We start from the raw sequence: 43,441 nt of genomic DNA, 5'->3' as shown, positions 1-43,441 counted from the left end.
GTGTATCGCAGGTCGTTGAGTATGGCCGCTGCGGCCTCTGAGGGCTTATTGTTTGTGAAGTGGAAATGCAAAACGCTAGCCATCACTCCAAAAATGCTCATCACTATCGCTAGCTCCAAAAGGCTAAAGGCTTTTTTCATGGGATTTGACCTGATAAATTTTTTCGTGTTTGCCAAATTTTAGCCGGATAACTTTGCCCGTAGCGCTGGGTTTATCGCTCGAATTTATGGGGCTGAGATAAAAAACATCGCTGTCTTTGATGCCGTAAAATTTTAGCCTTTTTTGTAAATTTTTAGCCACTCTTAGTTCGCTGATGCCGTTTTTTTTAAGCTCCTGACTTAGTTCTTTGGCGAGGTGATAATGGTGGGCAAAATGTGTTGTGGGCTTGTCAATGAAATGATATAAAAGCTGATTGTTCATGATCACAACATAGCAAACGAGTAGAAAAATTCCAGCGCACTCCATAAAAATCCTGTATTTTAGCCTGAATTTGGGCAAACGGACGCGGTAGCTTTGCATCAGGGTCCTAACCAACAAGGGGGTGCCAATGACGCAAAAGGGCAGAAAATCCTCCAAAAAAAGCCTCTGGCGCAGGGAAAGCAGGGAGCAAAAAATGAAAGTGGTGCCCATCAAAAACCAAAGCGCAGGCCTGTCTTTTTGAAAGGCTAGGCGATAAATCACATAGAGAAAATAGAGAAAAATTAAGGGCGAAAAACAGGCGGCAAAAATGCCTAAAGTGTCCAAAAAATGCCCACTGGGACGCCCGCCCGTATCAAAGCCGTGGTGGGCTAAATTTAGGGAAAAAAGCAGGAGGGAAAGGAGGCTGAGGAGGGGGTTTTTTTGGTAAATTCCAAACAAAAAAAAGGCTAAAAAAAGCATGATGAAGGATTTATCCGCGAAAAAAGCCAGAATCAAAAGTGCGTAAAACAGCCATTTTTTGCCGTATTCGTGAGCGCAGAATATGCAAAGGGTCAGGAAGATCACGGGGCCTGCTTCATTGACAAGTAGGGCGCTGGCGATGGTGCCGGGCAAAAGGATGAAGAGCAGGAGGGCTAGAATTCTATCGCTTTTGGTTTTGGTCATTTTTGCGGCGAGTAGGAGGAGCAGGAGACAGCTTAAGAGGTGGAAAAAAACGAAGGGTAGGCGCAGGGCGAGGTCGTTTTGCCCGAAAAGAAGGGTGCTAAAGTGGGTCAGATGGTAAAGTAGCCCCTCCTTGCCGAAGTAAATTTCGGCCTCGCTTTGGCTGATGCTTAGGGTGGAAATCCCAAAAAAGAGGGCGACTGAGTCCAGTGCGAGCAGTAGGATGATGATTGTTCGTGCGTGCCTTTCGATCATGGGGTGATTTTAGCACTTTAAATTTATAACTTGCTTTTGCATTGTGATGGCTTGAATTTCACTTTAGCTTCACATAAAGGCTTTAAAATCCCTTCATATTTCACTTCAAGGAGCAAGGCGATGAACAAATTTTTTCGACAAATGCATATTTATACCAGTCTTTTTTTCTTACCCGTTGCTTTTTTGTTTGCGTTGACGGGCTTGGCCTACATTTTTGGCTTCAATCAAGACACGGGCATCAAAAAAGAGAGCCTTACGATGCAAAAAAATATCCCTCCCGGTCAGGAGGGCGAGGAGCTTGTGAAATTTTTAAAGGAAAATGGGCTCAAAATTCCAAACGATACCGAGCTGAAAAAGGGGCGGGGCGGGGGCGATGATGTCCCGCTCACTATGGGGGGTGTGCATTATAGTGTGAGCATGATGGATAAAGGAAATGGTAGCTATGAGGTCGTGCTCAAAACCAGAAGCCTGCTGGGCGATATGATCATGCTTCATAAGGATAAGGGGAAGTGGTATTTTTCCATCCTTGCGGTGGGCTTTGGGGTGGTTTTATTTTTGCTTTATCTTTCGGGGCTGATGATGACCCTGTTTGCTAGCAAGAGGGATAGGGGTAGGCAATTGGCTATCTTAGCCTTGGGCTTTTTCGTGACTCTGGCTTTGGCTTATTTGAGTTTGTAGGGTCCAGTTTTAAGCTTGAAATTATGTATTTTTCATATAATCAAGCCTTTATTTTGGACAGATGGGTGAGCGGCTGAAACCACACCCCTGCTAAGGGTGCAGATCTCAAACGGGTCTCGAGGGTTCAAATCCCTCTCTGTCCGCCACTTTTCTCCCTTGATGCTTCGTTTTGAATTTGTTTTAAAAATAAAGGTTTTGTGGAGATTTAAGCAGTGTTGTGAAATAGCTGCAAAGAATAATGATAATTTGAGGACTCTGAGTGTATTTTTAGTATTGTTATTATGGGTGAAAGATTATTGGAGCCGATGCGACCGTGTTTTTGCAAGATAAAGCTTGATTTTTGGCGAACTCGAGTGCATTATAGCGCAAGATGCAAATGAGATCATTTTTTCTTTTTGATAAGTTAAATTAAAAAATATTTTTATACGAAATTTGATTGAAGCGATTATATTGTTTTTTTATTCTTGTTTGAATGGGAGTTAGTTTTTGACTTAGAATAAAATTTCCATTTTTAAGAATGGAATTTTTAGTGCTTAAGATTTAATTTTAAAATTTTAATTTTTTAAGTTTATGAAAGCGGTGCGGATTTTGACCAGAAAAGAGATCGAAATATTTCTTATTTTATTTCATCTTTGTAACTGGAGAATGTGAGGCATCGCGATGATGCGAGAAGTTTCAGTGTGAAATTGCGAAAGTCAAATAAAAAATATATTGATGTTTTTGCAGTTTTAAGGTTTTGTTGCAAAAAATTTTAATTGATGAAAAAATTTGACAATTTAATTTTGTGATTTGATAAATGTATTTGCTCTAATTTTTTGGCGATACAAACTTTTTTAATTGATTTTATGAGAATGTTTTAATGTATTTTAAATTATCACTTGTTTTTTAAAATAACTCCCAAATCACACAATATTCATTAAAGAGACTGTTTTTTGCATTACTGATGAATTAAAATCATTGACGAAGTTAAAAAATTGATCGAGTGAATTTTTAAAAAATTAAAAGATATTATCAAAAAGCTGATTCATATATTAAATTTATTCTAAATTCATTAGAAAATCTATGTTTGGGGACATAGAAAGCTCGAGTTGTTTTAAAGAAGTGCCTGAAATCAAAATTGTTTTTCACCACAGAAGAGCCTTTATATCCATCATGCAAATCAATAGCAAATTCTCAAGCTAAAACCAATAATCTTAAATGAGATAAATTTTTTAAGTTAGTTTATGTGTCATTTTGACGCCATTTTAGAAGAGTATGAGACAAATTTATACATTAGATTGATGAGCTACCTTTTTTAAATGAATCAATCACAATTCCACATTACTATGACAACAAAAATCAAAAACCAATTTCAATAAAACCAACCCAACCAAGCTCAAAACAATGAGCATTTCTCTGCAATTTTTCGCCCAAGCGTAAAAGATATTGCCCAAAATTTGCACAATCTGCACCATGATCAGCAGGATGATGACCGTTTGTATCATTATCACAGTGTCAAAGCGCTCATAGCCGTAGCGGATGGCCACATCCCCGAGCCCCCCCCCGCCTATGGTTCCTGCTAGTGCTGAAAAGCCTATCGTAAAAATGAGGGTTAGCGTGAGTCCACTGATGATGTTGGGTAGGGCCTCGACGAAGATGACTTTAAAAATAATTTGAAAATCGCTTGCTCCGTAGGATTTTGCCGCCTCGATGACACCCCTATCGATCTCCTTAAAGGCGCCCTCAAGCATCTTCGCCAAATAGGGCGCTATCCCTATGGCTAGGGGCGTAATGATAGCGCTTGTGCCTATGCTTGTGCCGACTATGATTTTTGACAAGGGCAAAAGCACGATGATGAGTATGAGAAAGGGAAAGGCGCGTAAAATATTTGTGATAAAGTCCAAAGCAGCGTAAGCCACGGGATTTTCTTTGAGCCCACCGCGTCCCCAGATTGTGAGTAAAATCCCCGGCACAATCGCCAATAAAAATCCTACAAAAACAGACATCAAGCTCATATAAATCGTCTCGTTTAAAGCCTGTTTTAAAATATTTTCATAGTTTTGTCCAAAATTTAATAGCGAGTTGATGCAGGTTTCTTCGATCTCCTGCCACGAAACGCTAGCGATGAATTCCGCCACACGGTTGAAAAATCCACCCATCAAACCACCTCCCACAAAACGCCATGCTCTTCAAGACAAGCAAGAATTCTATCCTTATCCTTAGGATTGATGTTGATCACCAAATTCCCTAGGGCAGCATTATTGAGCTTTTCTATCTTTCCCCACACGATGTTAAAATCAATATCCAAGCTCCTCGCCATATGCGTGATAACGCTATTTTGCGCCACCTCCTTAGGAAAATAAAGCTTGACATTCAGCCCCGTATCCGGCAAAAAATCACTCTCGCCTAAAAATTCCCTCATTTTCGCATTCGGCTTTAAAAACAGCGCATCGATCTTGCCACCACCTATGATTTTACCATGCTCCAAAAGAACGACCTTTTGCGCTATTTCCTTGACCACATCCATCTCGTGCGTTACCAAAACCACGCTGATGCCAAGTTCTTTATTGATTTTTGAAATGAGCTCTAAAATATTTTTAGTCGTGTTGGGATCCAGCGCCGAAGTCGCCTCATCACTGAGTAAAATTTTAGGATTGAGTGCTAGGGCACGAGCGATGGCAACCCTTTGTTTTTGCCCCCCACTCAGCTCTCTGGGAGAGGATTTTGCCTTATGACTGAGCCCCACAATGTCTAAAAGCTCGCCGATCCTTTTTTTGATGGCATCCTCGCTCATATAGTCTTTTTGAAAGAGCTTGGAGTGGATTTTGCACTGCGTGTAGTGAATTCTTAGCGGCATCGCGATGTTTTCAAAGACATTTTTCCGCTCCATCAGGGCAAAATTTTGAAAAATCATCCCCATATCTTTTCTCAAATTTCTAAGCTCTTTGGGCTTGTTTTGGATCAAATTTTTGATTTCTTGACCGAAGACTTCCAGCCTACCATCCTGATAGTTTTCAAGCCCATTGATGCACCTAAGAAGCGTGGATTTACCCGCCCCGCTATGCCCGACAATGGCGTAAATTTCACCCTTTTTCACCTCCAAAGAAACCCCATCGATGACCAAATCTTTGCCGTAATATTTCTTTAAATTTTCTATTTTGATCAAATCATCCCCTTAAATTTGCAAGCTCAGTTTCTATCTTTTCAAGCCGAATTTCCAAAGCGCCAAGAGCCTCTTCGTTTTGCGCTATGACCTCCTTAGGAGCCTTGGCTACAAATTTTTCATTACTCAGCATGGCGACGAGCTTGGCTTTTTCTTTTTCCAGTTTGCTCTTTTGATTTTCAAGCCTCGCTAAGATCACGCTCAGGTCTATATTATCAAGCTTTATGTGAATTTCTAGGTTTTCACTCACATCGCAGAGGGATTTTGCGGGTCTTTGTCGGATGAATTCCACGCTTTCGCATTTTGAAAGGAGGGTGATGAAATTTTGATAAGGGGCGATCCTTTCCTCAAAATGCTCATTGTTGAATTTAATAAAGGCCTTTTGAATCTTAGAATTTCCCAAATCCATCAGGCTTTTGGCACGGCGCAAACTCACGATACTCTCAATCAAAAGGGCAAAAATTTGCTCAATCTCCCCATCCCCATCCCCACACTTTGGATAGGCACTTATCATAATGGACGGGCTGCTTTCAAGCTCACTTTTGCTGAGTTTGTGGTAGAGATACTCGCTGATAAAGGGCATGAAGGGATGCAAAAGCTTAAGCGCTTCTTTGAAAATGCTGCCAAGCTCACCCACGCTGCCCTTATCCGCCTTACTAAGCTCTATCCCCCAGTCGCAAAAATCGTCCCAGAAAAATTTATACAAAACATTGGCCGCGTCATTGAAGCGATAGTTGTCCAAATTCTCCCGTGTTTGCCTTATGCAGTTCATAAATTTCGCGTGGATGTAGCGTCCCGGACCACTTTGGACCTGAAGCCCCTCCAAATCTTCAAATTTTTCTTGATTCAAAAGCAAATAATTCGCCCCGTTGTAAAGCTTATTGGTAAAATTTCTCACCTGCAAAAGCTTATCATCGCTGAGTTTTATATCCCGTCCTTGCACGGCAAGCAGGGCTAGAGCAAAGCGCAAAATATCCGCACTATACTCCTCAATGCAAGCACTAGGATCGATGACATTGCCAAGGCTCTTGCTCATCTTTCGCCCTTGCGCGTCTTTGACCAAAGCGTGCAAATAAATGTGCTTGAAGGGTAAATTTTCTAGGGCGTTCGTGCTTAAAAATTGCATCCTAGCCACCCAGAAAAACAAAATATCAAAGCCCGTTATCAGCAGGGAATTGGGATAAAAATTTTCCAAATCCCCCTCAAACCAAAGCTCGTTTTTGCCCCATTCTTCATTGCCCCAGCCAAGCGGACTCATCGCCCAAAGCCCCGAGCTAAACCAAGTATCAAGCACATCCTCATCCTGCTTGAAATTCCCACCCTGACACTTCGGGCAGTGGGAGGGAGTGCCCTCGTCTGCCCATTCTGCCCCGCACTCGCAGTAATAAACGGGGATCTGATGCCCCCACCAAAGCTGCCTTGAAATACACCAGTCCTTGAGATCCCTCATCCAAGCGTTGAAGCTATTGATCCAGTGGCTTGGGTAGAATTTCCCACCGCCTGCGGCTATTTTTTCGATGCTTTTTTGGGCGATTTCTTTTTTGACGAACCATTGCTTGGAAATGTAGGGCTCGACGATGTTATCACAGCGATAGCAATAGCCCACTTGATGATCATGATCTTCTATTTTTTCAATGAAGCCCAGATTGCAAAGCTTTTCCACAATCTTACCCCTAGCCTCAAGCCTTTCTATGCCCTCAAATTCAAGGCATCGCTCGTTTAAAATGCCCCTCTCATCAAAAACGCAAATGAAGTCCAAGCCATGCCTTAGCCCCACCTCGTAGTCGTTCATATCGTGAGCGGGGGTTACCTTGACCACGCCCGTGCCAAAGTCCTTATCCACGCTCGCATCAGCGATGATTTTTATCGCCCTATTGCAAAGGGGCAGGAGCACCTCCTTGCCGATGAAATTTTGATAGCGCGCGTCTTTGGGATGCACCATCACAGCGCTATCGCCAAAAAAGGTCTCAGGCCTTGTCGTGGCTACGATGAGGGCCTCATCGCTATCTTTTAGGGGGTATTTGATGTGGTAGAGTTTGCCTTTGTTTTCTTTATACTCCACCTCGATATCACTCAGGGCGCCATCGTGAGTGCACCAATTGATGATGTAATCGCCCCGCACGATGAATTTTTTTTCATAAAGCTCCACAAAGGCTTTTTTAACGGCATTTGCTAGCCCCTCATCCATAGTAAAACGAAGCCTTGACCAAGCAGGTGTGATGCCAAGGGCGCGCATCTGCTCTAAAATTTTACCGCCGCTTTGATTTTTCCACTCCCAAACCTTCTCTATGAATTTTTCCCTGCCCAGATCTTCTTTTTTGATACCCTGCGCTAAAAGCTGCTTTTCCACCACATTTTGCGTAGCGATGCCAGCGTGATCAAGCCCGGGCTGATAAAGAGTTTTGTAGCCGTCCATTCTCTTGTAGCGCGTCATGATGTCTTGCAGGGTGAAGGTCAGCGCGTGTCCTATGTGTAAAACACCCGTGACATTGGGCGGGGGCATCATGATGCAAAAATGCTTACCCTCCTTTTGCAAGGTCCTATTCGCATCAGGCTCAAAATAGCCTCTCTCCTCACAAAGTCGATAATATCTTTGCTCTATGCCCTTATCATACATGAGAACTCTCTAAATTTGAGCCTATTTTTTGCCTGCGGTGCTGATTTCGATGATTTCACAAAAAGGAAAGAAATACTGAGCGGTTTCAAGCCCCTTTTTGAGACCCTTAATATGCTTTGAAAAATCACTGCCCTTCGCATCTTCTTCAACCTTAAAGGCGATGCGCTCTATGACTTCCTCTCTTTTGATGTTGGAATTTAGGCTTTCTGGATCGCTAAGATGGGGAGCGATCTGCCCGATGTCAATGTGCTTGTAAGACTTTTTCATGTTGGAAAAAATGATGTCCTTGTTGTAAATGCTTATGTTCATTTCATTTTTTGGCAGCATCTGGATGAAAACGCTTAAATTATAGTCTTTTGAGCGCAGCTGAATGGGCTCTAGCATATCCTTCAAAAGCCCGATCCTATACTCACTCAAAGCCTTGCCATCCATCACATAAACCTTAATCGTCTCAGAGCTGAGCTCAGGTTCAAGGCGACCATCCTTGCCCCTTTGCTGGTATTCTTTAATGGTGCTGAGTGCGGTTTTTTGTTTGTTTTGTTTATCGCTTTGCCTCTTCTCTTGCTTTTTCTCTTCTTTTTTCACCTCTTTGGTGGTCGGCCTTTCTGCCTTTTCTTCATTGGAAATTTTAGCTTTAGGAGGCGGCGGGGCCTGGTTGATATTGTCTTGCGTGTCCTCTCTCGCAGCAGTTTGCATAGGGGTCTGCACAGGGGCCTGACTTTGCGCCGTATTGTTTTCATCATTTTGCGGTGCGATGACAGAATTTGAAACCCCCCCATCAAAACGACCGCTTGCGTTGGTTGAATTTTCTCCAAATGATGGCTCGCTGAATGCCTGAGTGCTGGATGGGTTTGAATTTTGCGCGTGGTTTTGGATCGCCTGGCGTGTTTGTGTTTTAGGGTATTCAAAAAGATAGTAATAAGTCCCGCCCAATGCCACAATCAAAGCAACAAGTATGCCAACCAGTATAGAAAAAACCTTCACATTCATCCATAATCCTTACGCGGGAATTTTCAAACGAGGCCGCATTCTACTACAAGAAGGTTAAAATTTCATTTTTTAAACAATTTTTTTTATAATCCCAAATTTTAAGGATCCTCATGCCACTTTCCCAACTCAACAAAGAGCAATATTTAGCGGCCACAGCGGACTTTGGGCACAATCTCATCATCGCTAGCGCTGGCACGGGCAAAACCTCCACCATAGTAGCTAGGATTGCGCATTTGCTGGAGCGGGGAGTTGGGGCCGAGAAAATCCTGCTCCTGACCTTCACCAACAAAGCGAGCAAAGAAATGATCGCTAGGCTGGGTCGTTATTTTGACTCAAAAATCACAGGCAAAATTCTGGCCGGCACCTTTCACAGCACGGCTTATACTTTGCTGAAAAAAAACAATCACAACATCACCCTCAAACAGGCCGGCGAACTGAAAACCCTCTTAAAAAGCGTGTATGAAAAAAGAAATTTCAGGCATTTGGACGATTTAGAGCCTTACAAATCAAGCTTTTTATACGATGTGTATTCTTTATTTCAAAATAAAACAAGGGGGCAGGATTTTCACGCGTGGTTTTGTGAAAATTACGACACTCACAGCATTTACGCCGCCATTTACGAGGACATACTCAGGGAGTATGAGGAGGAAAAAAAACGCTTCAATTATGTGGATTTTAACGATTTGCTTATCAATCTTAAAGAGCTTTTAAAAACGCAAAAATATGAATTTGAGGAAATTTTAGTGGACGAATATCAAGACACCAACGCCCTTCAAAGCTCGCTGATTGAGGCTTTTGGGAGTAAAAGCTTGTTTTGCGTGGGGGATTATGATCAAAGCATTTACGCCTTCAACGGCGCGGATATTAATATTATCGGTGGTTTCAAACATCGCTTCAAGGACGCTAAAATTTTTTCTCTCAACAAAAACTACCGTTCATCCTCAAGCATCTTAGCCCTCGCAAACAAGGTCATTTCAAACAACGAAAGGCTTTATCCCAAAGAGCTCATCGTAACGCGAAAGGACGAATTCAAGCCGCCGACTCTGCTCGTTTTTGACGAGCTTTTTGCGCAGTATCAAAACATCGCCAAAATGATACTTGCAAGCGGCGTGGACTGGGAGGAGGTGGCGGTGATTTTTCGCAACAATTCCAGCGCGGACGGGATGGAGGTGGCTCTGAGGGAACGGGGGATTTCTTGCGTGAGGAGGGGGAGTGGGAGCTTTTTTGAGAGCCTAGAGGTTAAGGCTTTTTGCGCGTTTTTAGCCCTTGTGGTTAATCCTAAGGATATCATGGCCTTCATCCATTTGATGGGACACACTAAGGGCGTGGGCGGGGTTTTGGCCAAGGAAATTTTTGACACGCTTTTGAGGCTTGGTGGGGGGAGTTTGGCGAGAGGATTTTTAGAGCCTGATGGGGAGATGGGGCTGCAAATTTGCGAAAAAAGAAAGATGCAACTGGGGCTTTTTGCGGATTTGGAGGAATTTTCTTCCGCCGATCGCTTCAAGCTTGAGAGCGATTTTAGTGGCCATCCTATACTTTCTTTGGCTAAAATCAACGAATCTTGCGCGAAAAATTTGGAGCAAATTTATTTATTTTTAAAAAAACTTGACCCCTCAAAACACCCGCTAGAGCTTGTGGATTCCATCATCAATAATCCGCTTTTTAGGGAGCTTTGCGAGGAATTTGCCAGCAAAAAGGCCGTCAATAAGGCTGGGCAATTGGACCTGCTAAAAAAGAGCGAAAACTTAGAAAAAATAGCATCGAGGATGGCGACTTTGAAAAATATGACTAAGGATTATGGCGATATTTATAAATATTACAATTTTCTCACCCTAGGCGCTAACGAGCTCAGTCGTGGCAAGGGGGTGAATTTGTTAAGCATCCACGCGAGCAAGGGCTTGGAATTTGAGCTGGTTTTTGTGGTAGATCTGGCGCAAAATCGCTTTCCTAACAAAAAGCTGATGGGCGCTGGGGGGAGTTTGGAGGAGGAGAGGCGGCTTTTTTATGTGGCAGTTACAAGGGCGAAAAACAGTCTTTATCTTTCTTATGCCAAATACGACAATCATAAAAAAATCCACTATCAACCCTCTTGCTTTTTAACCGAAGCGGGACTTTGTTAAAAAAAATGTTAACTTTTAATTGTTAGCATTTTTTACGGAATGAGAATTTCAATATTTTAAGGAGATGAAATGTCGGTAACCTTTAAAGGAAATGCCGTGAGGCTTAAGGGGAATTCGGTTGCGCTGGGTGAGGTAGCGCCTAAGCTTAGTTTAAAGGCTAAGGATTTGAGTGCGGTTGAGATTGCAAAGGAGGGCAGGGTGCAGATTGTTTTGACCGTGCCAAGCCTTGACACGCCTGTTTGTGCGAGTGAGGCGAGGGAATTCAACCAAAAAATCGCAAGCTATAATGGCGCGGAAGTGGTGGTTGTGAGTATGGATTTGCCTTTTGCGATGGGGAGATTTTGCAGCACGGAAAATATTGACAATATAACCGTGGCAAGCGATTTTGTCTCTAAAGAATTTGGAGAAAAATACGGCGTTTTGATTGCCGATGGTGCTTTAGAGGGGCTTTTGGCAAGGGCTGTTTTTGTGATCAAGGATGGCAAAATCGCATACAAGGAGCTTGTGAGCGAAATCACGCAAATGCCAGATATCGCAAAGCTTGATGCATTTTTTGCTGAAAAGTCGAGTTGTTGCGGCGGATGTGGCTGCCACTAGGCTTGAGGGCTACTTCCAGCCCTCGATGTAGTTTTTAAGTTTTCTGCCCACTTTTGGGTGCTTGAGTTTTTTAATCGCTGAGCTTTCTATTTGACGCACCCTTTCTCGGGTTACATTGAGCTCCTTGCCGATTTCTTCGAGAGTTCTGTCGCTTTCATCCTCAAGCAGTCCAAAACGCATACGAATGACCGCTTTTTCCCTGTCATTGAGCTGATCAAGCACCTCATCAATCTGCTCTTTCAAGTCATCTTTTAGGATGTTATCCATAGGCGAAAGCGAGCTTTTATCCTCTACAAAATCGCCAAATCGACCATCGTCCTCATTGCCTATGGGTGCTTCCAGCGAGATGGGCTCTTTTGTGATTTTGACCACTTGCTTAACCTTATCGACACTAAGTCCCATTTCTGCGGCGATGACATCGACATCGGGCTCTTTGCCGCTTTTTTGCAAATGCTCTCTGATGATTTTGTTGATTTGATTGATCGTTTCTATCATGTGGATAGGAATTCTAATCGTCCTTGCCTGATCGGCAATGGCTCTTGAAATCGCCTGCCTTATCCACCAAGTCGCATAGGTAGAAAATTTATACCCCCTCTTGTATTCAAATTTATCCACAGCCTTCATCAGTCCGATGTTGCCCTCCTGGATGAGATCCAAGAAGGGCAAACCCCTATTTGTATAGCGTTTGGCTATGCTAACGACAAGGCGCAAATTGGATCGCGCCATTCTGGCCTTGGACTCATCGGAGATTTTTTTACCCCTTTTGATTTGCTCTAAAATTTCTTTGAGACGACTTTTTTTCAAATCAAAGCTTTTTTTGCTCGCCTCTTTGGTTTGAAAGAGCTTTTTGATCTCCATGTAGGTACTCACCATAGTCGTTTCTATCGCAAGCTCCGCAATCTCCTCCTTACTGAGCTTTGTTATGTTTTTTAAAATATCTGCGTGCCTTTTTTTAAGCTCATCAGAAAACATCGGCAAGCGATACTCCAAGCGCTTCAGTTCTTTGTTGAATTCATCATCACTCTTAAGCGCGGTTTCTATGGATTTGACGATTTCGCTGATGAGCTTTGAGGTGGGGCCCAAATCCATCAACTTTTCTTTAAGAATATTTTTCTTAAAAGCGATGCTAAGTTTGTTCAAAATTTCATCACTATTTCCTGTATCTTTGGTAACTTTAAGCCACTCTTTTTTCGCCTTTTCTAGGGCCTTAAATTTTTCCACTACCTTCAGAGTGCGCTCATCCTCTTTTTTACTGGTCTTTTTTGCTTTTTTATCTTCCGTGCTTTCTCCCTCGGCCCCATCATTGCCCTCATTATCCTCCTCAAGCTCTATATCTTCAAGCTTCTCTTCGCTCTTTTCCTCATCGTCAAAGCTTTTAAAAAGTTCTTTCACGCGTCTTTCGCGGTTAATTAGAGGCTCTTTATAATCCAAAATAAAGTCGATCAAATAAGGCACAGAGCAGAAAGCATCGATGATAATATCCTCTCCGAGCTCGATTTTTTTAGAAATTTCCACCTCTTCATCTTTATTCAGCAAAGAAATTTGCCCCATTTCCCTCAAATACATGCGCACAGGCGAGTCCGAGCGACTCCACTCCAGCAAGTCATTTTCATTAGCAAGGTCAAATTCCTTCTCCAGGCTCACATCTTGCAGCTTTTGCTTTTCTTCTTGGAGTCTTTTTTCATCCTCGATATTTTGCATTTGCGCGATTTCTGCTGCCGAAAAAAGCTTCACCTTATATTTTTTAACCAAAGAGCCAATTTTTTTTGCCGTGCTTGAATTTGGCTGCTTTTGGATATATTTAACCAATTTTTCATAGGTGAGATAATCGTTCCTATTCTCCCTAAACAATTCTTCAAGTTCTAAATTTTTAGCATCCACGAATTACCCTTTTTTAAATCAATAAAATACATTCCGCCAAACTTAATTAATTTTTAGATTTTAATTTGTTGATAAATTGTCACAAAAGTCAACATAAAATTTTACATCTCCTAAATCGTATTTTAGAAAAAATTTTTCATAATTTTTTTAGATTATAATTATTTAATGCAAACCCTCACTGAAATTTACACCGCAAAAATCGAGGTCAAAAAGTCCGCCTTCATCGCCACGCTTTGTCCCTTTAGTGCCTTTAAAACTGAGCTTAAGAGGCTAAAAATAGAACACCCCAAGGCCGCGCATTTTGTCCATGCCCTACGCTACCGCAACGCTCTCAAACAAATCATCGAGGATAAAAGCGATGATGGCGAGCCTAAGGGCACCTCAGCTCTGCCCTGCCTCAATGTCCTAAGGGGCAAGGAGCTCGTGGATGTGGGGCTCATCGTGGTGCGCTATTTTGGCGGGGTGAAGCTCGGCACTGGAGGCCTCGTAAAAGCCTACACCGCAGCGGCTAATGCGGCCTTGAAGGAGGCGAATTTTCACGCCGTGAAAGAAACGATAACCCTCCACGCTCGCCTTCAAAATCTAGCCCAAATTGAACATTTTTTGCAAAAAAACGCCCCAGAATACACAAAAAAATTCGTAGAAAATGCGGTCCTCATCGGCGTCTTTTGCGATGCGGGAGAAAGAATGCGCCTTGAAAATTTCTGCAAGGCCTTTAATCCTCAACATCTGCGCCTAGAATTGGGCAAATTTTAATCCCCGTGCGTTGGCAAATGCTCAGGCTCGATTTCGTTGTTTTTGATAAATTCCTCCTTCGCCCTCTGACAGCGCTCATCGCGTAGCTTTCGATACTCACTACGGATTTTGATTTCCTTTTGGCTCAAGGGTCGCTCCTCCATGAAGGAGATGTGAAAATAGGTATCATCACTCTTAGAATGCGCCTCGTAAAAATCGATGTAGTCAAAATAGTCCTTGTGCGTTTGGTAAAGCACCACTTCCTCGATGTAAATGGTCGGTCCAAAGCCCTTGTGATTTTGCGTGTTGTGCCCAAAACCTGCTGCGTATTTGATCCTGTAAGTGTACATTTTACTCTCCTAAAAATTCCTCATAAGTCCCGCGAAAATCACGCAACTTTCCTCCGTCTAAATGCCAGATGCGATTGGCAAAAGCGCTCACAAGCTCCCTATCGTGCGTGATGCAAAGTGCTACGCCCTTAAAATTGTGCAAAGCCTCGCCCAGGGCAATGATGCTTTCTAAATCCAAATGATTATCCGGCTCATCCAAAAGCAAAAAATTCCCCCGCTCAAGCATCAGGCGAGAGAGCATCAGGCGATGCTTTTCTCCCCCGCTTAAACTTCCCGCATTTTTTTCCTGATCTGCGCCACTAAAAAGCATTCTACCTAAACACTTGCGAATTAAGTCTAAATCCTTAAATTTTTCACTCATCAGCCATTCGTAAAGTTTCACATCTCCACAAATGAGACGACTCGTATCCTGCGGAAAATACCCAAGCTCAATGGTCGCACCCAAATGCACTAAGCCACTATCAGCCTTTAACGCTCCAGCGATGATTTTAGCCAAAGTGCTTTTACCCACGCCGTTTGCACCGATAAGGGCGATTTTATCCCCCTTTTCGATTTTAAGCTCCAAATTTGAAAACAAGGCCACATCATAAGCCTTGCTAATGCCCTTAAATTCTAGCACCTCGTTGCCAATTTCCCGCCCCGGACGAAAGACAATGCTAGGGTCGCGTCTGCTGGAGATTTTAATCTCCTCTAGCTCTAATTTTTCCAAAGCCTTCGCCCTACTTGTGGCCTGCCTTGCCTTAGAAGCGTTCGCGGAAAATCGGCGTATGAAATTTTCTAGCTCCTCGCGCTCTTTTAGAGTTTTATCGCGCTTAAGCTCAGCTTGCCTAGCCAAAAGCGTAGAAGCCATATACCAGTCGTCATAATTGCCCGCAAAATCGCGAATTTGCTTAAAATCCACATCCAAAATTCGCGTGCAAATTTTATTGAGAAAATGCCTATCGTGGCTGATCACCACAAGGGTCCCCTCGTGGCGCAAAAGCTCATTTTCAAGCCAAGAAATCGCCTCTAAGTCAAGGTTATTGGTCGGCTCGTCCAAAAACAGCACATCCGCGCCCAAAAATAGCACCTGTGCCAATAAAACCTTAAATTTATCCGCACTTTGTAGGCTACTCATTAAAGCATTAAAATCCTTGATTTTTAAAGAGCTTAAAATTTTCTCACACCTCGTTTCGCAGTCGTAGTTGGGGTCCTCTTCTGCGCAAACCATCTCAAGCTCACCCAAGCGCTCATTGATGGCGTCTGTAAATTCCTCGCTCAAATAAAGCTTTTCTTTTTCCTTCAAGGCCTCGTAAAGCCTCTTGTTTGCGCACATCACGGCATCTTTTACTGTGTAATTTTCAAAGGCGAACTGATCCTGCCCCAAAACCGCCACGCGCAAACCCTCATCGATGCAAATTTCACCGCTATTTGCTTCAAGCTCGCCTGAGAGAATTTTTAAAAAAGTGCTTTTGCCAGCGCCGTTCGCACCGATGAGCCCGTATCGCTGCCCCCTAACAAGCTTTAAATTTACATTTTCAAACAAGAGCTGATTGGCAAAGCGCATCGTGAGATTTTTAACTTCGACCATAATTTTCCTTAGAATTTTTGAAGTATTGTAGCGAAAAGCTTTTAATAAAGAAGAAAGGTTTAAACTAAGTCAAACCTAAAAAAAAGTGTCATATTAAAGACAAGCTTTAATTGCCTCGTAAAGCTCTTTAGAAGTCTGTTTGATGTGTTGCTCCATTTTTTTGTGTAAAAATCCCCCATTTTCATCATAAAATTCACCTTTGGTTAGACTTTTAAATTCTCTAATCTTAGTTTGAGTATTTTGCCTTAAGCATTCTTTTATAAAATCGCAAGTTTTACCACTTGTGCGATGTGCCACCACCAAAACATCAAAGCACTTAATGCCTTGCTCTAAAGCTTCTTTGCTTAGCAACTCAAATTGATTTACAAGCTCTAAATCAACATCACCAACCGAGCAAAAAGCTACATATTTACCATCAAATTCCACTATGGCTACAAAATCGCCTTTTTCATAATATTTAAAATATTTCACTAAAAATTTATTTTCTAAAGTGCGTAAAAATGCACGAGAAATACTTGCAGTCTTTCCTGTGTTAGCTGCACCTTGAAGTGTAATTAACGCGTTAAATTTAATCATTGCTTTTTCCTTTCTCATCTTTATTTTCTATATCCCGTATCAAACCCATAATTTGATAAAAATTGTAATTATAAGCTAAATCATCAGCTTTTGCAAAATCCCAAATCCATAAAATTACAATTAAAATTTTTAAACCAATTAAAAGTGCGCCTCCTCCAAAAAGCATAAATACACCAACTAATGAATCGGAATCAGAATGAATGTCCACACTTTGAATCATAATCTTTGGAACAATAAGCATAGCAACCAAAAGAAATATTCTTTTGCCCAGTCATAAATCTAGCAATTCCAAAAGCACCAAAAAAAAATGTAAGAATTTTTAATTTTGATGCCTCTTTTAAATTTAGTTTATCCATCCTGCTATCAAATTGCTTTAATTGTTCACTAGAAAATTTATCAAGCTTTCGCTCAACCAAATTTAACTCATAATCATCGCCAATAGCCCACGCAGTGTTTGCCATCACATCTACTTTATTCATAGAAAAACTCCTTTCTTAAAAAAATGAAATGGAATTGTTCCACTAATTTAGCCTATAAAATATTGAAATATTAAATATATTTTTAATAAAACATTGATTATTTCAAGTGTTTTTAATAAAGAATTTTTAATGTAAAATCAGCCTAAAGCATTTAAAAATTTAAGGTAGCTTATGGCGAAAAAAAGCAAACGCGATATGGCGTATCATTTGGGTGTTGATGTTAGCACTTTATATAATTGGAAAAAATACAAGCCAAACCTTTATCGAAGCCAATTTCAATGTCCTAGTCCAAGGGGTCAATGACATGAGCGAGAGCATCAAGGAGCAAACGCAGGGCATAAGCCAAATCAACGAGGCCATCGCCCAGTTAGAATCCGTAACGCAACAAAGCGTCGAAGCGGTCAGTCATTCTCAAGAAATCAGTCTCAAGGTCAATGCGATGGTCGATGAAATCAAGGCTGAGATTAAAAAGAAGCAATTTTAACTGCGTTAAAAATTCTGCACTAAAATCTTTTGCAGATCTTCTAAGGCTCTATAATGAATGAAAACTTCCGCTTCACGCCCATCCAAAAACTGCTTCAAAACGAGGCCTTAAAGCCTTACCCGCACCTTTTGAAGGTGCATTTTGCCAGAGCCATTGTCGCACAATGCCGCAAAAATAAGGAATTCTTGGATGAAAACGCCTTGATTTTGAGGATTCAAGACGCGCTTTTAAAATTTGACCGCAGGGATTTTCAAAGCCTCATCAACGCTACGGGCGTGATTTTACACACCAATCTGGGCCGCAGCCTCATCGACAAACAAAGCTTTGAAGCCTGCAAAAATTTGCTCTGCTCCTACTCCAACCTAGAATTTGATCTCAAAAGCGGCAAAAGAGGCTCACGCTATGGCGTGGTGCTTGAGAAACTTAAAATTCTCTTTGACTGCGAGGACGCCCTCATCGTCAATAACAACGCAGCGGCGGTATTTTTGGTGCTCAATTCCCTAGCTCGTGATGCCGAGCTCATCACTTCAAAGGGCGAGCTTGTCGAAATCGGCGGGGGCTTTAGGATGAGCGAGGTGATAAGGGCAGCAGGCAGCAGGCTCATCGAGGTGGGCACGAGCAATAAAACGCATCTTGAAGACTATGCCAAGGCCCTGAGTGAAAGCACGGCTTTGATTTTAAAAACGCACAAATCAAATTTCACCCTCGCGGGCTTTCATGGTGAGGTCGGCATTGAGGATTTGGGCGCTCTGGCTCGCAAGAGGGGGCTTTGGTGCTATTATGATTTGGGCTCTGGCTGGTGCGGAAAGCTAGAATCTAGCCTTGCAAAAAACGAGCCTGAAATCAAAAAAGTCCTCAAGCATTGCGATGTTTTAAGCTTCAGCGGCGATAAGCTTTTTGGCTCTGTGCAAGCAGGCATCATCCTAGGCAAGAGCGCCCTCATCGATAAAATGCGGCAAAATCAGCTTTTGAGGATGCTACGCGTGGATAAAATCACCCTAGCCTTTTTGAACGAAAGCCTCAGGGCCTATTTGGAAAAATCCTACGCGAAAATTCCCACCCTGAAGCTTTTAAACGATGATTTAGCAGCGGTCAAAAAAAAGGCCCTTTGGGCACAAGCTAGGCTTAAGATCACAAGCGCGCTAAAAACCAGCCGCTCCTTAGTCGGCGCGGGCTCGATGCCGGGTAAAAGCCTACCCACAGCCGTTTTGGCGCTTGAGGGCGAGGCGCTTTGCTTGCAGGAGAGAATGCGGGAAAAAAACATCATCGCGCGCGTGGAGGATGGGAGGGCGGTTTTGGACTTTCGCAGTGTTTTGGAGGAGGAGCTAGAAAGCCTTGTGGGTGGGATTAACGCGCTATGAAAACCCTCATCATCGGCACCGCAGGGCACATAGACCACGGCAAAACCTCGCTCATTAAGGCGCTCAATGGCTTTGAAGGCGACACGCTCAAGGAGGAAAAAGAAAGGCAAATCACCCTGAAACTCAGTTTTTCAAATTTAAGCAGGGGGGGGGTGAATTTAGCCTTCATCGATGTGCCGGGGCATAAGGATTTGCTCAAAACGATGATAAGCGGCGCCTTTGGCTTCAACGCCTCCTTATTCGTAGTGGATATTAATGAGGGCTTGAGGGCGCAGAGTTTGGAGCATTTGATGGTGCTGCAAATTTTGGGAGTGCGAAGGATCATTTTGGTTTTGAGCAAGTGCGATTTGTGCGAAAATTTAAAGCAAAAAAGCGAGGAAATTTTAGAGCAAATGGGGGCTTTAAAAATGGAGCCTTGCAAAATTTTTCACACCAGCACCCTCACAAAAATGGGCATTGAGGATCTGAAAGAATTTCTCTTTGGCCTACCTTTTGGCCTAGCTTTGCAGGGACTGGACGAGGGGCAAATTTTCAGGCTTTACATTGATAGGGTCTTTTCGCTCAAGGGTGTGGGGACTATCGTTACGGGCAGCTTGAACGAGGGAGAAATCATCAGGGGCGAAAAAATCATCTGCCCGGATAGCGGCGAGGAAATGCGGGTGAAAAACATCCAAAGCTTTGAGAAAAATTTAAGCCACATCCGGGCCCCAGGTCGTGTGGCCCTGAACTTGAATTGCGATTACAAGAAGCTTCAAGCGGGCTTTTTGCTGAGTAAAAAAGGCTTTTTTAGGGGCTTTTTGGAGTGTGATGTCCTGCTCTATGCGAAGGATGTGAGGGATCAAAAATTCATTTTTTGCGTGGGGAGTAGGCAGCTTGAGACGGAGCTTCGTGTGCTTGAAAAATGCGCCGATGGGGAATTTTTTGCGCATTTGCGTTTTAAAAAAAAGCTTTTTTTGGGCTTTAATGAGGCCTTTATCTTGCTTGAAAATGGGCGCGTTTTTTGCGGCGGGAGGGTTTTAAACCCCGTGAGTGAGCCGCTCAAAAGGGACAAAAAAATCAAGCTTTTGGGTCTTTTGAGGGAAAAAAATTTCCCCGCTGCCTTTGACCTTCTCAAAAACGCGCACAAACGCGGCTTTGGGCTGCTTTCAAGCTATCAAAGATTTGGCCTCAAGCATGAAAAAGCCTTAGAATTGGCTAAAAATTTAAAAGGGGCCTTTGTGGATGAAAAGGGGCTTAATGTCTACGCGCTAGATGCCCTTGATGTGCTGCAAAAATGGGTCGATTCTGTGCTGGCAAAAAATCCTCACGCGATGATCGCGCCTCAATCCATGTCCCTGCGCATCCCTTGGGCGAGTGAGGGGCTTTGTGGCTTTGCTTTAAAACGGATGGATCTAGCCTGTGAGCGGGGTGTGTATTTTAAAAAGGGCTTGAATTTACAATCTTTGCAGGATGAGGGTCTTGCTAAACTTTATGAAATCCTTAAAAATCAAGCCCTAACCCCCGATGCGCCCTATAATCTCTATGAGAATTTAGAGCTGGATAGAAAAAGCGGCGATGTCCTGCTTAAAAAACTCACAAAAAAGGGCTTGGTGGTGCGTCTGGCGCATAATCTTTTCGTGGAAAAAAGCGCTCTTGAAAATTTAAAGCAAGAACTGCTTTTGTGGCTTGAAAAACAAAGCCTTGATGTGCAAATTCTCAAGCAGAAATTTCGGCTTTCTAGAAAATATGCCATCGCTTATTTGGAGTATCTTGACCTTGATGAAAGGGTGGTGAAAATAAAGGATAGTCGCTTTTTGAAAGCAAAAATTTAATGTGGGACTATAAAATTATAGAAATTTTTTCAGGGAGTGGATGATGAAGAAGATCGGTCTTGTTTTGGGACTTTGCGGGGCATTATTTGCGGCGAGCGATGCGGAGCTTTTGGAGTTTTACTCAAGCACGATCAAGGCGCAGTTTCCTGACGCTAAAATCAGCATAAAAGAAAGAAAAAAGGTCGGCGATACGGGCTTTGAGAGCGTGATCATAGGCATAGAGGTGGATGGGAATAAGCGGGAGGAAATTCTTTTCACAAAAGATAACATCATCGTGCCGGATGTTATTGATTTGAAGGCTAGGATTTCTTACAGGCAGGATTTTGAGGTCAAAAAATTCCAAAAAGCGAGGGAAAATTTTGCTAAAAATGCCAAGAGCGCGGTGCAAAAAGAGAGGATGATCATCAGCTTGGGGGACAAAAACAAGCCTAAAATTTATGTGTTTTCAGACCCTGAGTGTCCCTACTGTAGGGAGCAGATGGCAAACATAAAAAATATGCTTAAGACTAAGCAAATTCATTTCATCCTCACTCCAGTCGCGCACGGAAAAAGCGCTTTTGAAAAGGCGGCTCTCATCTACAAAGAAAGCAAGAGCGCTAAAACGGACGAGGAAAAAATCGCTATTTTGAATAAGTATTTTGATAAAAACATTAAGGATTATCCTAAGGTCAGCGAGGCGGAGGTGAAGGAAATTTTCGAGCTTTACCGCAAATATCGCTCTTTGGGGCTCATCGCGACACCGACCGCTATAGAATAGCAGGTGGGGCGGTGGCTTTCGCTTTTGTGGCAGCCTGCGGATGTGTGTCGATGCGAACGCGATAAAATGCGAACGGGCCAAAGGTGCTTGGTTGTTTGCAGAGGAATTTATCGGGACGGCAAAAGGATGCTGGCTTTTTGAAGAAAACGTAAAATCACTGGGCGATAGGATTTGATGGTGGAAATTTTGTTGATTTTAAGCTTGATTTTTGAACTTTTGGCTCTCGCGCTGAGTTTGTATTTTAGCAATGCGAGGATTTTTTTCCTCACTCTAGCCCTGCTTGGAGCAAAAATCCCCTATCTTTTCACAAGCGTTTTGCAAGCGCATTTGTTCGTTTCTTTATTTTTACCCTTTGTTTTTTTGATATTTTTTCTCAAAAAATTCCCCGCAAAAATTTTTGACAGGGCCAATCTTAGCGCCATTTTATTGCTTGCTTTTATGGGCATTTTAGTTCTCATTTTGCCGCAAAATACGCATTTTGTCAGCGCTGCTTTGAATTTTGAAATTTTTAATTTTTTTGAAACGATTAATGAGCTTGGTTTCATCATCTTTCTTTCAAGCGGGTTATTTTTAGGCCTGAAGGCGCTTAGAAACCTTGAATTTTATCCCATTGTGGCCCTTGTGGGGATGTATGTTAATTTTTTGTTTGAAAAAACTTGGGAAATAAAATACTACGAATTTGCAAGTGCTGTTTTTTGTTTTTATCTTTTACAAAATGCTTACAAAGCGTTATTTTACGATGCCTTGACAAAACTACCCAATCAAAAAAAGCTTGAATTTTTTCTAAAAAACAAAGAAAGTTACACCCTAGCCCTTCTGCATTTTTGCGAGCTTCAATCCACAAAAGAATCTTATAAAAAGCTGATTTTAAAGCAAATCGCCAAAATTCTTAAGCGTTTTAGATGTCAAATTTTTATTTTAAATGATGATTTCATTCTCGTTTTCAAGGACAAAAACGCCGCACTGCATCATCTTGCCTATTTGGAATCCACGCTTAAAAACACTCATTTAAGCCTAGAAGGGGAGGAATTTAAGCCTGATTTTAAAATCGCATGGCAGGAAAACGAGGGTGGATTGATGCAGAATTTAACGAGCCTTAAAAAACAAATTTTTTAAGGCTTAAGATGATTATTTTTCGTTCGCCTCCACTTCAATATCAAGCCAAATTTCATCGCCTAAAGTTATGGTTTTTGTACTTGGAGCAAAGTTAAACTCGCTTCTTTTAATGAGCCCTTTCAAGCTAAAGCCTATTTTTTCTTTCATGCTATCGAGCTTAATTACCCCGCCGATTTCTGTGTCCAAAACGATTTCTTTAGAAACGCCAGCGATGGTTAAAACCCCCGTCATCTTTCCCCTATCATCCCCGCTTTTTTCGTATTTTTTCATCACAAAGGTCATATCGGGGAATTTTTTAGCCTTAAAAAAATCATCTTGCTGCAGATGATTGTCTCTGGTTTTATTGTCAGTATCCACTGAAGCGACCTTTATGGTGGCCTCCAGCCTTTTAAATTCCTTGCTTTGAGGGTCAAAATCAATCACCGCATCATAATCCTTAAAATTGCCCCTGACATTGCTGATTTGCAAATGTTTGATCTTAAAACTCACATCCGTGTGCGTTTTATCCAAAGTATAATCCTTCGCCAAAAGGCTGGAGCAGAGCAACAGGGCTGTCGCGATGGCGGTCAAAAATAATTTTTTCATCGTTTCTCCTTAAAAAATATTTGAAATTCTACTCAAAAAAGCTAATTATTCATTAATAATTTATTGTAATTTTTCCCTTAAAAAATCTACAAAATTTTCAAATTTGGGTAGGTTGAGTTCTTTCAACTCTCTTTGTTGCTTACCCCACATGCATTCTGGAAAAAAAGCATCCTCCCTAAAACGCGCCATAATGTGAAAATGCACCCTTGGAAGATAGTTGGCAAAGGATGCGATATTGATTTTATCAGGCTTGTAAAAGGCTATCAGCGCCCTCTCGCAAAGTAAAATTTTCTCAAAAAGCTCTTTTCGTAAAAACTCAGGACAATCGCTCAATTCTTTGTAATTTTTTTGCGTAAAAATTTTGATCCAAGGTATTTGCGCCTCCTCTTTTTCAATGTAAAAATTCTCATTTTCGTAAATTCGCATCCCCTCTCCTCGTGCAAAATTTGACAAAATTATATAAAATTTTTAAAACCAGTTTAGATATAATTAATAAAAAATTTAAATAAAGGAAAAGCCATGCGAATCGATTCCAATTACAATCACTATCATTCCAGCTTTCAAAAACAGCACAATGAAAACGCCAAAAATTCACAAGAAGAGCCAAGGCAAATGATCAATGGCGTTGAGCTTAACGCAAAGGAAGTGCAGGCCCTAAGGGAGCTTCAAAACATAGATCGCAATGTCAAAGCTCACGAAGCGGCGCATCAGGCAGCGGGTGGGGGGCTTACGGGAGCGGCGAGTTTTAGCTATGTCAAGGGGCCTGATAACCAAATGTATGCTGTGGCGGGTGAGGTGCCCATCAGGATGCAGGAGGGCAATACGCCCGAGCAAACCATAGCCAACGCGAGGCAGATTATCGCTGCTGCTATGGCGCCATCCGATCCCAGTCCTCAGGATTATAAGGTCGCCGCAAACGCTGCTAAGATGGAGTTTGAAGCAAGGGCAGAAATGATGAAAATGAAGGCCCAAGAGGCGAAAAAACAAAAAGATTCGCAAGAAAATGCAGACGAAGAAACAAATTCTTCGGCCTCAAACCACATCATCAAGGCAGGCACCGCTTAAAATTTGAGACAAAAGAGCGAAAATCAAACGACACTTAAAACAAATCTGCAAGCCAGAAAAATCAAGCAATTTTCATTGCTTGATAATCCTAAGCCTTAGGTCCTATCATCTTGCTAGGATCGACGAAATTCTTAAAATCCTCCTCACTCACCAAGCCCAGCTCCCTAGCGCTCTCTTTCAAAGAAATGCCTTTTTTATGGGCATTTTTCGCCACCTTTGCTGCGTTTTCATAGCCGATGTGAGGATTGAGGGCGGTAACGAGCATCAAAGAATTGTGCAGGTTGAAGTCTATCTTCGCACGATTTGGCTCAATGCCCACAGCACAATGCTCATTGAAAGAAAGCATCGCATCAGCTAGCAAATCAAGGCTCTGCAAAAAATTATAAATAATCACCGGCTTGAAAACATTGAGCTCAAAATTCCCCTGAGATGCCGCAAAACCGATGGCCGCATCGTTTCCCATCACCTGCACCGCCACCATCGTCATCGCCTCGCACTGGGTGGGATTGACCTTGCCCGGCATTATGGAGCTTCCGGGCTCGTTTTCTGGGATGATGAGCTCACCAAGCCCGCACCTAGGACCCGAGGCCAACCACCTGATATCGTTAGCGATTTTCATCAAATTTGCCGCCAGCCCCTTCATCGCGCCGTGCGTGAAATTTATCGCATCGTGGCTGGTTAAGGCGTGGAATTTATTAGGACTGGAAACAAAACTCGTGCCCAGAAGTTTGCTCAACTCCTCGCTCACTTTCTCACTGAGCTGCGGATGCGCATTAAGCCCCGTGCCAACCGCTGTGCCGCCAATGGCAAGCTCCCTTAAGGTCGGCAAAGAAGCGATAATTTGCTCTTTGGAGTGCGTCAGCATGGACAAATAGCCGCTAAATTCCTGCGCCAGGGTGAGCGGCGTGGCATCTTGAAGATGCGTGCGTCCGATCTTGATGATGCCCTCAAATTCTCGCACCTTCCTCTCAAAGGTAGCGATGAGGGTATCCAGAGCGGGGACTAGCTTTTTCTCCACCTGCTGCACGGCTGCTATGCTCATCGCGGTCGGGAAGGTGTCGTTGGAGCTTTGGCTCATATTCACATCGTCATTGGGATGCACGAGCTTTTCTTTGCGGAAATCCCCACCCATGAGCTCGGTAGCGCGGTTAGCGATGACCTCGTTTAAATTCATATTGCTCTGCGTACCCGAGCCCGTCTGCCAGATCGCAAGGGGGAAGTTGTCGTCAAATTTTCCCGCACAAATCTCATCGCAAGCCTTAACGATGGCGTCTTTTTTCGCATCGTTAAGCTTCCCCAGCCTGTTATTGACAAGGGCTAGGGACTTTTTGAGGTTGGCAAAAGCATGAATCAAAACCCTAGGCATCTTTTCAATGCCGATTTTGAAATTCTCAAAGCTTCTTTGCGTTTGAGCGCCCCAATATTTTTCATCAGGCACTTTCACCTCGCCCATCGTGTCGCGTTCGACTCTATAATCCACCTTAAACTCCTTTGCTGATGTAAGAATGGCGGATTTTATACAAGTATCATTAACCTTTTTTTAATGAAAAGTTAAAATTTTCGATCAAATTTTAAAATCAATAATCCTAAAATCATAATTTGAAAACTGCCTTGAAAAATCTTGACTCAAATTTTGCCTCAAGTCATTTTGGGATGCTAATTTTTCATACTGGCTAGGATGCTGCACCCGAAACTGCGCCAACTCCTGCTGCGTGAGCGCAGAAAGACCCCCCTCAAGCACTTTTGTCAGCAAATCTTTAGCCTTCTTCTTTTTGCTCGCATTAAAAGCCCTGCTAGCCACGTCCAACTCATCAGCCACCCTCGCAAAAGTCCTCAAATCGTTAGTATCGTAAAGCTCACTGTAATCCACCTGACCATCCAAATTTTTATCGCTATTCAACCTATCATTCAAGCCCGCTTCGATGTCGATTTCATTAAGCATGGTCGAATCAGCTCGCATCTTGCCCGCATAAGAAAAGTGCACATTTCTACCCTCAATGCCAATCTCGGTCGTATGCAAATAGGCATTCTCAAGTTCAGAGCCCGCTATAATGCCATCCTTGTCCGCATCGGCCTGGAGCCAATTTAACCCATAGGCCATATCGCTAAACCACGAAGAAACGAAATTTTGCGCATCGGCATTGAGCCTGATGCTCCCATCTTCTCTTTGAAAATAGTTTCCTTCGTCTTTAAATTTATTTCTCAGTCGTTCAAAATTATCCTCGCTCAGGCTGAGTTTGATGAGTTGATCGCTATGCCCATCCTCAAAAACCACCCTCACGCCCACGCCATTAGAGCCAAATTCTAGCATTTTGGCCCCCTCCTGCTCCTCCTTTGCGAGCTCATTTTGTGAGTGAGCTTGCAGGGCTACTTCGCCGGACCTGATATAAGCACTAGAAAGGGATTTAAAATTAATGCCATCAATATTCATCGCCGATCCTTGGATATTTTGAAAAAAGCTTCAAACGACACATCGAGCCTTGATAGAAGGGTAAAGCATTGCAATAGCGAAGCTGACTATAATAATAAGCATCATACCCCCTCACCCTCGCATCTTCTTTAGAAAAATTTTTGCCAGCAAAAAGCACCGAAGAGATAAAAAGCAACAGAACAAAAATTCTCATCCCGGCTCCTTCTGTAGATAAATTTCCCACCATATCGGCCACGGGATCAAAAATTTAAGCTCACTCCACCGTTACACTCTTGGCCAAATTGCGCGGCATATCCACATCATTGCCCAGCCTGATTGAAATTTCCATTGCCAAAAGCTGCACCACAAGCATCATTTCAAAAAACTCACACATATAATGCTCATGCTCCCCAGTCCTGATAAAATCATCCCCCAGCTCAAATTCTAGCGGCGAAATGCACAGCAGGGTTGAGTCCCTAGCTATCAGCTCCTCCACATTGGATTTTGTCTTTTCATACAGCTTTTTTGAGGGCATCAGCGCTATGGTGTAAAGCTTAGAATCAGCCAAAGCGATGGGGCCATGCTTCATCTCTCCCGCAGGATAGCCCTCCGCATGCAAATAAGAAAGCTCCTTAAGCTTTAGTGCCCCCTCCAAGGCCAGCGGGTAAAACACATCTCGCCCGATGAAAAAAAAGCCATGCCCGTCCAAATAGCGCTTGGAAAGGCGACGAATTTTCTCGTGCATCGCCTGCTTCACCACCACGCAACTTGGAATTTTCAAAAGCGCCCCAAGCTCGCCAGCAAGATCCATTTTTTTCTTTTGCGCGATGAAGATCGCTAGCATCCACAGCGTCAAAACCTGCGTGGCAAAGGCCTTCGTGGAGGCTACGCCCTTTTCAATACCCGCTCGGGTCAAAAGCGAAAAATGTGCCAAACGAACGATGTTGGAATTATCCACATTGCAAATGGCTAGGCTTTTTGCTCCCTTTTGCTTGGCGATTTTTAGGGCTTCTAGCGTGTCTGCGGTCTCGCCACTTTGCGAAATGACGACGAAAAGAGAGCCCGGCCTAACGATGGCGTTGCGGTAGCGAAATTCGCTCGCTATCTCCACCCTAGCGCTCACTCCCGCCACACTTTCAAACAAATAACTCGCCGCCAAGGCCGCATGATAGCTCGTCCCACAGGCGCAAAGCGTGATCGCATCAAGCCCCTCCAAATCCTCCCCCTCAAGCTCATCAAAAACCACCCTCTCGCCCTCAATGCGACCCATCAAAACCTCGCTCATCACGCGACTTTGCTCGTAAATTTCTTTCTCCATGAAAAAACGAAAGCCGTCTTTTTGCGCGTAGGCCTTATCGCTGCTAAGCTTGACGAAGGTGCTATTTTTAGGGGCTCCGTTTTCAAAAATGACCAGCTCCTGCGCCCCCGCATAGCCCAAACTCAAATCCTCAAGATAAATCACCTCGCTAGCGCTACCGATGAGCGCAGCATCCCCGCTCGCAAAATAAAGCTCTCCCGCAGCATTCTTACCCACGATCAGGGGCGCGGCATTTTTAGCAAAAAAGACCCTCTGCGCATCCTTTTTTGTGATGAGTAGGATGGCAAAGGCTCCGCGTAGGCGCTTGATCGTCTTTTCAAAGGCCGCAAAAGCGTCCAAATTTTTCGTGTAAAATTCAAACAATTGCACGATGATCTCGGTATCCGTTTGGCTCAAAAAGCTCACACCCTCCGCCTCAAGCTCGTCTTTAAGCTCCTTGTAATTTTCAATGATGCCATTGTGGATGACGCAAGAATACTGCCCCAAATGCGGATGAGCGTTGATTTCATTGGGCTTGCCGTGGGTCGCCCATCGCGTATGACCTATGGCAAGACCCTGCCCCTGACTGCTAAAATCCTTGCATTTGTTGGCTAAATTTTCGAGCTTACCCACAGCCTTAAAAAAACGCAGCTCCCCCCCACTCATCACCGCCATCCCAGCGCTATCATAGCCTCTATATTCTAGCTCTTTGAGCCCATTTAGAATGACTCGTTTTTTCTCATTTTTTCCTATGTAGCCGACAATCCCGCACATTTCACCCGCCTATTAGAGTATTGATCAGTCTTTCTTGATGGTTGAGCAGGGCATCATTCTTGTGAAAGATGAAAACATTGCGCGTTCTTTGGCGTATGGTTTGAATTTTTGCCGTGCTCAAATGCAAATCATAAAGACTGAAAGTATTCACAATAAATGCCATCAAACCCTGCTGGTCCCTAGCATTGAGGTTTAATTTTGCATAAAATTTAGAATAATTTAAGTCCAATTTTAGCTCGTCTTTTTTAATGCTTGGCTTTTTGATCTTCTTTTTGATGGGATTTGTGAGGGTTGAGTTTAAAAGCGCGTAAAGCTTGCTTTCTTCGCTTTCATCGACGCGATTGGCGTATTCAAATTTGAGATAAATTTTATCATCAAAAAGCTCATAAAAGCTCATAAAAATGAGGTTGAATCGAGTGAGGGCGTTGAGGATAAATTCTGGCTTGAAATTCTTACTTGCGATGATTTCTAGGCTCAAATTTGTCCGGGTACTCAGCCAGAATTTGAGAGGATTCTCACGCGCTAAAATAGCGATTTTAACGATATCCTCAGGGCTATTTTTGATGACGAAAAGATTGGATTTGATGTGGAGGATTTTATCGCGCAAAATTTCATCTTGTTTTAAAAAAATTCCACTCCGCTTCAAGGCCCACTCTTTTTTGAGGCGCCTCGTGCCCTCTTCTAGCAAATTCACATCGCTAAAGCCCTCTTTTGCGTTTTCCAAAAGCCTATTCAAAACCCTGCAAAAAAAATCCCCCATGCCAAAAATTCTAGCCCTAAGTCCCGTCAAAAGATGCAAAAGCTCTAAACTCCTCACATCCTCAAGCCGCGAAAGCAGCCCGGTGATGATGATGGGATTGTAAATGTCCTCCTTTTCGATGAGATCCTTAAGGGCGTTAAAATGCCTACACAGACGCACTCCGAGCTCTAAATTTTGCGCCCGCAAATCCCACCGACTGCAAAAGGCCCTGAAGGCCCCGCCCCTCTCCTCCCCAAGCGCGTGAAAAAGCAAAACAAGCTTCAAAAGCTTTTCCTCCTCCTCGCAAAGCTCCCAGCTTGAATCCTCAAAGCCGCGCAGGAGCAAAAAGGCCTCCACATCAAAGCTATACTCGCCCTCTTCATGGCACAAAAAGCGCTGCAATGGCCTGAAAATAAGGGCTAGCTTCCCGCTATCGAGCAGGAGTTTTAAAAGCGCAAAGCTATGCTTTCTCTCAAAAAAGCCCTCAAAAATTCGCAGGGCCTCCTCGCTTTTTGTCCTCTCAAAGGGCAGGATTTGCAGGGCATGAACCCAGTGGATGCTGAAATTTTGCGGCACATCATCCAGCGATGATAAAACTTGCAAAGCCTCGATAAGGCTTGAAAATTTAGGCTCTTGGGCGGAGGATCCGTTTTTGATTTTTTCACTCAAAAAAATGCTATAAAAGCTGATCGTATGCATGCTTTGGAGAATTTTTCCCACAAGCAGGGCGGCCGCTTTTGAATTTTTTTTGCCCTTCTTATACATCAAATCCGCCATTTCTTCGGCTACTGAGAGGGAAAATCTGTCTTCGTCTTTTCGGCTTTGCAAATTCAAAGCCGACTTGAAAGAAAGCACAAATTCCCCAGCCAAACGCAACCGACTAAGCTCCCCCTCATCGATGAAATTTAGGGCGTGATTGCGCGGGGAATTTTTAAAAAGCGCGAGCAAATCATCCAGTCTTCTCAGGTCCAAAAGCCCGCCACACTGCTTTTTGAGGTCAAATTCCTGCGGGGTGAAAACGGGGTAAGCATGGGGGGAAAACAGACCCCGCGCCAAAGAGTCCTTGTGCGTGCGTAAAAGCCTTTCAAATTTCTCCTTGCTTTCCTTAAATAAGGGCTTTGAGCCGCAAATGAAGCGCGTTTGTATGAGGGAGCTGATGAGGGGGCTATCCCTGAGCCCATCAAGCCCGTCAAGCTCTAAAATCACATGATCAAGCCGCAAGCCGACATCATTCAAAACGCCTATGAAGCTTTTAATCATCATTTTGAGTTGGTAAATTTTGAGATTTTTATAAACCAAAATGAGGGGCAGGGTCTCCTCAAAACAAAGCCCATTTTTCGCATAATAGCTGCGCGCGATGACGCAAAAAGGCACGAGCTGGGGCGGGGGCAAAAAGTCCCCAAAATAAGCCCTCAAAACCGCCACATAAGCCCTCTCAACCCAGCCATCCACCTTTTTACAATGATGCTGGCTGAAAGAGCCCTGCTTTAAAAAAAACCTTTGACAATGCCCACGGTATGCGATGATTTCGTCTTTTAAGGCCTGCGTTTCCTCAAACAACCCCAACCTCGTTTTGCAAATTTAAGGCCCCATTTTAGCCTAGAATTTACGCTTTGATTCTAAACTATCTTTCAGTAAGCGAAATTTATAATCGCGCTTTAATTTCACACAGGCAAACAACGATGCAAAAACTCATCCACGAACTCGATCAAGGCGCCAGAATAAGCAAGGAGCAAGCCTTCAAGCTTTATGATTTGGACCTTTTCACTCTGGCAAAATACGCCCACAAAAAGCGCACCGCCCTGCACGGACGCAAGGTTTATTTCAACCGTAATCGCCATATCAATCCCACCAATATCTGCGCAGACACCTGCAAATTTTGCGCCTTTTCAGCCCACAGAAAAAATCCCAACCCCTACCTGATGAGCCATGAGGAAATTCTAAACATCGTCGAGGACACGCTAAAACGCGGCACAAAAGAGGTGCACATCGTCTCTGCGCACAACAAAAACACGACTTGGCAGTGGTATTTGGAAATTTTTCAAAAAATCAAGCAAAAGCATCCTCAAATTCACATCAAGGCCCTCACCGCAGCCGAGATTGACTTCATCCATCGCAGGTGGGGACTTAGCTATGAGGCGGTGGTGGAAAAGATGCTCGAATATGGCGTCGATTCTATGCCCGGCGGGGGGGCGGAAATTTTCGATGAGGGGGTGCGTGAAAAAATTTGCAAGGGCAAGGTCAGCAGTGAGAACTGGCTCAAAATCCACAAAATTTGGCATCAAAAGGGTAGGCAGAGTAACGCCACGATGCTTTATGGGCACATTGAAAAAAGAGAGCATCGCATCGATCACATGCTAAGACTCAGGGCACTGCAGGATGAAACGGGCGGTTTTAACGCCTTCATCCCGCTGGTGTGGCAAAAGGACAATAGCTTTTTGGATGTGAGGGAGCAGCTTGATAGCGAGGAAATCCTCAAAACCATCGCCATCTCGCGTCTGGTGCTGGATAATATCCAAAACATCAAGGCCTACTGGGCGACCATGACCTTGAATTTGGCCATGGTGGCGCAGGAATTTGGCGCGAATGATTTGGATGGCACGATAGAGAGGGAAAGCATACAAAGCGCAGGGGGGGCAAAGTCGGCTAGCGGGACGGGCTTGAAAACCTTCATCGAGCTCATACAGACCTCAAATTTCCTGCCTGTGGAGAGGGATAGCCTGTATAATGAGCTTCAAATTTATCAAGGCTGTGAATGAATTTTTTTGACCTAAAGGCTCACGGCACTGATGTCAAAACCGAGATTTTAGCGGGGCTTACGACTTTTTTAACCATGGTCTATATCATCCCCGTAAATTCCTACATCGTAAGCAACACAGGCATGCCCCTAGAGGCCCTCATCACGGCCACAGCCCTCATCACCATCATCACCAGCGCCTTCAACGGCCTCTTCGCCAACACACCCGTAGCCATGAGCGTGGGAATGGGACTCAATGCCTATTTCACCTTCGTGGTTTGCCTGGGGCAAAATGTGCCCTGGCAGAGCGCTTTGGGGGCTGTTTTCATCTCCAGCGTCATTTTTTTGGGGCTTTCTTTTACAAATTTCCGCCTGTGGGTGATCCGCAGCATCCCTAAGGATCTGCGTCTGGCGATTTGCGCGGGGCTTGGCCTCTTCATCGCCTTTTTAGCCCTCACGCAAATGGGCATCATCGCGCACAATGAAAACACCCTCATAGGCCTTGGGAATTTCAAAGATCCCAATGTTTTATTCGGGATCTTCGCCCTCATCGTCCTCATGTTTTTCTGGGCGATGGGACTGAAGGGGGTCTTCATCATCGCCATCCTCACCAACGCCATCATCGCTTGGAGTTTTCACATTGACGGGGCTAGCTTCCCGCAAAATTTAATCTCCCTGCCCAATTTCAGCAGCCAAGACGGCCTGGGGGCGATCTTTTTGCAGCTTGACATCAAGGGCGCTTTGAGCGTTTCGATGGTGCCTGTGATCTTGACCCTCTTCATCATGCAGCTTTTTGACAGCATAGGCACGGTTACGGGCGTGGGCGAGCGGGATAAAATTTTCGACGAACCCGTTACAGGCGAGAAAAAGCTCGGAAAAACGCTCATCGCCGATGCGCTAGGCTCCACCGCGGGGGCTATGGTGGGCACTTCTACGGTGACGGCCTTTGTGGAGAGTAGCACGGGGGTTGAGAGCGGGGGGAGGACGGGACTAGTCGCCGTGGTGGTGGCTTTTTGCTTTGCTTTGACCCTGTTTTTGCTGCCACTTTTTAAGGCAATCCCGGCCAACGCAATCTACCCCGTGCTCGTGATGGTGGGGATTTTGATGTTTGCCGCGGTGAAAAACATAAATTTTAAGGACAGCGCCATCGGCGTGGCCAGCTTTTTCACCATCATCATGATGCCCCTTAGCTACTCCATCACAACGGGCTTTGCCTTTGGATTTTTGTCGTATTTGATGATGCTGATTTTCAGGCGCGAGTGGGATAAGATCAATCTTGGCGTGGGAATTTTGGGCCTGATTTCTTTGGGAAATTTTTTATTGATCGCCCTGTGAGGTGGGGGAGTGATGTTTTATTCTTACGATGAATTCAAAGACGATGTGAAAATTTTAGCCCGGCAAATCCAAAAAGAATTCGCCCCCGATGCTCTTTTAGCCGTAGCTAGAGGGGGGATGAGCCTGGGGCATTCTTTGGCGGTGGCTCTTAAGACACGCTATCTTTTCAGCCTGAACTCCATTCACTATGAGGACACAAAAAAGCTTGATAGCATTGAAATTTTCAACATCCCAGACCTTAGCAAATATCAAAAAATCCTCCTGATTGACGATATCATTGACAGCGGTGAAAGCTTGAGAGAGATCACGAGAGTTTTGCAGGAAAAATTCCCCCACATCCAGCTTAAAATCGCGACCATCTTTTACAAAAAAAGCGCCCTTTTAGAGCCTGATTTTAAGCTAAAAGAAGCCAAAGAATGGGTTGAGTTTTACTGGGATATTGAAATTTAAAATTTTAAAGTACAATAAAGCCAAACGACCCCTCAAGGAAAAAAGTTGAAAAAAATTTTATGGCTGTGCTTGATTTGCTCCTTTGTTTTTGCGGATGAAAATTGGAAAGATTTTGAGCAGGAGTATCAAAAATACGAAGTGAGCGATCCACTCTCAGGCTACAATAAAATCATGACGCATTTTAATGTCTTGCTTTACGATCACGCCCTTGGCCCTATTTTAAGAGGCTACAACGCCATCACGCCAGAATTTATCCGCGAGGGGGCGCAGAATTTTTTCGAGCATCTTTTGGGGCCCTTTCGCTTTGTGGGCAATGTCTTGCAGCTGAAATTTAACAACGCCGGGGAGGAGTTTCAGCGCTTCTTGGCTAATACCATCATGGGCTTTGGTGGCTTTATGGATCCTGCCTCTAAGATGGGGCTTAAGAAGCATCCGGCCGATTTGGGCTTGGTATTAGCGCACTGGGGTGTGGGCGGAGGCTTTCATATCGTCTTGCCCCTCTTAGGACCTAGCAATCTCAGGGATGCCCTGACCCTGCCCGCGCTTTGGTATGCCTCACCTGTGGGCTACTTAAAGCCCGCTTGGGTCAGCACGGCGGTGGGGGCTTATAGCTTTGGCAATGAGCTTTCTTTTAGGCTTGATGAGGTGGATGCGATCTATCACAACGCGCCGAATTTGTATCCTTTCTTGCGCGATGCTTACGAGCAAAGGCGCGAGGAGCTTAGTAAATAGGAGAAGGTGATGAAAAAAATAATTTTGTGTTTGGCACTGGTTTTAGGCGGCTTTGCCCTAGAGCTTGATGAAATTCAAAGCACGATGCAAGAAAAGATCGATAAAAGCCTGAAAATTTTGCAGAATGCTAAAGCGGACAAAAAGGCAGCGGCAGCAGAAATTTTTACGCTTTTTGATGGGATTTTTGACTACGAGCTGATGGCAAAACTCTCCCTTTCTGAGCACTATGAAAAACTGACAGACGAGCAGAGGAGGGAATTCGCGCAGGCCTTTGAGGCCAGCCTTAAAAAAAGCTTTACCGATAAATTAGAGCTTTACAAGGATCAAATTTTAAAAGTGAAGAGCGCGGAGCAAAAAAACGAAAAACGATACTTCCTCACAAGCTCCATGGTCGTGGATGGCGAGGAAAAATTCATCGTTTTCAAATTCTACAACGAAGCCGACAATTGGCTCATTTATGATGTGGATATTTTGGGCATCAGCATCATCCAAACCTACCGCTCGCAATTTGGCGACATCCTCAATAACGGGGATTTTAAAACCCTCCTTGAAAAGCTAAAAACCATTACCATCGAGTGATGCTGGCTAGAATTTTAAGGATCTTCATCCGCCACCCCCTGGCTACCTTTTCAAGCACCCTTTGCCTTTGTGCGCTTTTGAGTCTTTGTGCGCTTGGGCTTTCTGTGGATGCGAGTGCGCAGAGTTTGCTTTTGGAGGATGATGAGGATTTAAAAATTTATAGAGAACTCTCAGGGCACTATCCGAGTGATGATTTTTTGATGCTAGCCTTCAGTCCCAGCGATGAAAATCCCTTTTCTCCTCGCAGTCTAGAAAGGGCTCAAGATCTCCACGCCAAGCTCGAGGGGCTTGAAGGCGTGGAGCGGGTTCTAAGCATCATCAACGCTCCCTTGCTTTCAAGCAGCGATAACGCCGACCTCAAGGAGCTTCTCAAAAATATCCCCACCATCACAAGCAAGGACATCAATGTGAGCAGGGCCAAGGATGAGCTTCTTCACAGCCCTTTTTACCAAAGCAATATCATTTCAAAAGACGGCAAGGTTGCAGCCTTCATCATCTATTTTAAGCCCGATTTGATCCACGCAAAACTCATCGAGGACAGGGACAGAGCAGATACGGAAGAGGAAAAAAATCGCCTCCGCCTCGCACTCAAAAAGCACCAAGAAGCGCAAAATGAAAGCAATAAAAAAATCCTAGAGCGCATCAAATCCATCAAAGCCCAGTTTGAAGCGGGGGGCGATGCGCTGTATTTGGGCGGGGTGAGGATGATCAGTGATGACATGATCAGCTACATTAAAGAGGATTTAAAAATTTACGGGCTTTCTTTGGTGCTTTTGCTCGCCCTTGCGCTTGGGTATTTTTTCCGCTCTGTGCCGTTGATGCTTTTATCGCTTTTGATTTGCTTTGCCTCCTTGGGCGCGGCCAGCGGGGTTTTTGCCCTCTTAAATTTCCCCATCACCGTCATCTCGTCCAATTACGTTGCCCTCGTCCTCATCATCACCCTCAGCATAGTCGTGCATATTTTGACGCATTTTTTAGAGACGCTCAAAATTCGCCCCCAAAGCTCCCTCCAAAACATCGTCCTCCAAACCCTCCTCGCCAAGGCAAGGCCTAGCTTTTTTGCCGTGCTCACTACGATGATAGGCTTTTTTTCACTGATTTTCTCCCACATTGAGCCCATCATTAAGCTCGGCATAATGATGAGCGTGGGGATAGGGATGGCCTTGATTTTTTGCTACCTCTTTTTGGCAAGCGCCCTCATACTCATAGGAAAAAGAGGCTCGCAAAAGGAATTCAAGCTTTCATTTTTGCATTTTTGCGCCCATTTGAGCCTGAAGCACAGGATGAAGGTTTATTGTGCCAGTCTTTTGGTGATCCTCATCGCCTGCGTGGGTTTGCCGAGGCTTGAGGTGGAAAATTCCTTCGTCAATTACTTCAAAGACGGCAGCGAGATTAAAAAGGGCCTGATCCTCATTGACAGGCAGTTGGGCGGCACGCTGCCACTTGATGTTGTCGTTCGCTTTAAGGAAATTCAAAGCAAGGGGGAGGGTTTGGACAGCTTTGAGGCAGAATTTCAAGCCCTAGCCGCCAAGGATACCTACTGGTTCAACAGTCAAAAAACAAGGCTTGCGAAGAAAATTCACGAGCACCTAGCCCAGAACGAATTTGTCGGATCGGTTTTAAGCCTCAACAGTCTTTTGAGTTTGGGGGCGACGATTAACGGCGGGAAGGATTTGGACGACTTCTCCCTCGCCTTTCTTAATGAAAATCTCCCCGATACCTTCAAGCAGGACCTGCTCTCCCCCTATGTCAATATCGAAAACAACGAACTGCGCTTTAGCCTACGCATCATCGACTCAGACCCCGCTCTGAAACGCAATGAATTTTTACAAAATTTACAGCAGGATTTAAACTCGCTTTTGAAGGATGAGGGCGTGGAGGTGCAAGTAACAGGCCTCATGCTCCTCTACAACAATATGCTCCAAAGCCTCTTTTCTTCGCAATTTGACACCTTAGCCTTTGTGCTTTTGATGATATTCTCGCTTTTTGTTTTGATTTTTAGAAGGCTCAAAATCGCCCTCATCGCCCTCATTTGCAATGTCTTGCCCCTCAGTCTCGTTTTCGCTCTGATGGGACTGCTTGGCATCCCTTTGGATTTGATGAGCATCACCATAGCCGCCATCGCCATAGGCATCGGCGTGGATGATATTTTGCACTATCTTTACCGCTTTGAGGAGGAGCTGAAGCATCAAAGCCCCGAAAATGCGGTGAAAAATTCCCACCTTTTCACGGGTGCGGCGCTTTATTACACGAGCGTCAGTATCGTTTTGGGCTTTAGCGTGATGATGAGTAGCCATTTCATTCCTACGATTTATTTTGGACTGCTCACCACCCTTGTCATGCTCTTACTTTTGGGGGGGAGTCTTGTTTTATTGCCCTGCCTGCTTTTAAGTTTTATCAGGAAAAATAAAGCTGCAAAGCCATCCACGCCACATAAATCAAAACAACAAAAACCAAATATTTGACAAATTTCATTTCCCAACCTTCTTCAAAATATTAAGCATGATTTTAGCCAAATTCAAAGCCTTGAAGCGATGCGAAAGGCGGTTTTTCTCCGCAGCATCAAGCTGGGCAAGAGTTTTCTCAAGCCCCAGCGGGACGAAGAGGCTATCATAGCCAAAGCCCTTTTCTCCAAGCTCCCTGCAAAGCACCCTCCCATACATCCTCGCCTCAGCGCTAAAATTCCCCCATTTCGAACGCAAAGCCACCGCACAAACATAATGCGCCCCACTCTCCTCAAGTCCCCTTTTTTTAAGCTCTGCCATGAGTTTAGCCCGGTTAGCCGCGTCCGTTTTTTGCGAGGAATACCGCGCCGCATAAATTCCTGGCTCCCCTCCCAAAGCATCCACGCAAAGTCCGCTATCATCGCTCAAAACCACAGCCTCCTCATCCCGCAAGGCCTCAAAAACCGCCCGGGCCTTTATGAGGGCATTTTCCCTAAAACTCGTGCCATTTTCCTCTATCGCAAAGGGCTCTATCACTGAGTCCAGCGCGCACAGGGTGAAGCCCTGCAAGATGCTTTGAATTTCAACAATCTTATGCTTATTGCTCGTGGCTAGGATGATTTTCATCTCTCAATCCTTCTATCGCGGCTAAGATCCAAAAAAGCGTCATCTTACAACAACAAACTTTTTAAAGATTTAATCCAGTCTTAATCAAGCCTTAATGCAATGTTTTATAAAATCCGGCCCAAAATTCAACCCTAGGAACCACCATGCTAAAAAGCGTCCTGCCACTATCTTTCATCATCGCGACACGATTTTTCGGCCTTTTCATCGTTTTGCCCGTTTTGAGCCTTTATGCCTTGGAACTAAGGGGGGCAAACAGCCTTCTCATCGGCCTACTCGTAGGGATTTACGCCCTGATGCAAATGCTCCTGCAAACACCCTTTGGCATCCTAAGCGACAAAATAGGACGCAAAAAAACGATGCTTTTGGGGCTTGTCATTTTCATCATAGGCTCACTGCTTTGTGCGGGGGCAAATGACATCTACACCATGCTTCTGGGGCGCATTTTACAGGGCAGCGGCGCTATCGGCGGGGTGGCTAGCGCGATGATAAGCGACTTCATCCCCGAAGAAAAACGCAGCAAAGCGATGGCGATGATGGGCGGATTCATCGGCATAGCCTTCGCGGCTTCTATGGTGATTTCCCCTTGGATGAGTGCAAAATGGGGACTTTCAAGCCTTTTTGAGCTGAGTGCTGCCCTTTCTTTTTTTTGCATCATCTTGCTCTACACTGCCGTACCCAAAGAAGAAAAAATCACCCACACAGACGAAAAAACATCCCTTGTAAGCCTCCTCAAAGAAAAAAATTTAAGCCTCCTAAACGCCACAAATTTTTTGCAAAAAATGCTCCTTAGCCTTAGCTTCTTGCTCATACCGATTTTTTTGACTAAAAGCGCTTTCCAACTTCCCAAAGAAAATTTGTTTGAGGTCTATTTGGGGGCTATGTTGTTTGGATTTTTGGCTATGGGCTTTGCGGGGGCACTGGGTGAGAGAAGGGGCAAAAGCAAATTTTTGCTTCTTTTGGGAGTTTTGCTTTTTACTTCAAGCTACATCATCTTCGCCCTCTCGCCCCTTTTAGCTTCCTTAGAATGGGGGATTGGGGTCTTCATCAGCGGCGTGGTGGTTTTTTTCATCGCCTTCAATCTGCACGAGCCACTCATGCAGTCCTGCGCCTCTAAATTCTGCAAGGCTCACTCCAAAGGCGCGGCTTTGGGACTCTTCAACGTCTTTGGCTATGCGGGGGGTTTGGCTGGGGGTGTGGCTGGGGGTTTGATTTTAAAATTCCAAAATCCAACCCTGCTTTACGCTCTGGTTTTTCTTTGTTTGTTTTGGTTTTTAGCCCTTTGCTTTTTGAAAAATCCTAGCGATTTTAAGAATCTCTACCTCAGCGCCCAAAAACTAAGCCCATCAAAAAATCTTAAAGAACATCCCGCCATTGTGGAGGTTTATCAAAACACTGGGGGCTGGGTTGTGAAATTTGACTCGGCAAAAATCAGTCAAAAAGAGCTGGAAAAAATCCTAGCCTAACGCCCCTTTGCAAGCTCCACAATGCGAGCAACCACAGCCGAATCCTCCAAAGTAGAAATATCCTGCTTGAGCTCCTCTCCTCTGGCAATGGAGCGTAAAATTCTCCGCATGATCTTCCCGCTTCTCGTCTTAGGCAGTCCGGGCGTGTAGAGGATGTGCTCGATTTTTGCGATGGGTCCAATCTCTGCTCTTAAAATTTCGTTGAGCTCTTTTAAAATTTCAAGTTCCTCGGCGAGATTGGCGCTAGAATTTAAAACCACAAAGGCGAACAAACTCTCCCCCCTAATCTCGTCCAAAACACTCACCACAGCCGACTCGGCCACGCTTTTGTGCTTGGCCAAAGCCGACTCCACTTCTGCTGTGCCGATGCGATGCCCCGCGACATTGACCACATCATCCGTGCGTCCTGTGATAGTGATGTAGCCCCTCTCATCGTAAAAAGCGCCATCCCCGCTAAAATACACAGCCCTACCATCCTTCTTAGCCTGAGAAAAATAGCTCTGCTTGTAGCGCTCCTCATCACCCCAAATCCCCCTAATCATCGAAGGCCAGGGCCTAGTGATGCAAAGCAATCCATCCTCACCCACGCCCTTTTTATTCCCCTCCTCGTCAATAATTTCTGCAAAAATTCCCGGAAGCGGCAAGGTCGCGCAGCTTGGCTTTAGTGGCGTGGCGCCTGGCAGAGGGCTTATCATATGCCCACCCGTTTCGGTTTGCCACCAAGTATCCACAATGGGGCATTTCGACCCCCCCACGCCCTCATAAAACCAAGCCCAAGCGCTAGGATTTATCGGCTCTCCCACCGTCCCCAAAACCTCGAGCGTGCTCAAATCGTAATTCTTAGGCTCATCCGGCGCGTCTGCATAGAGCATCCTGATGGCCGTTGGGGATGTGTAGAATTTACTCACCTGATACTCCTCTATCATCCTCCACCATCTCCCAGAATTTGGATAAATCGGCGTGCCCTCATACATTATCGTCGTCGCCCCGCAAGCTAGGGGTCCATACACCACATAAGTGTGGCCTGTGATCCATCCCACATCCGCACTGCACCAGTAATTATCATAATCCTTAATGTCAAACACCCACTCCATCGTAAGCTGCGCCCACAAAATATAGCCCGCACTCGAGTGCATCACGCCCTTAGGCTTACCCGTAGAGCCTGAAGTGTAAAGCAAAAAAAGCAGATCCTCGCTCTCCATAATCTCAGGCTCACACTTGTATGATTCGTTTTTCACCAGCTCATTATAGACATAATCACGCCCCTTGATGTAGTCGATGGGCTCGCCGTTGCGTATGACGATGAGGACCTTTTCCACACTTTTACAGCCCTCGCTCAAAGCCTTATCCACCGCAGGCTTTAGCATGTAGGGCTTGCCGCGCCTGAAGGCCCCATCAGCCGTAACGACAAGCTTGGCTCCCGCATCCTCTATCCTATCTCTCAGAGCTTCGGGAGAAAAACCTCCAAAAACCACACTATGAACAGCTCCCACCCTCGCACAGGCTAGCATCACAATGGCACTTTCTGGGATCATCGGCATATAAAGCACCACTCTATCGCCCTTTTTGATGTCAAATCGTCTCAGCAAATTCGCAGCCTTGCAAACCTCGTGAAAAAGCCTGCGGTAGGTATAAACCTCATAATCTCCACGCTCTCCTTCAAAAACGATAGCGGCTTTATTGCGACGCGTTTTTTGATGCCGATCGAGACACTGGTAGCTCACATTAAGCGTCCCACCTTCAAACCACCTATAAAAAGGGGCCTTGTTTTCGTTTAAAACCTTAGAAAATGGGCTGAACCAAGAAATTTTCTCCAAGGCCATTTTTTTCCAAAAATTTTCAAAATCCTCCTGCGCTTCCTCGTAAAGATCATAATACTCGCAGATATTTTTGATTCGTGCGGACCTTGCAAAATTTTTATTGGGTTTGATGAGGGCATCAAAATTCATCTTAAACTCCTTGAAATTTTTACCCTCAATTGTATGAAAAGTTTAGAAATTTGCAATTCTATTCCAGAAATAATTTAAGAAAAAATTTAAATTTATGTATATTTTCGTAACAAAATTTAAACATTTATTTTATTGGATGAGGGGATGAAGAGGCATAAAATTCTGCCTATTTTGTAAGAAAGGTGTTTTTTGATCTTTCGCACCTCTAAATTTTCGTCATTTTTATCAAAATGGATGTAGGGAAAATTTGAAAGATTGTTTTGAAAAATTTCTTGCTCGCGGCTAAAGCGCCTGTAAATTTTCCAAAGCGTGAATGGTAGAGAAATCAAAGCGCGAGGATTTTTGTAGGCGCTTAAAAAAGCAAAGCCCAAACGATAGGCCAGTCCTTGCCTTACACATTCTGCCGCGCTGAGGGGGTGCTTTTGAAGATGGGCTTTAAAGTCTGCTAGCAGGTCCTTCAAATTCAAAGGATCCTTTGCCATAAATAAAAGCGATAAGGATTTGTCCAAAAAAATGAACAAAAAATAAGTGCGCATTTTTTCAAAGTCCTCCTGCGAATTTTCCTTAAAATAGTCCATCATATAGGCACTGCTCAAGATCCAGGACCTAGCCCATTGATAGGCCTTGAAGCTTTCAAAATCCCCGCAAGCCTTAAACAAATCATAATTATAAGACCTAGGAGAAATTTCATTCAAAGGATTCATCGTGCTGTTGGGATGAATTTGGTAGAGATATTTTTTTTGAGGGTAAAGATAAATTGTTTCCGCCCTCATAAAAAGCAAAATGCCAAAACAATGATCCTCATAGATGATGCCGTTGATGAATTTGAGCTTGATTTTTTTGAGAAAACTAAAATCAATCATCCCCTGCCAAACGAACCAAAACAACGGCTTTATCTGCGCCCTCTCAAACCACTGAGCCCGCGTGATGAACCCCTCCTCAGCGTAGGAAAAAATTCGCATCTGGCTGGGAGGGATTTTTTTAAGAGCGATGGTGCTAGAAATTTGATAATCAAACCACAAAACATCCGCGCCGATCATCCTTTCAACGCACTCTGCGACGCAGTCTCGCTCCAAAACATCATCCCCATCAACAAACTGAATGTAAGCGGGCTCTTGTATGCTTTGTTTGGGATTTTTGTAAATGCCTTTGATTTTTAGAGGGTTAGCGCCCTTCACGCCCAGCACCTCAAAACCCTCCAAGATCCCTTTTTTTACAAGCGTCTGCGTTTGCATTAGCAATTCAAGCGCGGCGTTTCTGGCGCTACTTTGTCCGCCATTTTCTTTATCGATGATGATGATACGCTCATCCTTTAGGGCGTATTCTTTAGCGAGGCGCAAAGAATCATCATCGCTACCATCATTGACAAGAACAATACACAAATGCGGATAGCTTTGAGCGATGAGGCTATCAAGACAAGCCGCGAGCATTTGATTTAAATTGTAAAAAGGTGCGATGAGAGCAACAGTTTTATCGGTATTTTCATTTAGCATTTTAGAACTTTAATGGAAATTTTTAATGCTATTTTAATTCAAAATTCACAAATCCAGGTTCAATTATCTGCGCTTTAAAAATTTCCTACCAAAACCTGAACTTTCCAAAAACAACAAAAGCCTAGACACCGCTTTGCAAAGACTGAGCTCAGGCTTTAGGATC

Annotated in this window: 38 protein-coding genes, 1 tRNA gene and 2 pseudogenes; 19 read left to right on the top strand and 22 right to left on the bottom strand. The window is 44.2% G+C overall.

Translation table 11 applies throughout. From position 1 onward, the window contains the following. Both Q4A73_RS07335 and Q4A73_RS02745 read right to left on the bottom strand, forming a co-directional pair. Positions 1 to 140 (bottom strand): type II secretion system protein (locus tag Q4A73_RS07335; RefSeq protein WP_368492644.1); only part of this gene is annotated, 140 nt, incomplete at its 3' end. After that, entirely contained in the window at positions 124 to 1,335 is a 1,212-nt protein-coding gene (locus tag Q4A73_RS02745; protein ID WP_303205905.1) for a hypothetical protein, read from the bottom strand. The genes Q4A73_RS07335 and Q4A73_RS02745, both read right to left, overlap by 17 nt. 87 nt (positions 1,336 to 1,422) lie before the next feature. Here Q4A73_RS02745 and Q4A73_RS02740 point away from each other — a divergent pair, with 87 nt between their 5' ends. Both Q4A73_RS02740 and Q4A73_RS02735 read left to right on the top strand, forming a co-directional pair. Then, entirely contained in the window at positions 1,423 to 2,013 is a 591-nt protein-coding gene (locus Q4A73_RS02740; protein ID WP_303205907.1) for a PepSY domain-containing protein, read from the top strand. A 55-nt stretch (positions 2,014 to 2,068) separates the two neighbouring features. Further along, positions 2,069 to 2,159 (top strand) — tRNA-Ser (locus Q4A73_RS02735). A 1,191-nt stretch (positions 2,160 to 3,350) separates the two neighbouring features. On the opposite strand, the pseudogene Q4A73_RS02730 reads toward Q4A73_RS02735, so the two are convergent. The 4 genes and pseudogenes from Q4A73_RS02730 to Q4A73_RS02715 all read right to left on the bottom strand — a co-directional run. Then, positions 3,351 to 4,151: pseudogene (locus tag Q4A73_RS02730) on the bottom strand (methionine ABC transporter permease); the annotation flags it as partial. After that, the gene (locus Q4A73_RS02725; protein ID WP_303205904.1) at positions 4,151 to 5,158 is read right to left on the bottom strand and encodes a methionine ABC transporter ATP-binding protein; all 1,008 of its coding nucleotides are present in this window, start codon (positions 5,156 to 5,158) and stop codon (positions 4,151 to 4,153) included. The gene Q4A73_RS02725 and the pseudogene Q4A73_RS02730, both read right to left, overlap by 1 nt. Position 5,159: 1 nt before the next feature. Continuing rightward, entirely contained in the window at positions 5,160 to 7,772 is a 2,613-nt protein-coding gene (locus Q4A73_RS02720) for a valine--tRNA ligase (protein ID WP_303205903.1), read from the bottom strand. Positions 7,773 to 7,793: 21 nt separating this feature from the next. Continuing rightward, positions 7,794 to 8,762, bottom strand: a complete 969-nt coding sequence (locus Q4A73_RS02715) for a hypothetical protein (protein ID WP_303205902.1) — start codon at positions 8,760 to 8,762, stop codon at positions 7,794 to 7,796. Between the two features lie 110 nt (positions 8,763 to 8,872). Between Q4A73_RS02715 and Q4A73_RS02710 the strand changes: the two genes are divergently transcribed. Further along, positions 8,873 to 10,882: an ATP-dependent helicase gene (locus Q4A73_RS02710; RefSeq protein WP_303205901.1), complete on the top strand. Its 2,010-nt coding sequence runs from the start codon at positions 8,873 to 8,875 to the stop codon at positions 10,880 to 10,882. Positions 10,883 to 10,951: 69 nt separating this feature from the next. Next, entirely contained in the window at positions 10,952 to 11,479 is a 528-nt protein-coding gene (gene tpx / locus Q4A73_RS02705) for a thiol peroxidase (protein ID WP_303205900.1), read from the top strand. A gap of 9 nt (positions 11,480 to 11,488) precedes the next feature. Here the strand turns inward: tpx and rpoD are convergent, their stop codons facing one another. Continuing rightward, entirely contained in the window at positions 11,489 to 13,360 is a 1,872-nt protein-coding gene (gene rpoD, locus Q4A73_RS02700) for an RNA polymerase sigma factor RpoD (protein WP_303205899.1), read from the bottom strand. Positions 13,361 to 13,525: 165 nt separating this feature from the next. Between rpoD and Q4A73_RS02695 the strand changes: the two genes are divergently transcribed. Further along, entirely contained in the window at positions 13,526 to 14,116 is a 591-nt protein-coding gene (locus tag Q4A73_RS02695; protein WP_303205898.1) for a YigZ family protein, read from the top strand. Here Q4A73_RS02695 and Q4A73_RS02690 read toward each other — a convergent pair. The 5 genes from Q4A73_RS02690 to Q4A73_RS02670 form a co-directional block, all read right to left on the bottom strand. Continuing rightward, positions 14,113 to 14,445, bottom strand: a complete 333-nt coding sequence (locus Q4A73_RS02690; RefSeq protein WP_289234055.1) for a hypothetical protein — start codon at positions 14,443 to 14,445, stop codon at positions 14,113 to 14,115. The genes Q4A73_RS02695 and Q4A73_RS02690 overlap by 4 nt on opposite strands. Position 14,446: 1 nt before the next feature. Further along, entirely contained in the window at positions 14,447 to 16,015 is a 1,569-nt protein-coding gene (locus tag Q4A73_RS02685) for an ABC-F family ATP-binding cassette domain-containing protein (protein WP_303205897.1), read from the bottom strand. A 93-nt stretch (positions 16,016 to 16,108) separates the two neighbouring features. Then, positions 16,109 to 16,591, bottom strand: coding sequence for a hypothetical protein (locus Q4A73_RS02680; RefSeq protein WP_303205896.1), 483 nt, complete (start codon positions 16,589 to 16,591; stop codon positions 16,109 to 16,111). Further along, positions 16,584 to 16,757 carry a hypothetical protein gene (locus tag Q4A73_RS02675; protein ID WP_303205895.1) on the bottom strand — a complete coding sequence of 58 codons (174 nt, stop codon included), beginning with the start codon at positions 16,755 to 16,757 and terminating at the stop codon, positions 16,584 to 16,586. Before Q4A73_RS02675 ends, Q4A73_RS02680 begins: the two co-directional genes overlap by 8 nt. Positions 16,758 to 16,782: 25 nt before the next feature. After that, the gene (locus tag Q4A73_RS02670) at positions 16,783 to 17,070 is read right to left on the bottom strand and encodes a hypothetical protein (RefSeq protein WP_303205894.1); all 288 of its coding nucleotides are present in this window, start codon (positions 17,068 to 17,070) and stop codon (positions 16,783 to 16,785) included. Positions 17,071 to 17,241: 171 nt separating this feature from the next. Between Q4A73_RS02670 and Q4A73_RS02665 the strand changes: the two are divergent. The 6 genes and pseudogenes from Q4A73_RS02665 to Q4A73_RS02640 form a co-directional block, all read left to right on the top strand. Continuing rightward, a pseudogene (locus Q4A73_RS02665) lies at positions 17,242 to 17,337 on the top strand (transcriptional regulator); the annotation flags it as partial. 37 nt (positions 17,338 to 17,374) lie between these two features. Next, on the top strand, positions 17,375 to 17,554 hold the full coding sequence (locus tag Q4A73_RS02660; RefSeq protein ID WP_303205893.1) for a methyl-accepting chemotaxis protein: 180 nt from the start codon (positions 17,375 to 17,377) through the stop codon (positions 17,552 to 17,554). Between the two features lie 53 nt (positions 17,555 to 17,607). Then, the gene (selA, locus tag Q4A73_RS02655; RefSeq protein ID WP_303205892.1) at positions 17,608 to 18,915 is read left to right on the top strand and encodes an L-seryl-tRNA(Sec) selenium transferase; all 1,308 of its coding nucleotides are present in this window, start codon (positions 17,608 to 17,610) and stop codon (positions 18,913 to 18,915) included. Further along, positions 18,912 to 20,726 (top strand): selenocysteine-specific translation elongation factor, encoded by a 1,815-nt coding sequence (locus Q4A73_RS02650; protein ID WP_303205891.1) that lies wholly within the window; start codon positions 18,912 to 18,914, stop codon positions 20,724 to 20,726. Before selA ends, Q4A73_RS02650 begins: the two co-directional genes overlap by 4 nt. Before the next feature lie 43 nt (positions 20,727 to 20,769). Further along, positions 20,770 to 21,483, top strand: a complete 714-nt coding sequence (locus Q4A73_RS02645; protein ID WP_303205890.1) for a thioredoxin fold domain-containing protein — start codon at positions 20,770 to 20,772, stop codon at positions 21,481 to 21,483. Between the two features lie 174 nt (positions 21,484 to 21,657). Beyond that, positions 21,658 to 22,599, top strand: coding sequence for a hypothetical protein (locus Q4A73_RS02640; RefSeq protein WP_303205889.1), 942 nt, complete (start codon positions 21,658 to 21,660; stop codon positions 22,597 to 22,599). Between the two features lie 12 nt (positions 22,600 to 22,611). Here the strand turns inward: Q4A73_RS02640 and Q4A73_RS02635 are convergent, their stop codons facing one another. Further along, positions 22,612 to 23,184 carry a YceI family protein gene (locus tag Q4A73_RS02635; RefSeq protein ID WP_303205888.1) on the bottom strand — a complete coding sequence of 191 codons (573 nt, stop codon included), beginning with the start codon at positions 23,182 to 23,184 and terminating at the stop codon, positions 22,612 to 22,614. 60 nt (positions 23,185 to 23,244) lie between these two features. Continuing rightward, a complete protein-coding gene (locus tag Q4A73_RS02630) occupies positions 23,245 to 23,610 on the bottom strand; it encodes an HIT family protein (RefSeq protein WP_303205887.1) in 366 nt (121 codons plus the stop codon). A 93-nt stretch (positions 23,611 to 23,703) separates the two neighbouring features. Here Q4A73_RS02630 and Q4A73_RS02625 point away from each other — a divergent pair, with 93 nt between their 5' ends. After that, positions 23,704 to 24,249: a putative metalloprotease CJM1_0395 family protein gene (locus Q4A73_RS02625; protein ID WP_303205886.1), complete on the top strand. Its 546-nt coding sequence runs from the start codon at positions 23,704 to 23,706 to the stop codon at positions 24,247 to 24,249. Positions 24,250 to 24,337: 88 nt separating this feature from the next. On the opposite strand, the gene fumC is transcribed toward Q4A73_RS02625, so the two are convergent. The 5 genes from fumC to Q4A73_RS02600 form a co-directional block, all read right to left on the bottom strand. Beyond that, positions 24,338 to 25,729: a class II fumarate hydratase gene (gene fumC, locus Q4A73_RS02620; RefSeq protein WP_303205885.1), complete on the bottom strand. Its 1,392-nt coding sequence runs from the start codon at positions 25,727 to 25,729 to the stop codon at positions 24,338 to 24,340. 84 nt (positions 25,730 to 25,813) lie between these two features. Beyond that, on the bottom strand, positions 25,814 to 26,680 hold the full coding sequence (locus Q4A73_RS02615; RefSeq protein WP_303205884.1) for a hypothetical protein: 867 nt from the start codon (positions 26,678 to 26,680) through the stop codon (positions 25,814 to 25,816). Next, positions 26,670 to 26,873 carry a hypothetical protein gene (locus Q4A73_RS02610; protein WP_303205883.1) on the bottom strand — a complete coding sequence of 68 codons (204 nt, stop codon included), beginning with the start codon at positions 26,871 to 26,873 and terminating at the stop codon, positions 26,670 to 26,672. Before Q4A73_RS02610 ends, Q4A73_RS02615 begins: the two co-directional genes overlap by 11 nt. Before the next feature lie 60 nt (positions 26,874 to 26,933). Beyond that, a complete protein-coding gene (gene glmS / locus Q4A73_RS02605; protein ID WP_303205882.1) occupies positions 26,934 to 28,730 on the bottom strand; it encodes a glutamine--fructose-6-phosphate transaminase (isomerizing) in 1,797 nt (598 codons plus the stop codon). A 1-nt stretch (position 28,731) separates the two neighbouring features. Continuing rightward, complete coding sequence (locus Q4A73_RS02600) at positions 28,732 to 31,029, bottom strand: nucleotidyltransferase (protein ID WP_303205881.1); 2,298 nt, start codon at positions 31,027 to 31,029, stop codon at positions 28,732 to 28,734. A gap of 122 nt (positions 31,030 to 31,151) precedes the next feature. Between Q4A73_RS02600 and mqnE the strand changes: the two genes are divergently transcribed. The 6 genes from mqnE to Q4A73_RS02570 are packed head-to-tail and all read left to right on the top strand — an operon-like array spanning position 31,152 to position 37,767. Further along, a complete protein-coding gene (gene mqnE, locus Q4A73_RS02595) occupies positions 31,152 to 32,228 on the top strand; it encodes an aminofutalosine synthase MqnE (RefSeq protein ID WP_303205880.1) in 1,077 nt (358 codons plus the stop codon). Then, positions 32,225 to 33,541 carry an NCS2 family permease gene (locus Q4A73_RS02590; RefSeq protein ID WP_303205879.1) on the top strand — a complete coding sequence of 439 codons (1,317 nt, stop codon included), beginning with the start codon at positions 32,225 to 32,227 and terminating at the stop codon, positions 33,539 to 33,541. Before mqnE ends, Q4A73_RS02590 begins: the two co-directional genes overlap by 4 nt. A 9-nt stretch (positions 33,542 to 33,550) precedes the next feature. Beyond that, complete coding sequence (locus tag Q4A73_RS02585; RefSeq protein WP_303205878.1) at positions 33,551 to 33,991, top strand: phosphoribosyltransferase family protein; 441 nt, start codon at positions 33,551 to 33,553, stop codon at positions 33,989 to 33,991. Between the two features lie 45 nt (positions 33,992 to 34,036). After that, positions 34,037 to 34,723, top strand: a complete 687-nt coding sequence (locus Q4A73_RS02580) for an MlaA family lipoprotein (protein WP_303205877.1) — start codon at positions 34,037 to 34,039, stop codon at positions 34,721 to 34,723. A 9-nt stretch (positions 34,724 to 34,732) separates the two neighbouring features. Next, positions 34,733 to 35,302: an ABC transporter substrate-binding protein gene (locus tag Q4A73_RS02575; protein WP_303205876.1), complete on the top strand. Its 570-nt coding sequence runs from the start codon at positions 34,733 to 34,735 to the stop codon at positions 35,300 to 35,302. Continuing rightward, on the top strand, positions 35,302 to 37,767 hold the full coding sequence (locus Q4A73_RS02570) for an MMPL family transporter (protein WP_303205906.1): 2,466 nt from the start codon (positions 35,302 to 35,304) through the stop codon (positions 37,765 to 37,767). Before Q4A73_RS02575 ends, Q4A73_RS02570 begins: the two co-directional genes overlap by 1 nt. 6 nt (positions 37,768 to 37,773) lie before the next feature. On the opposite strand, the gene rdgB is transcribed toward Q4A73_RS02570, so the two are convergent. After that, positions 37,774 to 38,373: an RdgB/HAM1 family non-canonical purine NTP pyrophosphatase gene (gene rdgB / locus Q4A73_RS02565; RefSeq protein ID WP_303205875.1), complete on the bottom strand. Its 600-nt coding sequence runs from the start codon at positions 38,371 to 38,373 to the stop codon at positions 37,774 to 37,776. 143 nt (positions 38,374 to 38,516) lie between these two features. Between rdgB and Q4A73_RS02560 the strand changes: the two genes are divergently transcribed. After that, the gene (locus Q4A73_RS02560; protein ID WP_303205874.1) at positions 38,517 to 39,836 is read left to right on the top strand and encodes an MFS transporter; all 1,320 of its coding nucleotides are present in this window, start codon (positions 38,517 to 38,519) and stop codon (positions 39,834 to 39,836) included. Here the strand turns inward: Q4A73_RS02560 and acs are convergent. After that, positions 39,833 to 41,785, bottom strand: coding sequence for an acetate--CoA ligase (gene acs, locus Q4A73_RS02555; RefSeq protein ID WP_303205873.1), 1,953 nt, complete (start codon positions 41,783 to 41,785; stop codon positions 39,833 to 39,835). The genes Q4A73_RS02560 and acs overlap by 4 nt on opposite strands. A gap of 116 nt (positions 41,786 to 41,901) precedes the next feature. Further along, entirely contained in the window at positions 41,902 to 43,278 is a 1,377-nt protein-coding gene (locus Q4A73_RS02550) for a glycosyltransferase (protein WP_303205872.1), read from the bottom strand. Positions 43,279 to 43,441 lie beyond the last annotated feature (163 nt).

Origin of the sequence: Campylobacter sp. (genome assembly GCF_030528245.1) — a bacterium.
Lineage (GTDB): Bacteria > Campylobacterota > Campylobacteria > Campylobacterales > Campylobacteraceae > Campylobacter_D.
Note: the sequence above shows the minus strand (reverse complement) of the source record. Positions and strands in the feature narration are given on the sequence as shown.

What these genes read in the sequence shown, in the direction of transcription:
- Q4A73_RS02745 (WP_303205905.1), bottom strand. Translation starts at nt 1,335, where the DNA reads ATGATCGAAAGGCACGCACGAACAATCATCATCCTACTGCTCGCACTG.
- Q4A73_RS02720 (WP_303205903.1), bottom strand. Translation starts at nt 7,772, where the DNA reads ATGTATGATAAGGGCATAGAGCAAAGATATTATCGACTTTGTGAGGAG.
- Q4A73_RS02715 (WP_303205902.1), bottom strand. Translation starts at nt 8,762, where the DNA reads ATGAATGTGAAGGTTTTTTCTATACTGGTTGGCATACTTGTTGCTTTG.
- Q4A73_RS02710 (WP_303205901.1), top strand. Translation starts at nt 8,873, where the DNA reads ATGCCACTTTCCCAACTCAACAAAGAGCAATATTTAGCGGCCACAGCG.
- tpx (WP_303205900.1), top strand. Translation starts at nt 10,952, where the DNA reads ATGTCGGTAACCTTTAAAGGAAATGCCGTGAGGCTTAAGGGGAATTCG.
- Q4A73_RS02695 (WP_303205898.1), top strand. Translation starts at nt 13,526, where the DNA reads ATGCAAACCCTCACTGAAATTTACACCGCAAAAATCGAGGTCAAAAAG.
- Q4A73_RS02690 (WP_289234055.1), bottom strand. Translation starts at nt 14,445, where the DNA reads ATGTACACTTACAGGATCAAATACGCAGCAGGTTTTGGGCACAACACG.
- Q4A73_RS02685 (WP_303205897.1), bottom strand. Translation starts at nt 16,015, where the DNA reads ATGGTCGAAGTTAAAAATCTCACGATGCGCTTTGCCAATCAGCTCTTG.
- Q4A73_RS02680 (WP_303205896.1), bottom strand. Translation starts at nt 16,591, where the DNA reads ATGATTAAATTTAACGCGTTAATTACACTTCAAGGTGCAGCTAACACA.
- Q4A73_RS02675 (WP_303205895.1), bottom strand. Translation starts at nt 16,757, where the DNA reads ATGCTTTTTGGAGGAGGCGCACTTTTAATTGGTTTAAAAATTTTAATT.
- Q4A73_RS02670 (WP_303205894.1), bottom strand. Translation starts at nt 17,070, where the DNA reads ATGAATAAAGTAGATGTGATGGCAAACACTGCGTGGGCTATTGGCGAT.
- Q4A73_RS02660 (WP_303205893.1), top strand. Translation starts at nt 17,375, where the DNA reads ATGAGCGAGAGCATCAAGGAGCAAACGCAGGGCATAAGCCAAATCAAC.
- selA (WP_303205892.1), top strand. Translation starts at nt 17,608, where the DNA reads ATGAATGAAAACTTCCGCTTCACGCCCATCCAAAAACTGCTTCAAAAC.
- Q4A73_RS02650 (WP_303205891.1), top strand. Translation starts at nt 18,912, where the DNA reads ATGAAAACCCTCATCATCGGCACCGCAGGGCACATAGACCACGGCAAA.
- Q4A73_RS02645 (WP_303205890.1), top strand. Translation starts at nt 20,770, where the DNA reads ATGAAGAAGATCGGTCTTGTTTTGGGACTTTGCGGGGCATTATTTGCG.
- Q4A73_RS02640 (WP_303205889.1), top strand. Translation starts at nt 21,658, where the DNA reads ATGGTGGAAATTTTGTTGATTTTAAGCTTGATTTTTGAACTTTTGGCT.
- Q4A73_RS02635 (WP_303205888.1), bottom strand. Translation starts at nt 23,184, where the DNA reads ATGAAAAAATTATTTTTGACCGCCATCGCGACAGCCCTGTTGCTCTGC.
- Q4A73_RS02630 (WP_303205887.1), bottom strand. Translation starts at nt 23,610, where the DNA reads ATGCGAATTTACGAAAATGAGAATTTTTACATTGAAAAAGAGGAGGCG.
- Q4A73_RS02625 (WP_303205886.1), top strand. Translation starts at nt 23,704, where the DNA reads ATGCGAATCGATTCCAATTACAATCACTATCATTCCAGCTTTCAAAAA.
- Q4A73_RS02615 (WP_303205884.1), bottom strand. Translation starts at nt 26,680, where the DNA reads ATGAATATTGATGGCATTAATTTTAAATCCCTTTCTAGTGCTTATATC.
- Q4A73_RS02610 (WP_303205883.1), bottom strand. Translation starts at nt 26,873, where the DNA reads ATGAGAATTTTTGTTCTGTTGCTTTTTATCTCTTCGGTGCTTTTTGCT.
- glmS (WP_303205882.1), bottom strand. Translation starts at nt 28,730, where the DNA reads ATGTGCGGGATTGTCGGCTACATAGGAAAAAATGAGAAAAAACGAGTC.
- mqnE (WP_303205880.1), top strand. Translation starts at nt 31,152, where the DNA reads ATGCAAAAACTCATCCACGAACTCGATCAAGGCGCCAGAATAAGCAAG.
- Q4A73_RS02590 (WP_303205879.1), top strand. Translation starts at nt 32,225, where the DNA reads ATGAATTTTTTTGACCTAAAGGCTCACGGCACTGATGTCAAAACCGAG.
- Q4A73_RS02575 (WP_303205876.1), top strand. Translation starts at nt 34,733, where the DNA reads ATGAAAAAAATAATTTTGTGTTTGGCACTGGTTTTAGGCGGCTTTGCC.
- Q4A73_RS02570 (WP_303205906.1), top strand. Translation starts at nt 35,302, where the DNA reads ATGCTGGCTAGAATTTTAAGGATCTTCATCCGCCACCCCCTGGCTACC.
- rdgB (WP_303205875.1), bottom strand. Translation starts at nt 38,373, where the DNA reads ATGAAAATCATCCTAGCCACGAGCAATAAGCATAAGATTGTTGAAATT.
- Q4A73_RS02560 (WP_303205874.1), top strand. Translation starts at nt 38,517, where the DNA reads ATGCTAAAAAGCGTCCTGCCACTATCTTTCATCATCGCGACACGATTT.
- acs (WP_303205873.1), bottom strand. Translation starts at nt 41,785, where the DNA reads ATGAATTTTGATGCCCTCATCAAACCCAATAAAAATTTTGCAAGGTCC.
- Q4A73_RS02550 (WP_303205872.1), bottom strand. Translation starts at nt 43,278, where the DNA reads ATGCTAAATGAAAATACCGATAAAACTGTTGCTCTCATCGCACCTTTT.